The sequence below is a fragment of the Pseudoalteromonas atlantica genome (assembly GCA_007988745.1).
GTDB lineage: Bacteria > Pseudomonadota > Gammaproteobacteria > Enterobacterales > Alteromonadaceae > Pseudoalteromonas > Pseudoalteromonas atlantica.
Window position 1 is genome coordinate 1 of the sequence record BJUT01000035.1, and the last position, 42542, is coordinate 42542.

Sequence of the window (42542 nt, forward strand, 5' to 3'; positions counted from 1 at the left end):
TCTTTTGGTGATTCTTTATCAGCTTGTTGATCTAATAGTTCATCAATATCAAAGTCATCATCCTCTTCTTGGGCTAGCTCTTCGCTTAACGCGGCCAACTCATCATTGCTTTCTAAGCTGCTATCTGCGGTAGGTTGCTCAACCTCAGGCAAGTCAATTTCAGGCAGGCTATCGTCCTCATCAAATAAATCGTCTAGGTCGTCACTGCTTAAAATATCGTCCGAATCTTTTGTATCATCTAAATCAAGGTCAATTTCATCATCTTGTTTTTCATCTACAGGTTCATCAAAGCCCTGCTGCATGAAAACGTCTAACTCGTCCCCTTCACTGCCTTCGTCATCAAAAACAATATCATCACTTAATAGGCTTTCTAATTCGTCTTGATCGAGCAAGTTTTCTGAATCAGAAAATTCATCGTCTAACGCATCATCGAGAGAATCATCAAATGCAATATCCTCCTCTGTCAAAATATCGTTGCTATGATTGTCATCTAGTTGAATATCTAAATCATCAAGAGGGTCAGGAATGATTGGATCGTCTAACGCATCATTACTTTGCGGCTCGTCTTCGGTAAAGCTGGGCGTTTGTGGCAGAAAATCATCGCCATCTTGAGTTTCTTCGTCTTTGTTGGCGCGCTTTCGTAAAAACATCACCACAGCAAAAATAATTAATAACGCAGGAATGGTCATTAATAAAATAAGCACAAGTGGGTTAGACATTAAAGCGCCTAGGTCAAAAGGTTCTTCTTTTGGTACTTCTTGCACTTTTTGCTGAGCTATTATTTCGTTTTGTTTTTCTATTAGCTCTTTTAGCTGTTTTTGAATTTCGCTGTCTTGGCCTAGCTGTTCTTTTACATTGGCGAGCTCTTTTGAAATACCCGACAATTGTTTTTTGAGATTATTATTCTCAGCTAATATTTCTTCTACATTATTAACCGAGCTTTTAAATTGCTGCTGCAGCTCTACAAGCTTATTACCTTGCTGCGTTTTTATTTCATTTAATTCTTTTTGAATTTCTTTTTTAGCGTCGTCAACATCGGCTTTACGAGCTTGTGTTACTTTAGTTTGCGCGGCGTTAATTTCACTGGTGGTTAGTGTGCCATTTTTCTTTTTTTCCCACAGCGCGTCATCTTGCTCTGAGCGTTGTTTAGCAAGCTGTGGATTTACGCGTCTAATTTCCGCTAAGGTGGGTATTTTTAAATATGCACCACTTTGCATGTGGTTTAGGTTTTGTTCTAAAAAAGAATTAGGGTTTTTGTTATACAAGGCCTGCATAACTTGGTAGATACTAACTGAGTTATCTGGGCGTACTTTGGCAGCAATACGCCATAGTGTATCGGTTGGCTTTATAGGCCCTATTGATCGCCCTTGCGCACCATAGTCAGCGCCTTTTGGCCCCTTTAATTGGGTGCTGTCTTGAGAGTAAATTGGAGTTACTACCAATGCAGACGCTAATATAATAAGTGAAGCTAAACCGCGCATGCTGATCCTTTAATGTGTAAATGTTAAATGCTTTGCTATTTATTTAGCTGCTCAACATTAATTATTCTTGCCGTAACCAGCCAAATAGCTGATCTACATTTGTTATTACAATCTATTTTTATTGCAAGCTCTATTCCAGTTACAAACTATAAACCAGTTGCGGCCTAATATCCATTGCAACGCTTTGAAAATAAATACCTTAAAACTTTATTCTTAATACTATTTTATCGTGATAGATCAAGGCGTTTAGTTTAGTAGCAACGCTAAGCGGCAATAATTTGGCTCCCTTAAATACAAAAGCGGCAAACTATAAAAGTTTGCCGCTTAATTTACACACAATATTAGCGGGTATTTATAAGTAGTTAGCGATTAACTCTTCCGCTATTTGCACACTATTAGTGGCAGCCCCTTTGCGGGTGTTATCACTTACAACCCACATATTTAAACCATGAGGGTGCGAAATATCGGCGCGTAAGCGGCCAACGTAAACTGTATCATTACCACTAGCGTCTGAAACCGCGGTTGGGTAATCGCCCTCATCTTCAATAAGCTCGACTCCTGGGGCATCATTTAAAAGCTGTTTAACGTGTTCAAAGTCATACGGCATGCGTGTTTCAATGTTGATTGACTCAGAGTGGCCAAAAAATACAGGTACACGTACACAGGTTGGGTTAACAGCAATAGTGGTATCGCCCAAAATTTTATGCGTCTCGTTTACCATTTTCATTTCTTCGCGCGTGTAGCCGTTATCTTCAAAGGTATCTATTTGAGGAATAACGTTAAATGCAATTTGCTTAGGAAAAATTTCGTTTTCCATTGGGCGAGCATTCATTAAATTAGCTGTTTGCTTTGCTAATTCATCTACGGCTTCTTTGCCTGCACCAGATACGGCTTGGTATGTAGATACATTAATGCGGTCAATACCGTAGGCGTCGTAAATTGGTTTAAGCGCTAGCATCATTTGAATAGTAGAGCAGTTAGGGTTTGCAATAATATTGCGGTTTCTAAAGTCTTCAAGGCTTGCTGCATTAACTTCTGGTACCACTAGCGGTACTTCAAAATCATTTCTAAAATGTGACGTGTTATCAATTACAACACAGCCCGCATCGGCTGCAATTGGCGCGTATTTTTCTGATACACTGCCACCAGCTGAAAACAAACCTATGTGTGCTTGGCTAAAGTCAAAGCCTTCTACGTCTTGTACTTCAATGGTTTCACCACGAAACTTTATGTCTTCACCTGCGCTGCGGCTACTGGCTAGTAAAAAAAGTTGGTCTACCGGAAATTTACGATCTTCCAGGGTTTCAATAATTTGACGACCTACTAAGCCTGTAGCGCCAAGTACAGCAACGTTATATTTTTGCGACATATTTTATCCTCTTTAAGCAGTGTTAAAACAACACTACTAGTTAAATTAGTTTGCGGTGTTAAAGCCAAGCTGAGCGAGTGCATCTGTATGCTGTGCACTCCCTTTTACCGTTAAAGTGCTAAACTCACGCCTTACAGGGTAGTTTTTACGTAAACTATCAAACCCGTCTTTTGCTAAGTTGCGCAGCAAAATGCCATCATCACGGCGTACGTCGTAAATTAAATGCACTAAACGCGCAATATCAGCCTCAGTAAAGCTGCTTTGTAAACTTAGGCTTGTAACAGCAGGTTGTGGTAAAAAATCAGCGAGAGATTTTTCTGCGGTTACGCCTTCTAATTTACACAATGCTTGGTACAGCATTTGTGTGCCGCGGGCTTTTCCTTCAAGGGTATGGCCGGCAATGTGCACGCTGGCATAGCGCACATGATCAAGCAATGGAATTAAAATGTTAGGCTCGTTTTCCCAAACATCCAAAACCAAATCTAAGTCTGCCCCTTGCTCCATAACCGATAACAAAGCTTGATTATCAATTACTTCTCCGCGGCTCGCATTTATAACTGCTAACCCAGGCTTTAACGCTTTAAGGCGTTTTTCATCAATTAAATGATGCGTTTTGTGCTCACCGGTTTTAATCAGCGGTACATGAAAGGTAACCGCATCTACGCGCTCAAGTAGTTCGTCAAGCTCAACATGCTCGGCTAATAAGCCCTGCTCATGTTTAATTGGGTCACATAATAAAACATCAACATTAAGTGCTTTTAGTTTTTGTGCTAAACAGCTGCCAATGTTACCCACCCCAACAATACCTATTGTTTGACCACTTAAAGGGGCTGCGTTTTCTTGGCTTAAGGCAAACAAGCTACTTATTACATACTCAGCCACCGCCACTGCATTGCAACCTGGGGCACTACTAAAGGCAATGCCTTTATCGTTTAGTAACTGTGTATCTATATGATCAACACCAATAGTGGCGGTACCTACAAAGCTTAATTTATTAGCGTGGGCAAGCAAGTCACTGTTTACTTTAGTAACCGAACGCGTAAGTAATACATCAACATCAATTAACGCATCGGGTGTTAAGTTTCGTCCATCAAAGCGCGTTACCTCACCAAAGTCTGCAAAATACTGCTCAACTAAAGGCATGTTTTGATCGGCAAGAATCTTCATTGGGGAGTCCGTATGGCAAAATGAGGCGCTATTGTAACGAACAACCGAGCCATTACACAAACTAAAAAGCCGAGCAATGCTCGGCTTTTAATCACTATAAAGAGAAAACGAATTAACCTTTATATTTGCTCATAACTAATGTGGCGTTTGTACCACCAAAACCAAAGCTATTAGACATAACAGTATTAAGCTGTGCATCACGGCGCTCAGTTACAATGTTAAGGCCTTGTGCTTGCTCATCTAGCTCATCAACGTTAATAGATGGCGCTACAAAGTCGTTTTCCATCATTAAAATTGAGAAAATAGCTTCGTGAACACCCGCAGCACCTAGTGCGTGACCCGTTAATGATTTAGTCGCACTAATAAGCGGTGAGTTACCACCAAACACTTCTTGAATAGCGCCTAGCTCTTTAACATCGCCTACTGGCGTAGAGGTACCGTGCGTGTTTAAGTAATCAATTGGAGTATCAACGCCTTGCATTGCTTGGCGCATACAGCGTACTGCGCCTTCACCTGAAGGTGCTACCATGTCGTAGCCATCAGATGTAGCACCGTAGCCTACAATTTCTGCGTAAATATGTGCGCCACGAGCAAGTGCATGCTCAAGCTCTTCTACTACAACAATACCGCCACCAGCAGAAATAACAAAACCATCGCGGTTTGCATCGTACGTACGAGATGCTTTTTCTGGTGTTTCGTTATATTTGGTAGATAACGCGCCCATTGCGTCAAATTCCATTGCAAGAGTCCAGTGGAGCTCTTCACCACCACCGGCAAAAATAACATCCTGCTTGCCTAATTGAATTTGCTCAACAGCGTGGCCAATACAATGTGCAGATGTTGCACACGCAGAGCTTATAGAATAGTTAACGCCTTTAATTTTAAATGGCGTGGCTAAACAAGCCGATGTCGTGCTTGCCATCGTACGCGGAACCATATAAGGACCTACACGCTTTACGCCTTTTTCGCGCAAAATATCGGCCGCTTCTACTTGCCACTTTGAAGAGCCACCACCTGAGCCTACTAATAAACCCGTGCGCTCATTAGATACTTGCTCATCTGATAAGCCAGCATCTTCAATTGCTTGCTTCATAGAAATATAAGAGTAAGCAGCAGCATCACCCATAAAGCGCATTGCTTTACGGTCTACGTGTTCTTTAACATCAATATCAATTTTGCCCGATACATTACTGCGTAACTTATAATCGGCAAATTCTTGGTTAAAAGCGATGCCGCTTCTGCCAGATTTTAACGACTCTAATACTTCTTGTTTGTTATTACCGATGCTTGATACAACACCGATACCCGTAATTACGGCTCTTCTCATGGGTAATTCCCTTAGCTTGATACTAAATTACTGTGTATTTTACGCTGTTTTTAGGTGTTAAGTGGTCAGCTTTCTAGCGTACACCTGTACTCTGAATTTAATAGCTTATAAATAACGCCAGACTATTTCAAAGAAAACCCGTAAAATAATTAAAAAATACTGTCTAAAAATTTAATAAGTCATGATAAAAAACGCCCAAATACACTTTAATGAAGTAGGCACACCGGTAGCCGATAACTTTGACGATGTTTATTTTTCTAATGACGACGGCCTTGCTGAATCGCATTACGTGTTTTATCAACAAAACAATATAGAGGCGCGGTTACAAAATCATGACCAAACGCATTTTGTTATTGCCGAAACCGGTTTTGGTACTGGTTTAAACTTTTTAAATGCATGGCAACACTTTAATGACCACCTTGCCAATCAACAAGTTCAAAATCAAGTAGACAAACGGGTTAAGCGATTGCATTTTATTTCGTTTGAAAAATACCCGCTTAATGCTGATGATCTAAAAAAAGCACTGCAAGCGTGGCCAACATTAAACAAGCTCAGTGATGAATTAATAACACATTACCCTATAAATTTAGGCGGCTGTCATCGCATAGAATTTAATAACGGCCAAGTTATTCTTGATTTGTATTTTGGCGACGTGCTTGATTCAATAAATGCAATGAGCTACCCGCAATCAGGGGTGGTCGATGCGTGGTTTTTAGATGGCTTTGCACCAAGTAAAAACCCTGACATGTGGCAACAAAGTGTGTTTAATGCCATGGTTGATATATCGCGCAAGCATGCAACACTTGCCACATTTACCGCTGCAGGTTTTGTACGCCGAGGCTTAACAGCTGCAGGCTTTAGCATGCAAAAAGCGAAAGGCTTTGGCCGTAAACGCGAAATGCTGATAGGCCAATTAGCACACGCTAATAGTGCACAGTCATCACCCCCGTACTTTGAACAACCCCCTGCCAAGCTAGAGCATGTTGCTGTAATTGGCGGCGGGATTGCGAGTAGCTGTATTTTGCACAGTTTGGCTAAGCGTGGCATTAAAAGTAGCCTATTTTGCCAAGATGAAAAACCAGCTATGGGTGCTTCACATAACGTACAAGGCGCGGTTTACCCCCATCTGCAAGCTAAAAACTCACCTCATAGTGAATTATTTGCGAACAGTTTTTTATACGCTAAACGCAGTTACCAGCAACTACTAAAAAACGGCTTTAATTTTGATTATAGCTGGTGCGGTGTGCTGCAACATGCGGTAAAAAAGCCTCTTGCCGATAAACATCAAAACTTAGAACAAAAACAGTTATGGCCTCAAGCCTTAATGCGCAATGTAACTGTAGAGCAAGGAGATAAACTGGCAGGCGTAAAAACCGGCTACTCCGGCGTTTATTTTGAGCAAGGCGGTTGGGTAAACCCACCCCAGCTAGTTGAGGCAATGCTAAAAGCAGCCAATAGCCTTAACCCTATTAATAGCTATTTTAATTGCCATATACAGCAACTTACTAAAACCGATGCAGGCTGGTATTTAACCCACAAGCATACCCAATATGGCCCTTTTAGTGATGTAATAATATGTGCAGGTGAGCATAGCGATGCGTTTGAACAAACAAACGCATTACCTATTGTAGGGGTGCGTGGTCAAGTATCGCATATTCAAGCGAGTGAACAATCTAAGCAGCTTAAAACCGTGTTGTGCCATAAAGGATATTTTACACCCGCCTATTTAGGTAAGCACTGTATGGGCGCTACATTTGAAAAAAACACAAAAAGTCGCGCCGTTACAGAAAAAGACAACCAGCTAAACCACGAGCAATTACTTAGCTTTTACCATCAAAGCGACTTTGCCACCACATTAGGTGACATTACCTGTGCTAAAGCAGCTGTGCGCTGCACATTTATAGATCACTTGCCAATGGCAGGACAATGGTGTGAGCAAAGCGATTACAGCACCGCCTTTGCTAATTTACGCCTAGGTAAACGCTATCAATACTCACCTCTATGCAAGCCACAACAAGGCTTACATATTTTTACCGGATTTGGAGCGCGCGCATTATGCAGCGCACCGATATTAAGCGAGCACTTTATTAGCACGTTAAATAATGAACCACGCCCACTCAGCGAGCGTGTAAGCCAGGCCATTCACCCTGCGCGGTTTATAGTGCGTGATTTAATACGAAATAAAATTTAAATGACATCATTCATTTTTTGCGTAAAATAATAACTATAAAAGGAATTTATACCAATCCGCTTAATTAAGTGATCAATTTTGAGGCTGGAAAAACCTGTTGATGGCTAAGAAAAAAGTTCGCTATTTAGTTGTTCTAAATAAAAATTTTTTAAAACAGGTAACGACACGGTTAGCACCGCAAAATGATTAAGTATTATTGCGCAATGGTATTATATAACCAATGCGCACCATATGTATGAATGCGGATGGGTATCAATAAAAGGATAACAATGAAAGCTTTAACTTGTGCTGTAATATTACTCGCCGCTATATCGTTTAACACATTTAGCCAAGACGTAACCGCCATCCCCTTACCTGAAGAATTCATCACCACCATGGATGTAACTGGCGAATACCCGCTGGTTAGAACAGGGTATTTAGCTGCTTCTATTGATGCTATTTCTAAATTTTATCAGCAGGCCCTTGGTGATCCCATTAACAGCAAAGGCGATAATAACTACCGCACCCTTTACTATAACTACCAAAACCATGCTGTTCGCATCAGTTTATACCATCATAATTATGTTACCGAAGTCAGCATAATGATTGAATAAACACAGTAAAAAGCGGCTAATTTTCATGCTCAGTTCAGACTCAATTTTTATTTACTTTTAAATAACCACTTTGTAGAGAAAAACAGCGTTTTACCCTTTAAAAACGAATGCCTACCCCAAGGTCTATTTGTACTAAATACCTTTACACTAAATTGAGAAGGAATTAATTATGAGTAAGACCCTAATTATTGGCGCTAGCGGACAAATTGGTAAAATGGCAACCAAGTTGCTTTTAAACAATGAGCAAAATGTATCTGCATTAGTGCGTGATAAAAGTAAGTTAGATGATTTAGATAGTCCATTTTTAACCATTGTGGAGCAAGATCTCGAAGAAGATTTTTCTGGTGCGTTAAAAGATTGCGATCAAGTTATTTTTGCTGCTGGCTCTGGCGGAAGTACAGGCACAGACAAAACCGTGCTTATTGATTTATGGGCAGCCACCAAAGCAGCAACGTATGCTAAAGAGCATGGCGTAAAGCATTTTATTATGATTAGCTCTATTGGCGCTGACGATCCAGACTCAATAGAAAGTGACTTAAAACCTTACTTAGTTGCCAAACATATGGCCGATGAGCACCTTATCAACAGTGGCTTAAACTACACCATAGTGCGCCCTGGTGGGCTGACCGATGAAAGCGCCTCAATGAAAGTAACCACCGAGCGTCCAAACGATCGTTCTAAAGCTAAAATTAGCCGCGAAAACGTTGCCAATGCCCTATTACATATTGCTACTAACGCATTTAATGGCAACCGTGTTTTTGAACTATTTGACGGCGAAACGCCCATTAAAGCAGCTGTAAAATAAACACTCTGGTTGCCCTTTGTAAATCCCCTTGCAAAGGGCAACGTATTTAAATGCTAAATCGCACGCGCCCTCCCTTGCTTCACTATATTTATTAAATGTAAACAACACGTTTAAATCGCTTTATAAAAGCCTACACACCGCGTTCCTAATAAAACAACATGAAAAACAAGCACTTCCACTAAAATCACCGAAAAACAATGCGTTAAAAACTCAACAGAGTAAATTTTGTTCAGGCTTTTTTACTAGTTTAATAAGGTTAAATACTAGAAACCCCTTATTTTATCTGGTAAATTAACAGCGTGTTAAAACAATAATAAAAATTCCTCAATGGAAGTTGCACGAATAAGGACATAGCGTGAGCGCCTCATTTAAAATTATTTTTAATGGTCAGTTACACCAAAATGCTGACATTAGTACCGTACAAGAGCAGCTCTGTCAGTTTTTAAAAATTCCCCATAATGTCGCTGTAAAATTATTTGATGGCCGAGCCTACGCACTCGTCAAAGACCTATCGAGTATTGATGCAGTTAAAACAGAATCTAAACTAAAAAGTTTTGGTTTAATTACCAAAGTAGAACCGCACGCAAGTGTAAGGGCACCCCAAAGTGCCGCGGGTACTAAACTGGTTGTTGCTCGCAATGAGCCAGCAGTAAAAAAAATAGCTAATACAATAACCAGCATTAAAAAGTCCAGCGTAAATAGCCCAACCGCCTTGCCCAAATTAGCGCTGCAAAGCGCATTATTTTTTTGTTATAGCTTATTATTCATCTGCCTTATTTGCTCAGCAGTAATAAGCTTTAACACACTTAAAATGAGTATGATAGACAGCTCATCAGCTTCGCCCTCAACAACATTAAATTACGTTCATTATAAGCAGTACTTAGCAAATCAAAAAAAGCACCCAGAAGTCACCTTGCCTAACACCCACAACACAGATGAGCTTAACCAAGGGGCGCAGCAAAAAATTGATAGCTATTTTGCTCGTTTTTCAACGCATATAAACAGTTACGCAAAAATTCTAAAGCAACCAAATATAAACAGTATGGGCGCAGAAAGGTTAAAGCAGCACCTACAAGAAATAGATGCGCTAGGCACTGAACATGTATTTTGGGAGCAGTTAATTAACCTTGCTAAATCGCTTAATAACGACGCCCATGTAATGAGCAAGCTTGATAATGATAACCCTGATAAAATTCAATGGATAAACGCCGTTGATTGGATAAGCCAAAGCTACATTAGGCAACAACAAAATAAGCCTGACGCTTTGCCCGTCACGCCTACAAACACACAACTAGCCAAGTCACCGATATTAGATTTAACTCTACTAATTAGCTTAATGTCGTTTTTAACGCTTATTATTATTAGTATTAAAATGAAAGTAAGGTCGATAAAAATGAAGCTAGCCGCTACAAGCACAGAATAAATTAAAGCCATAAAAAAAACCGCCAACTTGATTGCTCAAATTGGCGGTTTTTTATGGTTTTTAAGTAACGAACTTAAATACCTGTATTGGTGGAGCTGGGGGGATTTGAACCCCCGTCCGAAAAGCCTCGACCGTCGGTACTACATGTTTAGTATTGTCATTTAATTAACCTTTAAATCCCGGACAAACACGGTAGATAAAGGCGAGGCCGCTTAGTTTTAACGCTTCAACCCCGGCCAGGGTTTCCGTCGCGATCAGGTGTTAGGGTGACACTCCAAAATCCAGTCCACAAGAATACATGGAAGGAGCGCTAGCCAGCCTAAGCTGCTAGAGAGTAGTTATCGTCGTTTGCGATTACTTTAAATTGCGGCTTTTTTACGAGGCAAACCGCACCTCGACATGCACCTCAGGCTTCTTGAATTCCGTCGAATCCTAATCAGCCCCTGAAATATGAATTTCTTTCAGTGAAGGCAGTATAACTGAGTAAACGACTGATACTCAAGGGGTGTGACACTTTTATTTTAGCTAACTGAATCAACTGAACAGTAAACAAGCACAAGTTTGTAAAAAAGCAAACAAATACTGAACATTTACTTAACATACCGGTCAAGTTGTGCTCAAATAAGGAGTTAAATTTTACACTAGCTATAAGGCTTTAGTAGTAAAAGTAATAATCATAATAACAGGCATATTACGTAGGGAATTTATAAATGTCGGTTTTTTTATTTAATGAACAAACGGGTGAGCTGGCGTTATCTGCACACCCTATTGATAATGGATTTCCGGTGACGAGTGCTCAACTTATTGAGCTACTTGAACAGTCGGATTATTGCGAGTTTGAAGTACTCTCTGGCAATATTGGTAAGTTATTTTCACCGAGTAAAAATTATCAGCAAGAATCATTAGTAATTGCCAAAGCCACGGACGCGAGCATTGTTATTAACGTTGATGAAAAAAACATGGTTGCAGAGGCAACGCTTACCACGGCCAAAGGTGGCGCATTACTCTCTATGGAGGCAGCTCAAGCAGCTTTAGTTAAAGCCGGTGTAAAAAAAGGCATTAGTCCTCGTGCACTTGATACGTTTTTAGGTCAGCAGTTTTCTCACCCTGCAGGTACATCATACAGTGCTATTGTGGCTCATGGCCGAAACCCTAAAGAAGGCAGTGATGCGAGGTTTGTTCGCCTTTGCTCTACTGCGCAAGACCGCGTACTTAGCCCCCAAGCAAAAGAAGGTGGGAAGGTCGATATGAAAGACCTTGGCGCGATTATTACGGTAAAACCCGGCACCCCTTTAATGCAGCGAGTGGCTGCTACACCGGGTGAAGATGGCTATACGGTTTTTGGCGATATGATCAAGGCAACACCTGGTAAAGAACATCAATTACAGCCCTTTGAAGGCACAAAAATAGATCCTAATAACCCAAACATGCTCATTGCCGATTGTAAAGGTGTGCCTGTGGCCTTACCTAGAGGCATGCGGGTTGACGATGTTTTGTGTTTTCATAACGTAGATGTAAGTACAGGCCACGTTGATTTTGATGGCAGTGTAATTATCTCTGGTGATGTAAAAGACGGTATGCGGGTTAAAGCCAATGGCGATATTACTGTATTAGGGTTTGTTGAATCAGGCACGATTGAAAGCCAAAGCGCGGTAACTATTATGCTCGGCGCTATTGGCCGTAAGCGTGAAAATGAAGAAGCATTTACGTGCGAAATTTCTGCCCAGCGTACTATTTCTATTGGCTATGCCCAGTACTGTAATATTAAAAGTGCGCAAGATTTATTTATAGAACGCCAAGCATTGCATTGTAATTTAAGTGCAAGGCGCTTAATACGTGTAGGTAAAGCAGGTAACCCTCGCGGCAAAATAATTGGGGGAAATATTCTTGATGCTATGCGTATTGAAACAGGTGAGCTAGGTGCGCCGGCAGGGACTAAAACCCGTGTGTTTTTAGCTCAAAACTGGCATGAACTGCGCTCAAAGCAGTCTCAAATAATTGATTTTGAAAAAGTGTTGGCAAGTAAAACATCTGCACTTAAACAAGCTAAAGAAAAAGCGATAAAAATTCCAGTTGCTGCTCAACGCCAACAGCTACTAGATAAAATTGCCGCTAATGAGCAACATATAAAAACTCGCGCTATGCACGTACAACGTCAAAAAAGATTGGTGAAGCAAAAAATTTCTCAGCTATTGGCAACTAGCCGACTTAAAATTAACGAAATAATGCACCCAGGTGTGGAGCTTAAAATAGCAAAAGACACAAAACAGTTTTCGCGTATTTACCCACCCCACTTAGTAAAACTTTCTGAGGGAAAAATCACTCAGTCGTTTTAGTATCCTCTTCGGTGTTTTCAGTTTCTTGGGCGTCACTTTCGGGTAGTGGCGCTAATGGCCAGCCCCCTAGCTCTTGCCAACGATTTACTATTAAACAATATAGTTCTGCTGTGCGTTCTGTATCGTAAAGTGCAGAGTGTGCTTGGCTGTTATCAAACTCAATCCCCGCGGCTCTACATGCTTTAGCCAGTACCGTTTGACCTAAAGCTAACCCTGCAAGCGAGGTTGTGTCGAAACTCACAAATGGATGAAATGGCGTACGCTTAATATTGTTACGCTCAATGGCTGCGTTTAAAAAGCCATGATCAAAGGCGGCATTGTGTGCCACTACAACTGAGCGTTGACACCCAGCAGCTTTTTGCGCTTTACGTACTGCTTTACAAATTTCTTTAATTGCTTCGTCTTCTGGTACAGCGCCGCGCAACGGGCTAAACGGGTCTATGCCGTTAAATTCAATTGCGGCTTGTTCAATATTAGCGCCTTCAAAAGGCTCTACATGAAAATGAACGGTATGATCTATGCTGAGTAACCCTTCGTCATCCATTTTTAAAATTGATACGGCAATTTCAAGTAAGGCGTCGGTTTCTTTATTAAAGCCGGCGGTTTCTACATCAATAACAACAGGAAAAAAGCCGCGAAAGCGTTGTGCGAAAAGTGTTTGCTCAGTATTTGCCATAGTCTTCTTGGTTTATGAGGATAAGCTCACTATTATGTCAAAATTGGGGGCTACTCGGCTAGGGCTTTATAAATTATTTAATTAATATATTGTAGGCATGCTATTTGCTTTTAAATAACTGCTAATTGTATTGGCTGTTATTAATCCCATCGCATTAAATTACGGATACCAGTATGGCGCTTAGAAAATAGCGCAATAACAAGGCGAAAATTATTTATAGCTTTGTTTTACATCAGTAAGTTTAACGCAGTGAGTGGGCTATTTAATACGATACAAAGATTATGTTTTTAATTAAGTTGGTATAGAGCCCTACTTTAGCCGTACGCCAAAATATTGGCTTAGTAGATTAACCGGAGCGTTTTATGAAGTGTAAGTTGTTTTTTATTAGCGTAAGCCTTGGCACCGCCTTGATGAGTTATTCATCGCAAGCGGCTATGCGCCAATACAGCGCAAATCAAGATAACTCCAATTGGGAAGTTATAAAAACAACGCGCTTACAGTGTCAATTAAACCACGAAGTGCCCTACTACGGTGAGGCCATATTTAAGGCATCGGCCAGTAAAAACAAAAACCTAACTTTTAATCTAGATATGGTTGTGCGCCCCGACAATTACGATATAGCCGGTTTAAAGGCGGTGCCACCAGCATGGCGTTCAGGCCTGCCCGCGCGTGATATAACCACGATGAAGTTACTTAAAAAGTTTGATGGTGAGCTTGGTAATAAAACCGCATGGGAAATGCTAACTGAACTTGAAAAAGGGTTTCATCCTACCTTTTACTACCAGGACTGGCAAAATAGTGCCGACAAAATTGCCGTTGGTATTTCAAGCGTTAATTTTAAACAAGCCTATTGGGCGTTTTTGCAGTGCCGCGATGAACTTTTACCATACAGCTTTGAAGATATTTCATTTACTGTAATGAACTACCAATCAAATAGCAGTAAGCTCACTAAAGAGTCGCAAAAGCGCTTAGATAAAATTGCTGAGTATTTAAAAAATGATACCAGTATTGAGTCTATAAGTATTGATTCGTATACCGATAGCTACGGTGGCCGTTGGAATAACTTAGATTTATCGCGTAAGCGTGCTAAAGCTATAAAAGATTATATGGTCAGCTTAGGTGTTGATGAGGACAAAGTAGAAACCACAGGCCTAGGTGAAAAACGTTTTGTTGATACTAACGAAAATATTTTAGGGCGAAATAAAAACCGTCGTTTAATTATTCAAATAGCAAAAATGTAACCGCCCTAAACTGCTAGCTACCGCTGCGCCGCTTTATGAGCTTATCGCCAAACTGAAAAAACGTTAGGCTCAAAAATATAATTATGGCTCCTATAATAAGCTCCTGACTCAAAGGCTCGTTATTAAGTAATGCGCCTAGCGCTAATGCAAAACTTGGTGTAATTAAACTACTTAAGGCTACAGTACTGGCGTTTAACTTTTGTAATACATGAAAATACGCTAAAGCCCCTACAATCGAGCCAAAAATACCTAAATACGCAATACTCCATAACGAGCGAGCACTCCAATAATCCATACTTATTTGCCCATCTACCAGCCACCACAACAGTCCAAATAAAGGAGTAACAAAAACCAGCGCTCCAAAAGTGGTTGCCATCGGATGAATAGCAATTTTTACACGTTTGATCATCACCCCACTGAGACTAAATAAAGTAACGGCCAATAACACATACATCAGCCCTATGCCCTGAGTTTGTGAGGTTTGTAGCTGGTTATAACTTACAAAATAAAGGCCTATTAATGCACAGCTCAGCGCTATTAATTTAATAGGGCTAAATTTAGGCTCATTAAGTAACCTTTGTGCTAAAAAGCCAGAGAGAATAGGCGCAAGGCCAAACACTAATGAAATAATACCTGAAGGTACTGTGGTAGCAGCCATGTAACTTAATGACATACCGCCAAAAATACCCAAACTGGAGTATGCATATAACGTGCACGCGTTTTTGCTCCAAGGGACACGAATATTGGCTATAGCAACAATTAACCCAGCAACAAATAAGCCTATAATCATGCGCATTAAAACGGCGAGGGTTGGTGCTACAGTTTCACTGCTCCATACAATACCTAAAGGCGTAGTACACCAAATAATGACAAGTAGTAAATAAGATAATTTAACTGGCACACGCCATTCCTTTGCACTGAGGAGGTAGAAACCCTATTAAAGTAAATTATACGCGCGAAAGTAATACGCAGTACATATATAAACGTCTAAATACAGCTGTAAATTCATAGTTACATTATTATTTACCGGCATTTATTACAAAACTATTTATGTTTTAAGTAACTAGTTATATCTTGAGTGCCTCTCACACATTTTAGGATAGTTAAGTGCTTAAAAATAAAACAATAGGCAGCATGTTAATTGTTGCAGGCACCACCATAGGCGCAGGTATGCTGGCATTGCCAATTGCCTCTGCAGGACTTGGGTTTAATACCGCGCTTGCACTGATAATAGCCAGTTGGTTACTGATGACCTACACCGCTTTATTAATGCTAGAGCTCCACCAATACGCCCCTAGAGATGCAACGTTAAACACCTTAGCAAAGCGCTGGTTAGGAAAACGCGGCCAGTACGTTGCTAACTTTTCGATGATATTTTTGTTTTACGCCCTGTGCGCAGCCTATATAGCCGGGGGTGGCGCGCAGTTGCAGTCGCGTATTAGTAGTGATTTGAGCATAAACATAGCGCCCCAAATTGCCTCTATTGTTTTGGCCATTGTAATAGGTAGCGTGGTTACTTTAGGCACCAGTAAAGTAGATAAACTTAACCGCGTGTTATTTACGATTAAAATTTTAGTACTAGGCAGCTTGTTTTATATGCTTACACCCTATGTACAAGGTAAGCACTTACTTGAAATGCCCGTTGAGCAAGGGCTGATTTTATCTGCCTTACCCGTTATTTTTACCTCGTTTGGTTTTCATGGCTCTATTCCGTCAATTGTTAAGTATGTGGGGCTAGAAACAAAAGTATTGCGTAAGGTAATGATTGCAGGGGCTGCTTTACCTTTAGTGATTTATATTTTTTGGCAACTGCTTAGCCAAGGGATTATGCAGCAAAGTGATTTACTCAATAGTAATGGCTTAACAGGCTTTGTAGAGAGTGTGGCAAATATTGCGCATAATCCGCAGGTAACAAGCGCTGTTACACTGTTTGCCGACTTAGCATTGGCCACCTCTTTTTTAGGTGTTAGCTTAGGGTTATTTGATTTTTTTGCTGATGCATTTAATAAAGGCGACACCAAATCAGAAAGAATAAAAACCGCACTAATTACTTTTATTCCCCCTTTAGGGTTTGCGTTATTTTACCCTCAGGGATTTATAATGGCGCTAGGCTATGCAGCCATCGCCCTTGTGGTATTAGCAATATTTTTACCGGTTTCTATGGTGTATAGGCAGCGTAAATCGGGCCCTCAAACGGGATATCAAGTGCGAAGTGGTAATATGGGATTAGCGGTGGCAGGGCTGTGCGGCATTGTAATTATTGTCGCCCAATTTATGCAAATGTTGGGATTAGTACCCACTATTGGTTAATAACAAAACTAACCCCTTTAGCTTAAAGGGGTTAGTTAAAAATGTTAAAATACACGAGACTCACCACGGCCTGTAGCCTGAGAAGCTGCTTGTAACTCACCGTCTTTATTTACAATAACCTGCAAATCGCCAAAACGGCGCTCATCCAGTGTGTAGCCCATTTTTATAAGTTCAGCTTGTGTGTTTTCACTGAGCCCTGCGTGTGTTCTGATCACGTTTTTAGGCCATAACTGATGATGAAACCGCGTGCTATTAACAATATCGTTGGCGCCCATGTTAAATTCAACCGCATTTAAAATAGATTGATACACCGAGCTAATAATTGTTGTGCCCCCAGGCGAGCCTGTGACCATTTTAACGCTGTTGTTTTTGAGCAGTATGGTTGGCGACATTGAGCTAAGCATACGCTTTTGTGGCTGAATTTCATTGGCTTTACCGCCGAGCGCACCAAAGGCGTTCATTACCCCAGGTTTAGCGCTAAAGTCGTCCATTTCGTCATTTAATATAAAACCTGCCCCTTCAACCACAACGCCACTACCAAAGCTTAAATTAATTGTTGTGGTATTGGCCACCGCATTACCCATTTTATCAATAATAGAAAAATGCGTGGTTTGCTCACTTTCTTTGAGGCCTGGTTTTATGTTTTCGGTCTTTGAAATAGCTGTTAAAGAAATATCTTTACTGCGCGCTTTTAGGTAATCAATATGAGTAAGCTCAGTCACTGGTACATCAAAAAAGTCCGGATCGCCCAAGTACTCTGCTCTATCGGCAAACACACGTTTACCTATTTCAGCAAGTAAATGTACGTATTGAGAAGAGTTATGTACCAGCCCCATTTCGCTTTTTTTAAGCTCAAACATTTTTAGCCACTGCAAAATAGCTATTCCGCCAGAGCTTGGCGGTGGAGAGGTTAATACTTCATAACCGTTCCAGTTAGCTTTAATCGGCGTGCGCGACACAGCCGTGTAATTAGCCAAATCAGTTTCGTTAATAATGCCGCCGTGCTGGTGCATAAAGTTGGCAATAATACGGGCCGTTTCGCCTTTATAAAACCCGTCTTGGCCGTTATCTCTTATGCGTTTTAAAGTAGCGGCTAGCTCAGGCTGTTTAAAAACCTGATTTGCTTTTATATCTGCAAAATAGTGTTTAAAATTTACATTTATATTTTGTTTGTCTAAATGAGCAATGTATTGTGCGACCCCTTGAGCCAATTTGGGCGGCACTTTAAAGCCTTGCTCTGCTAAGGTAACCGCAGGCTGTACTAATGTTTGCCATTTTAAGGTGCCGTGTCTTTGATGGGCCAGCCACATACCGGCTACGCTCCCTGGTACACCACTTGCGTGAATACCATAAATTGACTTGTTTTTAATTACATCGCCCTTGGCATCTAAATACATATCTCTGTGCGCTGCTTGAGGAGCCGTTTCCCGATAGTCTATAAAGTCGCCTTTTCCCTCTTTTTGTATAAGCATAAAGCCTCCCCCGCCAATATTTCCGGCTTCGGGAAGCGTTACCGCTAATACAAATTGCGCAGCAATAGCCGCATCAACGGCATTTCCACCTTGCTCTAAAATAGCTTGTGCTGTATCTGCACTAAACGAGTCAGGCATTGCGACAGCGCTTTTAGTAACTTGCTCCGCCTGCACGCTAAATATACAAAATTGTGCAATCAACACACTCTTAACAATGAGCCGGCTTGGTCGAAAAAATAACCCCATAAAACATCCTTACTTTATTATTTGAATCTCGCTTGGCTCATTTATGCATACCATAGAACGTTAGGTCAATGTTTATACAAGTGATTTTTTTGTATGCTATAACGCCTTTGCGTATAAAACGGCATGCAAATCGCCTTGTTCATCAGTGTGTATATAGTTTTTAACCCAGGTAAATCCCAGCTTTTGCATGACACTAATTGAGGCTTTATTATCGGCCAGTGCCATTGCAGATAGTGTTTTTATCTCTGGCTGCATTTTTAAGGCGTTACATAATGCACTAGCGGCTTCCGTTGCATAACCCTGTCCCCAACTAGATTGCTTAAAGCGCCACCCTATTTCAATATTTGTAAAATCGGGAGTTTGAGTAAAAAAGTGCATAGGCCTAACAAGCACCCACCCTATAAAAGAGTCCTCTTTTTTAAGGGTGATTTTCCACAGCCCCCAGCCTTTGTTTGCATTTTTATAGGCAAGCATTCTGGGGATCCCTATTTCTTTAATTTGTTTTAATGTCGAAGGCGTTCCTCGGTTTATGTATTTCATTACCGCGGGGTCTTGATCTAGTTCATGCAGAAGCGGCCAATCGTGTTCATTCATTAATTTGAAATTTAAGCGTGTTGTTACAGGTGTGTTCATCTTCGCTGTTCTATTATTAAATGGAATTAATTATTTGTCTCTAAGGAGAGATAGCACATGAACAAATTAGCAGGTTTAGCTTTATTAGGCACTTTAATTACACTAACGGGCTGTGAAGATGCTCAGGAAGTACAAGAAGATGCAAAAGATAAAAGCGCGCAAATGCAAGAGCAGCTTGGTGATACATGGAACGATGTAAAAGATAAAGCCACAGAGCTTAAAAATGATGAGTCATTAAATGAGCTGCTTGAACAAAGTAAAGCAATGGGCTTAGACATGTACGACGATGGCAAAGAGATTGCCGTTGATGCATGGATAAAAAGCAAAGAAGCAGCCGGTGAATTAACCGAAAAAACAAAGCAAAAAGCGCAAGAAATCGCTGAAGAAATTGAAGAAGCGCGTGAAGAACATGCTGAAAAACAGTAATATTATTGATACTAATTCATTTAATTAAGTAATTTGCTTTGAGGTAAAAACATCGTTTAGTAAGTAAAAAATTGCTATTTAGGTGTGCTTAACAAGCATTTTTAACGCGCTTAGCGTGGGGCTTAGCCCCTTAAAATACTTAATTATTATTGCTGATTGGTATTAAATAGTATTTACAAAAAAAGGCTGCAAATAACATTATTTGCAGCCTTTTTATTTATGCGCTTATTACTATAATTAAATCGCTTCTTCGTCTTCTTCTGCAGTGCGTATACGTACTACACGCTCAACATCTGTGACAAATATTTTACCATCACCAATTTTGCCTGTTTGCGCTGTTTTTACTATTACTTCTATAGCGCGTTCAACATCTTCATCGGTTAGCACAATATCAAGTTTTACCTTAGGTAAAAAATCCACCATGTACTCAGCGCCACGGTAAAGTTCTGTGTGACCCTTTTGACGACCAAAACCTTTTACTTCACTTACAGTCATACCCGTAATACCTACATCTGATAGGGCTTCGCGTACGTCGTCTAACTTAAACGGTTTGATGATTGCTTCTATTTTTTTCATGCTCACTACTTATTAAAGCTTTAGTTGCCTCGATTTTAGACAATCATGGAGTTCATAGCAAACAAAGCAATTGAATTCGATGATAAAACAACCAAGCGTGGTATAATTATTTATAAGTCTGAATTATAAATCTTTCTCAACTAGCTATAATAATAACAAATGTAGTAGGTATAAATAATATGAAAAAATTCCAAACCGGTTTAACCTTATTAGAGCTCATGGTGGCAGTAGCCATAGTCGGTATTATCGCCTCTATAGCTCTTTGGGACAGTAGCGATATGCTTGAAGAAAACCGCGCTGAGAATTTCTTGCTTGAACTAAAACGCAATATTAGCTTTGCTCGCTCACAAGCTGCCAGTACAGATGAAATTGTTGTTTTGTGCCCTACTGGCCAAGGTAAAATTAAAAACAGCAGAGACACTTTCAACTGCAACAAAAAGTGGGACGAGAATAAAATTATAGTTGTATTTATCGATGTAGATAACGATGGGCACTATAACGGCGCTTCCGATACACTGCTTAGAGTCATGGAAGAAATATCAGATAACGACAAGTTAACCTTTACAGGAAATGAGCGTCGCTTGCGTTTTAATACCAGTGGACGAATTACCACAAACCCAGGTGACTTTGTTTTTTGCCCCAATGGTGGCACTGAAAATAATAAAGCGCTTACTTTATCGCAATCAGGTACTGCTTTTTATGCCGGTGACAGCGCACTTAAATGCGGTTAAAAAAAATACAATTTAAGTTGTCATATTTTTATCATTTACTACACTGAGCTAATACATTTTTTGACTCAGGGCTTCAGGGATGAGGTTATCTACCCAAACTCAGGCTGGCTATACGCTTTTAGAATTAATGGCATCTATTGCTATTGTGAGTATTGTTAGCCAAATTTCTCTATCGGTTTTTCCTGACTTTTTAGCGAAAAACCGAGCCGACAATCATGTTAATTTGCTGCACAGAAACATTAATTATGGCCGCCTTTACGCCATTGAAAATGGTACTTATGTTACTTTGTGTGCTTTAAAAGATAATCAATGCACTAAAGATGAGTGGGATGGGCAAATGTCGCTGTTTATTGATAACGACAAGTCTACGTCATTAGACACCGACGACTTATTAATAAGCACATTTGAAAAAATCCATGATGCAGATTCTATGCAATACCCCCGAAGTGCAATTACCTTTCGGCCCGATGGCTCTTTAAATGGTTTTCAAAATGGAACATTTATATATTGCCCAAATAAAGATAAAGCCAACCTTGAGGGGCTGGCTTTATCTGTCAGTCAAACAGGCCGTATACGAATTAAATCAACCGACAAATGTCAGAGCGACTAGTTAACCCGATTAAGTTAACGTCCCCAGCAATACTCAACATCTGAATTACCTTTACTGCCTTTTGCGCCTTTATAGCCTGTGTCAGTAATTGTAATTTGCGTGCAGTCACCGTCGCCTTTTACAGCACCCGCAATAGGTTTTGCAGTAATTGTAAATGTATTATCGTCATCATCCACATCAATCGACAGCTCAAAATGGCCATTTTCTGTGGTCTCTTGTATACCTAAGTCTGAGAATGTCTCTGTGTACTCACGATTATCTACAAAGTACTGCTCTTGTTTGTTTGCAGCGTCTAAAAGCGCCGCAGCGGCCTCGGCTCGAGAAGAGCGTTTTACATACTCAGTATAATTAGGCAGTGCTATTGAGGCTAAAATACCTACAATAGCTACGGCTATCATTAACTCTATCAACGTGAACCCGCGTGCTTGTTTATTCATTAATATTCCTTAATCATCAATTTCATCATTTTCTTCACGTTTATAAATATAGGTTTGTTGGGTTTTAAAGCCAAACCCTACACTATCATCGTCATTCACTAATTGTACGGTACCATCTACAACCGTTAAGCCTGGGCCCATTATTTCTACTGGCTTCATTGGGTTTTGTGCATCTTCGCCTTTTATTCCCGGCCCAATTAGGTAAAACTGGCTTTCTTCGGTCACTTCAATGGTTGGGTTATCATCACAAAAGCCGTCGCCATTTCCATCGGCACAAGAGGGGCCTTCACCAAAGTACAATTGTGGTGTATCAGGTACATCATAGCTAGTGGTAAACTTTAAGTCGTCATATACCTTGGTGCCATAATGTAAATGGAACGCATACAACGAGCCGCCACCGCCACTTAACGAACATTGGTTCTCTGTAGAGGTTTCTGATGATGGAGTAAAGCTTGTATAGTAAGCGACACCGCCCACCACTGTGGCTGCTGCTAAAGATTTTTCGCCTGTGCCTAATTCATAGCGCCAGCCTTTAAATTTAGCTAAATCGACTTCTAAATCAACAAACTCATCTACATCATCAAGTGCATTACCAAACGGGTCGCTGTTCATTAGCATTAAATCTGCTGGTTTAATCGCTGAAGGGGCGCTAGTGAATGACTGAGTTACTGTATTTTCATCTCTTATCATAAACAGCTGATCGTCTTCATTTGTACCTGTTGGTTTTGAGCGATTTCCGCTGCCTATTACAATAGCGTCATACGGCGTATCTAAACGTGTAATCACTGTTTCACCATTAATCGTTGTTTCACTTACTTTGCTATAAAGTGTACGTGCCACCAACGGCTGGTAAAAAAAGCGACGGTCTTGGCTTGCTAAACTGCTACCAAGCTCTGCAAGTTTAAAGTGCGTAAAATTACTGGTGCTTGTGCCTGGCATGTCTATACGCCAAATATCGCCCCCGGTATCGGCAGCATAAATTCTGTCAATGTAACCATCGTAATCTGAATCAAGCGTAGAAACATTTGCTGCAATCGAGTGCTTACCTTTAAATCCATTTTCGTTTGGCGTTAAAGCCCACACTTTTTTACCTGTTTCAGCTTCTACTATATAAATACCGCGGCCAACAGAGTCTTCACTTCTTACCACGGCATCTTTATTTGTATCGTACCCTGCACCAAAAACGAGTAATGGCTTATCACCAAATGCTTTTATGTACGCTATTTGGGGTTTTGACCACGTTTGAGCTAGCTCTTTAAAATCGCCAGTACCGCCTTCTATAGGATTATCCCATAGTTTTTTAGGCTGATCGGGGTTAGTAATATCAAAGGCGTAATAGTTTTTTCCACCACGGCGCATACCTGCAAATGCCCACACGTCGTCACCATCGCTTGCATCAACAATACCATCGTTAATGCCTTCGTCATTTAAGCTTTTATCACTAAAGTAAACACTGATTGGGCCGTCCATCCCGTAGAGTTTACCGGTGTCTTCATTGCGTAAAGGCTGAATAATATCGTAAAGATCAGAGGGAATGAACGCCCAACTTTCGGTCACTTGGTTATTGGTATCATCGTCTTTAAACATATGTAAAAAGCCGGCATTAGTACCAATCAATATACGTATGTCGTCATTACCATAGTCGATTGCCACTGGCTTAGAATGTAAAGGGTCGCCAAAAATATCACTGCGTTGATCGGTGTTTGAGCCATCGTTGTCTTCATCGTCAACATCTATCCCCATTGCCCATTTTATATCTGAACTAGCTAGGCTAATCGGGTTATTGGTGACTAAATCTAAAATATCGCTCACAATATTAGTAGTAAACTCAACTATATCGCCTTGCTTATCTGTATAGAGGTTGCGTCTATCTTCAGCTGGAGTCCCCGTGAGTGTAGCTAAATGATAGTTTACACCCCCTTGTGCAACTAAGTTACCATCGGCAGACTGGCCATCTGGCAACCAAAATGTTTTAGCATCGGTGTCGATTAAACCATCAGAATCAAGCGCTGTATTATCTGCAGAGTCAACTATTTCGCTGCCTGATACTTTTAATTTTTTTAAATTCCCACCCCATCGAGTGTTTGTTTCTGGGTAAAACATGGCAAAGTAAATAGCATCACGGCTACGTGTTTGGTCTACGTTGTTACTCGCAACTGAAGGCGAAGAAAAACTATCGTTAACTTCACGAATGCGAGAAATAGCGCTATTTAGCGAGTTAGAAAGCTCATCGGGTGTACTCGCTGGTAAGTTTTCACCGCCACCTAATAAAGCTGTTTGCCGCAACAACTCTTGCCCTTCGTCACTCATGCCTGACCCAAAACCTATGGTGTATATGCGGCCTGTTTCATGAATATCAGGTGTTGATGGATACAAATCAACTGTCGTATTACTGGTGCCATGAATTATTTTAGCTAATTGATGCAAATAATTATTATAAACGTAGTCCCCCTCGACCAAAGGTTGCCCAAAATAATTATTGTGTATTGCGCTTATTGAAGCATCACTGCCATTATCGCTATTTTCGTTAATGTAACGTCTTCCCCAACGATCATATACATATCGGGGTGAAGGGTCTCCATCCGTCATGTAAATTATATTTACTGAATTATCACAACGTTTTGCCTCTGCATTTGAGTCAGCGAAAGGGGAAATATAGTTATAACTATATGTATTTTCCCACTCGTTCCAACATCTCCATCTATTACATTTACGAACACGCTCTCTTCCAGTTAATACTTCGTTTTCGATTGAGGTGTCTCTATCTGATTGATCTATTGGCTCCGCATACTCTAAACCGCCACCTGTAATATACAGATATGCTTCCCACAGAGTCTCGGCTAATGGCGTACCCCCATTAGCAGGAAGCCTGTCGATTGATGAAGTAATATCCGAGTGCGGGCTTCCTATGCCTTCAACCACATAGCCACCAGCTGTTCCTACAAAACGCATTAAGCCGAAATCGATCCCTTCATTGTCATTCACTACTTTTTTCATTGCAGTCTTTGCAGCAGCAAGACGGCTATCTGGGCAAGGAATATACAGGTTACTACTTTCATTGAAACCACAACTAAGACCTGTGTTAGATGAAAACGCCATACTGCCTGAGGTATCAAATATAAGTAAAACCCTTGGCTTTTCTTCCACATCTACATCGTGGTTTACATAAAGCTCTATGTCTTCAGCCAGTGCTGAGGCGCTCAGTGCTAGACCAAGTAAAGAGACCAATGGCTTATTAAGATTAAATTTCATTCTAAATCCCCTTACTTATACTGGCCATTTCTTGAGCTACACCTGTTACAATTGTAAGTTCGTGCTTTGCTTTAGAGCCATATTGAATAGTGGTAGAAACTTGCAGCATGTTACACGATATACCCGCAGTAAAATTAAATCGGCGCGGGCATTCTAAATCAAGCGCCCCCTGATTTAGGTTTATCATTTTGCTTTGCATATCGTCGTGCGTGGCTATTACCATCCCTTCATCATCTGCGCCTGCATGAGTTGATACTTCATCTGGCGTTAAAAAAAACTGATTAGCGGCACCTTTGCTTGCCTCATCAGAAATCATTCGCTGTACTTCTCCAATAAGCTCATTTTCAGCGACTTCTCGCTCTTGAGCTGCATTGGTAATTTTTATATCTACACTACTGCTGCTCATTAATGTAACGGCAATTCCCGTTACAGCAATGACCATAATAAGAGCTGTAATAAGCACTACACCTTGTTGTTTATTTGCGTGTTTACTTAGATACGCCATAAATTTGCTCCCACGTTATTTAAACGAATTGTGGTGGTAAATACTGTTCTTCTGTAAGTATCGGTAAAAGTGAGCTCTCGGGAGTCTTCATCTTCACCTAAAATATATGTTTGATTTTTTATTTTAAGGCCCGGATCTGGTTGCAATGCTCTAACTAATAAAAAAACCTGCACTGTTAGAATACTTTTGCGGTTTTCCCAGTCAGAGTGCTGCATGTCCTCAATGCTTCGGTACGAATCAACACGGCTATCACTGTCTGTATCTAAACCAAATACAAAGCGCATGTTTTCAACGCCCTCCATTATGGTTTCGGCCTTCATGCTGGCACCATTTAAGCGTTTACGCATTAATGCAGGTACTGTAAGGCTTTTATTATTTACTGTATAAGTTTGCTCTGCGAGGTAATAAACATGATGGCTATAAGGCCACACCGTGGCATTAACATTTAAACTCCCCGAATCTACAGCGCCTCGAGCAAACTCAGCGCTTTCTTGCTCAGCTATAAAATAGTTTTCATCCGCTTGTGTTTCATTAGTGGTGCCATTTACGGTGAGCTGCTCACCTTGTAAAAACTTGATTTGTAAAATGTCAGTCCCTGCAATTGGCTTACTTATACAATTAAGCTCGCTTGTTGAACTGGCTTCTTTTGCATAAATAGTTCTGAAATTGCTTGAAGATGCTAAATCCGGAAAGCTGCCGTTATTAAGCCCTTCAAAACAATCACCACTGGGGGTAGGTAACGTTTGTGTGTTTGCTGCAGTAAACGAATCATCATAATAAGTTCCCCAAAAGCCCACCTGCTCAATATCACGCTGCATAATATTAATGGCTAAGCGGCCTGACTCTTGTAACTCGCCTATTGTCATTGTGTCTTTTGTGGTTACTTTCATACCAATATAGGTAAACATCACCCCACCTAAAATAAGCCCACCAATAAATAATGAAATCATCATTTCTATTAGTGTAAAACCTTTTTCTCTCATGTTAGCTCCTTAGGTATATATAGCTATTTAATGCAACCAAACGGCGCTTTTTATCGTCAGTACCGCATTTTAGTGCTTTGGTTTCATCATTGGCATTAAACTCTTGGCGGCCTTGCCAAGACACTATTACTTCAATATTAAACCCACGCCCACCCGTACCTGCTGCAGCCGTAGGGTTTATACATACAGTGGCATCATCGAGAGAGCCGGTGTTTTCGCGTGCACGAATGGCGCGTTTCCATTGCTGTAAATCAAGGGCTGCAACTTGCGCTGCAGTGCATGACCCACTAAAACAAGCCGTAGAGGTAGACGTTGATGTTTTACTGGTGAAAGTTTGCGTATATAAAGTAACTAGCTGTGCGGTATCATTTGCTCTAATGCGCTGAATAATATCATTTCCTAACGCTACCGCGGCTGCGCGCTGCATAGAGTCAAAGCTTGCCTGCTTAGCTTTTGCTTGCAGTGCAACAGCGCCTAATAAGCCAAAGCTTAAAATAATAAACGCAATCAGCACTTCAATTAAGGTAAAGCCTTTTTGAGGTTTTTTGTGAGGTGAATGCATAGTAAAAACCAAATAAATTTTATCTGATTATAAGTTTATGCATTGAAAATGTAGATGCAATATATACTAGGACAAGCGGTTAAATTTGTTGATAAACGGTTAACAGCATCAAACCAATTGAGCTTTGAGGATTAAAGTTACTCTATCTAGAAGCGATTTAATTCCAGCGCAATGCTGCTAATTTAATGGGCTCAATAACGGCCTCTGCCTTACTTAAAAAGCCAAGCAACCTACTACAAATTCAACCTAAAATATAACAGGCTCTAACATAGCGCATTTTTTACTGTTTTTAGCTCTCGCCTACTTACGCTTAATTGCTCCTTACATCCGGCTAGTTCTACGCTATGTACACCAGGGCTTTGGGTATGCAAGGCAACAAGCTTTTGTTTGTTTATGAGCGTATTTCTGTGAATACGTAATAATTGCGTTGGGAAGCGTTGCTCAAGTTGTTTTAAGCTTTGTTCAATTAGGGCCTCGCCCTCTTTAAATACCATATTGGTGTATTTTTCTTGGGCATTAAAGTAATACACTTGATCAAGTTCAATACTTTTTATTGTGCCACCAAGCTGATAACTAATTTTTGTAGATTGCTGCTTTTGCATATGCGCTTTATTTAAACGCCCTACTTGCGCTAACACTTTATTTAATGCCTGTTCAGTAACGGGTTTTACTAAGTATCCTGCGGCACTGAGCTGTAGCGCATCAAGTGCATGCTCGGGGTAAGCCGTTACAAATACTATTGCCGGTGGCACGCTCAGCGTATTGAGTTGCTGCGCTACCTCTAGGCCATTAATACCCGGCATATCTATGTCTAAAAAAACCAAATCGGGATGAACCTGCTTGATAATGGCAAGTCCCTGCGCGCCGTTATCACCTTCGCCTTTAACTAAAATATGCTCGCTGTGCTGCAGTAGCCGCTTTATTCTAGCGCGAGCTAGTGGTTCATCATCAATAATTACAACATTCATTGGGGGTTCTCAAACTGCTTAGGGATCACCACTTTTACTCTAAATACATCCTCTTTTTGTGTGATCGTTAGTTGTGCTTTTTCTTTGTAATATATAAACAATCGCTGGCGAATATTTTCAAGTGCCATGCCGTTATTTGGTCTTTTTAACGCCTCATTATGAGTGGTCGGGTTAGAAACAATCAATGTTAAATACCCTGTTGTTACGTGTAGCTCTACACTAATAACGGCCCCTGTTTCACTGGGTTCTACCCCATGGCACACCGCATTTTCTATTAACGGCTGAAGGGTTAAGCACGGAATACTAATATCTGGTAAATCAGCAGGCACTTGCCAATTAAGCTTTAAACGACTGCCAAAGCGCCAGGTTTCCAGCGCAACATATTGTTTTGATAAGGTCAGCTCATCTTCGAGAGAAACGCGCTGCCCCGAGCGCATAGCCGCTTGCGACAACGCCGCAAGCGCAAGTATTGCTTGCTCTGCAGCATCGGCATCATGATGTGTTAGCTCGGCGGCGGTATTAAGGCTATTGTACAAAAAATGAGGGCGAATTCTGGCTTGCAAAGCATCAAGCTCCGCGCGTGAGAGCGCTTTTGTTTGCTGCTCTTTTTCAAAGTAAATCAGTAAAAACTGTACAAATAAAGCCGTGATCAAAAAAACAATTAAGCAGTTTCGTAATACAAAATAAATACTCGTTTCATTATTTGTAATATCTAAAAAGTAGCGGGCACACAGCACACTAAATAGAGCGGCACTGACTAAAAAGGAAATAAAAAAAGCAAAAAGTTGGGTGGTTTGCGGCTTTTTTTGTAAAACACGCCGAAAAGAGTATAAAGCAGAAATACTGACCAAAACGGTCATATGAGAAAATAAACTAATTACGCCAAGGCTCTGCCAGCTATCCCCTTCAACAAAAGGAGCAAACGCTAAGATGGTAGCAACAACTTGGGTAACAATAAGCGTGGCAAGTACCCCTCGCTCATTAAAAAGAGCCGAAAAAGCAATGTTTCACCTTGCGGCAACTTGCTCATAACGGCTCTCCTTGTAATCTAAATAATTAATTTATATAGATTAACGCAGCTCAACAGGAACGGCAAATACGATATTCTCTTCTTCACCTGGGTTTTCAACTACCTGCTTGCCGCCTAGCTCTTTTAAGCGTGCAATAACTTGCTGTACAAGCACTTCTGGCGCAGAAGCCCCCGCAGTTACTCCCACAGCGTTAGTTTCATCAAACCACTGTGCTTCAACATTTGTTGCATCATCGATTAAATAAGCGGTTGTGCCCATTTTATCTGCAAGTTCACGTAAACGGTTAGAGTTAGAGCTGTTTTTTGCCCCCACAACTAATAGCACATCTACCTTGTCTGCTAAATCACGCACAGCATCTTGACGGTTTTGTGTCGCATAGCAAATGTCATCTTTGCGCGGGCCATCAATTGCTGGGAATTTTTCGCGCAGCGCATCAATTACATCTGCAGTGTCATCTACTGAGAGCGTTGTTTGGCTACAATAAAATAGGTTATCAGCATTTTTAACGTTAAGTTCGGCAACATCTTCTGCGGTTTCCACAAGGTAAATACCACCGTCGTTATTGTCATATTGCCCCATAGTGCCCTCAACTTCTGGGTGTCCATGGTGACCAATTAAAATACACTCAATACCTTTACGGCTCGCACGCGTTACTTCCATATGCACTTTAGTAACTAATGGGCATGTTGCGTCAAATACTTTTAAATCGCGGCGTTTAGCTTCTGAGCGTACCGCTTGCGATACACCGTGGGCGCTAAAAATAACAATGCTGTCATCAGGTACTTGGTCTAGCTCTTCAACAAATACGGCACCACGGTTTTTTAAGCCATCTACTACGTAGCGGTTATGAACAACCTCGTGGCGTACGTAAATTGGCTTTTCAAAAATATCTAAAGCGCGCTCTACTATGCTAATTGCACGGTCTACACCTGCACAAAAGCCTCGCGGGTTCGCTAATAAAATATCCATTAGCCTTGCACCTCAATAATATCTACTTCAAACGTTAAACGTTGACCTGCTAACGGATGATTAAAATCTATAGTAACCGACTCACCTTGTACTTCGCGTACCAGTCCTGGCAGCTCAGTACCATCTGGCTGAGTAAAGGCAATAATTGCGCCGACTTTAGCTGGCGTTTCTGCACCAAATTTACTGCGTTCTACATAGTAAATATTATCTGGATTAGGTTGGCCAAAGGCGTCTTCTGGTTCTAACTCAAACGTTTTGCTTTCGCCTGCACTTAAACCTAGTAAGCACTTTTCAAAATTAGCCGTTAAGCTGCCATCACCCATCGTTAACTTAGCTGGTTTATTATGCACCTTGGTTGAGTCTGCGGCAGAGCCATCTTCTAGTTTAATAGAAAAGTGAAAAATAACCTCTGAGTTTTCACCAATTACAGCTTGGCTCATGCTTTATGCTCCTTCGGACTTTCGCCTGTAAAGGCATCAAATAATAATAATGCGGCACCAATACAAATTGCACAGTCGGCAATATTAAATACTGGAAAATGCGAGTTTTTATAAAACACATGTATAAAGTCAATTACATAACCATAAGCAACACGGTCATATAAATTACCAATAGCGCCAGCAAGCACTAACGCATAAGCACTACATAATATTTTATTTGTCGCTGGTAAACGCTTTAACCACCACACTAATAGCGCACTAATAGCAATGGCAATAAAACTTAAAAACCAACGTTGCCAGCCACCCGCTTCACTTAAAAAGCTGTAGGCCGCTCCATAGTTATGTACGTAGGTAATACTAAAAACAGGCAGTAAATTAATCGACTCTTGATAAGCCATGGTATTTACAACAAGTGTTTTAGTGGCAAAGTCTATTACAAGCAGTAATAGACTTAACCAAAGCCACACTAAACCACTTTTTTGGGCTAGTTTGCTCACTGAGTAAAGCTCCTAAGCGAATTGACGCTTTTCACCTTCGCCGTCAACATTGCTTACACAACGACCACAAATTTCAGGGTGTGCAGGCTCTGAGCCTACATCATCGCTGTAATGCCAACAACGCTCACATTTAGTTGCATCTGTGGCTGCTACGCTAATGTACAAACCTTCAATTTCGGTTGTTTGTGTATCACTTGGCTGGCTATCTACTGCAGATACAGTGACCGCAGACGTTAGTAATACAAAACGTAGTTCATCACCTAATGCTGCTAACTTATCAGCCAGTGCTTTTTCGGCGTATAAGTTAACGCTTGCTTGTAATGTTGCACCAATCACTTCTTCTTTTCGGGCTGCTTCTAGTACGCGGTTTACTTCGTCACGTACATTTAGAATCGCTTGCCAGTCATCGTTGCTAAATTGGCTGTTTGTCGGTGCATGTAAACCGTCGTACCATACCGATGTAAATACGTAATCGCTACGCTCGCCCGGTAGTGCTTCCCAAATTTCTTGAGCTGTAAAACTCATAATTGGCGCCATCCAACGAGTCATTGCTTCAGCAATATGATAAAGCGCAGTTTGACAAGAACGACGTGCATGACTGTCGCTTTTTGCTGTGTACTGGCGGTCTTTAATTACATCTAAGTAGAACGAACCAAGCTCACCTGTACAGAAGTTCATTAGCTTTTGCGTTACTAATAGCATTTGGTAGCTATCGTAAGCTGCTAAAATTTCTTCTTGTAATTGGGCTGCACGGCCAACAATCCACTTATCAAGCTCAACCATATCATCAACAGCAACTTGGTCTGTTTTTGGATCAAAACCACTTAAGTTAGCTAACAAGTAACGGCTAGTGTTACGAATACGGCGGTAACGATCTGCAGAGCGTTTAAATATTTCATCCGATACCGTCATTTCGGCGGTGTAATCGGTAGAAGCTACCCATAAACGTAAAATGTCAGCGCCAAGTTTATTCATCACGTTTTGTGGTGAAATAACGTTACCTAACGATTTTGACATTTTGCGGCCGTTTTCATCTACGGTAAAGCCGTGCGTTAGTACTTGCTTGTAAGGTGCGTGACCGTTAATAGCAACTGAGGTCATCATTGATGACATAAACCAACCACGGTGCTGATCAGAACCTTCTAGGTATAAATCGGCTGGGCCAACTAACTCTTCACGTGCATCAACAACACATGCATGTGTTACGCCCGAATCAAACCATACATCTAACGTATCTTGTACTTTCATGTATTGCTTGGCATCTTCTTCGCCTAACAAGGTGGCAGGCTCTAGGTCATACCATGCTTGAATGCCTGACTTTTCTACCAGCTCTGCAGCTTGCTCAATAAGTGCTTGCGTATTTGGGTGTAAAGCACCGGTGTCTTTATCAACAAATAAAGCAATTGGCACACCCCAAGTACGTTGGCGTGAAATACACCAATCTGGGCGACCTTCAACCATGTTCGCAATGCGGCTTTCGCCCCACTCTGGCAACCATTGGGTGTTTTTAATTTCGCTTAACGAGTCTTGACGTAAGTTAGCCTGATCCATGCTTACAAACCACTGCGGTGTAGCACGGAAAATAATAGGCGTTTTGTGGCGCCAACAATGCGGGTAGCTATGCGTAAGCGCATGATGATGCATTAAAGCACCGCGCTCTGTTAGTACGTCAATTACACTGGCATTTGCTTTAAATACATGCTGACCAGCAAATAATTCTGTATCAGGTAGGTAAACGCCATTCGCGCCTACAGGGTTTGCTACTTCAAGATTGTAATTTAAGCCTGCCGCGAAATCTTCTTGACCATGGCCTGGCGCGGTATGTACCACACCCGTACCTGAGTCAGTAGTAACGTGGTCTGCTACAATTACCGGTACATCAAAATCATAAAATGGGTGAGCAACGTGTAAGTTTTCAAGTGCTGCACCTTTAACATAACCTAGTACGTGGAAATGATTAAAGCCATAACGGTCCATTGCATCTTTAACAAGCTCTGAGCCTAAAATTAAACGCTGCTGTGAGCCTTCATCATCTACTTGTACTAAGGCGTACTCTAAATCTGCATGCACTGCTACCGCACGGTTAGCGGGTAAAGTCCACGGCGTTGTAGTCCAAATAACAGTACCTACACTGCCTTGGCCTTTATGGCCATCGGCTAAATCAAAGGCATTAACAACCGCGTCTTGATCTGCAAATGTAAAACGTACGTCAATCGCTGGAGATTGCTTATCTTGGTACTCTACTTCGGCCTCTGCTAATGCAGAGCCACAGTCTGTACACCAATGCACAGGCTTTGCACCTTTATGAAGGTGGCCATTTTTAATAATACGACCAAGCACGCGAATAGCGTTTGCTTCAAAGTCATAGTTCATTGTTAAGTAAGGTTTGTCCCAATCGCCAAACACACCTAAACGTTTAAAGTCTACTTTTTGACCTTCAACTTGCTTTTTAGCGTAAGCACGGCATTTTTCACGAAACTCGCTCGCGGTTACTTTAACTCCTGGCTTGCCTACTTTTTTCTCAACCATTAACTCAATTGGCAAACCATGACAGTCCCAACCAGGCACATAAGGTGCATCAAAGTCAGATAAAGTTTTAGACTTAACAATTATGTCTTTTAAAATCTTATTTACTGAGTGGCCTAAATGGATATCGCCGTTTGCATACGGAGGGCCGTCATGCAAAATAAAGGTCTTTTTACCTTTTTTAGCGCTGCGAATTTGACCGTACAGGTCGTCTTCATACCATGCTTTAAGCATTTTTGGTTCACGTTGTGCCAAATTGCCACGCATTGGAAACTGTGTTTCCGGTAAATTCAAAGTATGTTTGTAGTCGCTCATTAATCCTACTTTCCGTATCTATCGGCTACCTAATTTAAACCAAAACACTGTTTTGCGGCGGCAACATCGGTTGCAATTTGTGCCGTTAACTGTGTTAATGTCTCGAATTTTTTCTCATCGCGAAGTTTTTTTATTAACTCCACGTGCATAAACTGTCCATATATATCTTGTGCAAAGTCAAAAAGATGAACTTCTAACAAAGCACGAGTTCCATTAAAAGTGGGCTTGTTACCAATATTGGCTACCCCATAAACGTGTTTTCCGGCAATGTTTGCTTTTACGGCAAACACCCCATTTACAGGGCAAACTTGGCGTTTAAGCGCTATATTTGCAGTTCGAAAACCAAGCTCTCGCCCTCTTTTCCAACCATGTATTACACGCCCTGAAATAGCATAATTATGCCCTAGCATTAACTTAGCATTTTCTAAGTCGCCTGCGGCTAATGCTTCACGTATTAGTGTGCTGCTTACTCTAGCATTTAATTGGCGAAAACTCGCGGTGCTTTTTACATCCATGCCCGCTTGTTTGCCCATACTGAGCAGTAAATTAAAATTCCCTTGGCGCTGTTTACCAAATTTAAAATCATCACCTACTGTGAGTGCTTTAACGCCTAGCTTTTTAATTAAAATATCACTAACAAATTGCTCAGCGTGCATATTGGCAAATTGTTGGTTAAAGCTAATACAAATAACCCGCTCAATACCTAAGTTACTTAGTAATCTGAGTTTGTCGCGTAACCGAGTAAGTCGAGCTGGCGCATTGTTTTTAGCAAAAAACTCTTGCGGCTGCGGCTCAAATAACATCACAGTACTGGGTAAGTTATGTGCTTTGGCATCCGCTAACAGCCCTTTTAACACTTCGCCATGGCCTAAATGCACACCGTCAAAATTACCAATAGTCAACACACAACCATAATGTTGCGCTCGAATATTGTGTATACCTCTAATTAACTCCATGCCACCTAATGCCTTTTTCAGCGAGTATTATTAACGACTTTAAAATCGTTCAAAACCACAGGGCTGCCGATTATAATCTTTTTTTTAGTTTGATTCAGTAGTTGCTACACTTTTTATCGTATTTAGTCTTACACCAAGTAAAAACAGCACCGCAAAGTAACTTATTGCAGCAATTACTAGCAATGCAATTAACAACATTACTTGCTCAGAAAAATGCCATGTAGCCCAATAATAACGGCTGCTGACGTACCACGTTAGAGCGCCCATTACCAAGCTTGCCACTATGCACTTTACGCTAAAGCGCAGGCTCATTGCAGAGAACTGATACACGTTTTCTTTTTTAAGTTGCCTGTAAAGTAAAAAAGCATTGCAGCTGGCCGACATAGACGTTGCTAAAGCAAGCCCTAAATATCCTATAAACGGGGCTAACATAATATTAAATACCATATTAAGCACCAGCGTAATAATACCAATACGCACAGGTGTTTTGGTATCTTGACGCGAGTAAAAACCCGGCGCTAATACTTTAATAAGCATAAAGCTAACTAACCCTACCGAGTAGGCAACCACCCCTAAGCTTACCGCTTTGACATGATCAACATCAGCGTCTTTAAATGCGCCGTGATCAAATAACACAGTAATGATAAGCGGGCTTATAATCATTAAACCAACCATGGCGGGTATGCCTAAAAAAATCACAAAACGCACACCCCAATCTAACGTATGCTGAAAATCACTGAGCTTTTTACTGCTATGCAATTTAGAAAGTGCGGGTAAAATAACAGTGGCAATACCAATACCAAATAAACCAAGTGGAAACTCAATTAACCTATCTGAGTAATAAAGCCATGCGATAGAGCCCGTCATTAATAGCGAGGCAATCATGGTGTCGAGCAGGAGGTTAATTTGGCTTATTGAAACACCAAATAATGCCGGCAGCATAAGCTTACGCACTTTTTTAACGTTCTCGTCTTGCCACGCCCAGCGAGGACGTGCCAGCATTTTTGCTCGGTATAAAAATGGTAACTGAAACAACAATTGCACCACTCCGCCCACAAATACACCAATGGCTAACGCATACGCCCCCACGCTAAATTTGTCGTGCAATAAAATGGCGCAGGTAATAATTGAAATATTAAGTAATACGGGCGTAAAAGCAGCCACTGCAAAGCGGTTATACACATTCATTACCGCACCGCTAAGGGCCACCAAACTAACAAATAACAAATATGGAAAGGTTAACTTTAATAAGGAGCTTGCCAGCACAAACTTTTCTGCATTGGGGCCACCTTGCCACCAATCTATAAACCAGCCAGTACCAAATAACGCGGCAATAACAGGCGAGGCAATAACGCCAAAAATAGTCACGCAAAGCAAAATAGTGCCCAGCGTACCGGCAGCCTGTGCTACAAATAACTTAACTTTATCATCGCCATGGTGTTCTTTAATTTCACTAAGTACAGGCACAAATGCCTGGGCAAAGGCCCCCTCTGCAAATAGACGGCGTAAAAAATTGGGAATACGGTTAGCAAACAAAAAAACATCAGCAGCTGCACTAGCACCTAATAAGTTTGCAACGACAGCGTCTCGTACTAACCCTAAAATACGCGATATCATTGTCATACAACTTACAATCATACCGGAGCGAAATAATCCTTTTGACACCTTAAACCTACTTAAAAACCTTTAGTTAGCGCAATTATGCCACAGTCTTTTTTATAAATCGCTTTAAAGCACTAGGCTGGGCGTCTGTGCTTTGTTACAATAGCGATATTAACTGCTAAAGCGGCAAATTGATGTTCGTTATAAGGAGCAGTTTTTCTTGAGTTGTTAAATTTAAATTGACATTCATGATAAAAACAGGCATATTCCACGGCCTTTAATTTAAGCTTTATTTAAGATTGTTAGGAGCAAACCTTGGCTAACATCAAGTCTGCAAAAAAACGCGCTATCACTAGCGAAAAAAACCGTCAGCACAACGCAAGCCGTCGTTCAATGATGCGTACTTACTTCAAAAAAGTAACCGCTGCTATTGAAGCTGGCGATAAAGAAGCTGCACAGCAAGCTTTCTCTGTTGCTACACCTATCCTAGACCGTTACGCAACTAAGGGTCTAATTCATAAAAACAAAGCAGCTCGTCATAAGAGCCGTTTAGCAGCTAAAATTAAAGCGCTATAATTTGTTTTATGATTAAAAAACCGGCCTAGGCCGGTTTTTTTATATCTAAAATTTGGTATTTAGCAATCCACTAAACTTTAAGCTGATTTAACGCATTACTATTAAAGCTGGTTAAACATTTTCCAAATCGGGATAAAACTTTTTCAACATGGCCGCAATTTTTTTAGGCGTAAATGGCTTAACTACAAACCCCTTAGCACCTTTATCAATGGCTTCTTTAACATTTTCTACTGCTGAATGCGCCGACACCATAACCACATTAGTTTCAGGGTTAATATCATTAATTTGCGCGATTAACTCTTTTCCATCGCCGTCAGGCAGTTCAATATCTAAAAAAATCATATTGTAATTAGCTGCTTGGCATTCGCTAATGCATTGTTTAGCCGTTGAAGCCTCTTTAACGTTTTCTATTCCTAAGTGCATGAGCGTTTGGCTCAAAAAACTACGCACTGTGCTAACATCATCTACTATTAAAATTGATAGCTGCGTATCCATGTATCTTCCTCGTAGGCTAAAAGCATTGTATAAGTTATTATATAACTAGATATTTAATCATTTTATTATAGAGACCTACGCTCAAAAGGCCAGATTTGCTTTATGTCAAACAACACAAAAAAACAATCATTGCTTGGTAAAACACCACAAAAAAGAAAAAACCCTGTAAAAAAGCCCCGCAATAGGCCGCAAACAGCACCGCAATCTTCAGCTAACCCAACATCAACCCCAGCAGAGCAGCCTGTAAAGTCTAAAAAAGGGTTACTTATTACGCTGGCTATCATTTTTGCCGTAGCCATTATTTTTCCAAAACCTACTTTGCTCACCTATAAAAAATTAGGGTTAGTGAGCGAAAGTATTTATTGGCCTGGGGTCTTTGGATATGGCCGTACATTACTTGATTCAAACTTACACCCGCAGCTAGACGAGAAGCGCAATGCCCTTTATTTATGCGCAGATATGAAGGCGCCGCAAAGCTGTCAAAAGTACCAACTAATAAAAAATAATGGCTTTTTTGCAGCACTAGCTAGCTATATTTAGCATTAAAAAAACTAATCTGAAAATTTAAAATTACTTGGTTGAAAGGTGTGCAAAAGATCAACATAATGGCGCTCCTTTTTTCAACAACTGAACTATTGAAACGACCATGCTAAACGAGCTAGATTGGCTTTTAAACACTGTATTACTTGCACTAGGTTTAGGTGCATTCTTTATTAACCACATAACAATACTGCGTGTTGCAGCGATTAGTGCATGTGGTCTGTTATTTTTGTCTTTTAGCTTGGATTTAATGTCGTCGAGTGTTATTTCGAATATGAGTTTAGTGTTGATCAATACATTTTACTTGTTCAAAGTGTATACGTTTGGACAATTTAATGTAACGCAGAGTTAACATTTCCCCTTAGAATATTTTATAGCCCAGCCTTGCTGGGCTTTTTTATTTGAAAAAATTAAAAGGCTTGGGGAACAGATTGAACTAAGATAAAATTTATCTCGTATTAATCCTCATTTAGGTCTTACTATGTCTTTATCTGATTTCGATTTATTTTTATCTTCTATGGAAGATGTAAAACCTATAAACCACGATACTGTAACTCCCCTTGCAAGTAATCCCAATGCCACCCTTGCCCAACAAGAAAAGCGTAAAGCTGCCGAGCTTAGCCTTGCGAATGACGAAAATTACTTACAATCTGAGCATGTAGAGCTTTTAGACCCGCATGCATTACTCAGTTTTAAAAAAGATGGCGTACAAAGCGCAGTATTTAAAAACTTACGCTTAGCTAAATACCAAGTTGATGCCACATTAGATTTGCATGGCCAATTACTTAAAAACGCACGCACAACATTATTTAACTTTATTACTGATTGCCACCAGCGAAACATTCGCGTTGTATTAGTACGCCATGGCATTGGTATAAAAAATAAAGCTAAGCCCGGTATACTAAAGAGCTATGTTAATAAGTGGCTACAGGCTCTACCCGCGGTATTAGCGTATCATACCGCTTTAAAGCACCATGGTGGCAGTGGCGCAACATATGTGTTGCTTAAAAAAAGTGATGAGAAAAAGCATGAAAACCGAGAGATCCATGCTAAACGGTACTAATTAACTTATTTTACTAAATACCAGTAACGAAGCGCACTTTAGTAATTAAATGGCCTAATGAAAAGTGGGTACTCTTTAATGATCTGGCTTTATTAAGCCAAAAACAAATTAATAGAGTCCACTTTTTATAATTTGCCTGCAAATGCACTTATTCACTTTGTGAACTTTTGCTTTGTGGCACTTGATCGGCACTCGCTTGGTTAAACCAAGCAGACACGCCTAGCACTATAATAGAAACCACTACTAAACTTAGTTTTACTCCGCCTTGACTTGATTTCATACGTTACTCTTATTATTTTTATTTTAGTGACTAAACTTCACAATAATTAAAATTACAAATGTTAACAAGCTGTTTGTTAAACTGTTTTGCTATCTATTAATAACCTTTTGTTCTATTAACCCGATTATTTAATGTAAGGCCGCTTTTTAGGCGATTAATATTTTCTGCAATTTGCGCTGTTACGCTATTTAAATCAGATAACGCGGCGCAGTGTGGTGTAATCGTTATTTTAGCGTTATGCCAAAATGAGTGGTCGTGCGGTAGCGGCTCTTGGGTAAATACATCGAGCGTGGCAGCCCTTAACATTTCACTGTTAAGTGCGTTTATTAAATCTTGCTCTACTAGGTGCTCTCCTCTGGCAACGTTAATTACACACGCATGGGCCGGTAACTTAGCTAATAAATCGGCATTAATAATACCCTTAGTATCTTTTGTTAGCGGCAGTAGGCATACCAAGTAGTCAATTGTGGGCAGCATTTCATTAAGGCCTTGCTGCTGAGAATATAGATGCACCTGCTCATCACTTTTTTCAGTTTTTGACCAAGCGCTTACCGTAAAGCCATTCAGGGTTAGTTTTTTGGCGCACGCTTTACCTAGCTCACCAAAGCCTAAAATACCCACGTGATTATATTTATATGCGCGCTTAGGTTTATAATTGCATTGTGATTGCTTAACAAAATACTCTTTTAAACGCAGCTTGTGCGCAAGTACATGGCCTAGTACGTACTCTGCCATATCTTGAGCAAGCTCAGTATCAACAATGCGAACCACGTCTACCTCTTTAGGCAATAAAGACATATTAATACTATCTACACCCGCCCCAAACGATGACACCGCTTTTAAGTTAGGTAATTGCTGCCACAAATCATCTGGTGCATTCCAGGCTAATACAAACTCTACATTGTTGAGCTTTTTACACTCTGGCCATTGCATTATCTCTTCATTGGGTAATAGCTCTTTTAGCTTTGCAATTAGCTTTGTATTATCTCGCCCGGTAATGGCTACTAATACCGACATAGAAGCTCCTAATTTTATTGAATAAATTTTATCTACACTAATAAACAACTGAGCAGCTCGTTATTTGCTCTTTAAAAAGTCACACAACTGCAAAGTAAATGTCACACCCTTTTTTTACTCTAAACAGGATGGCGAATAGGCCAAATTGTAAATGAGGTTAATATGATAAGCGTTGATAAAGTAATAGCTGCAAACTTACCACAATTAGAGAACTCCCCTAAAGTAAAAGGTTTAGTTAAAAAGGGGCTTGGCTACTTATTACATGAACAAGAATTTGTCGCCTTTGGCGATGCTTACCCCCATTTACAAGGACTAGAGTTTGTTGAACAAGTGCTTGATGAGCTTGACTTTGATACCCGCTACAAACCAAAGCAAATTGAAAACATACCCAGCGAAGGTAAGTTAGTTATTGTGGCTAACCACCCCATTGGCTCGCTCGACGCACTTGCGCTGATAAAAGTACTTTCCAGCGTTAGGCAAGATTTAAAAGTGGTTGCCAATCGCATGCTAATGTCGGTCACCCCTATGCATTCATTGCTGTTGCCAGTAGATAATTTATCGGGAACCAGTAAAAAACAAGAATTAAGTAATATACAAAAACACTTAAAAGATGAAGGTGCGTTACTTATTTTCCCTGCGGGAGAGGTCTCGCGTTTAAGCCCTACCGGTATAAAAGATTGCAAGTGGAACAGTGGCTTTTTACGCATGGCTAAAAAAGCAAACAGCCCTATTTTACCTATTTATATAAAAGCTAAAAACAGCCCGCTTTTTTATGGCACCTCAATGATTTACAAACCACTTGCGAGCTTATTATTAGTAAAAGAAATGTTTAAGCAGCGACAAAAGTCATTAGAGTTTGAAATTGGTGCTTCCATTCCGCCTGAGTCATATTTAATCGAAAACTTAAAAGATAAAGAAATCGTTAATCTCATTCGCAAGCAACTTTATCGCCTTACCACTAAAAAGCCCCTTCCCCTTAAAACCCAAACTCCTATTGCAATACCTGAGTGCCGCAAAGAGCTTAAAAAAGCCATAGAGAGTTGTCAGTTATTAGGCAAAACACAGGATGGCATGCATATTCATTTATACCAGTACACTGGCAGCTCTCCAGTGTTTAGAGAGCTTGGACGACTGAGAGAAATTGCCTTTAGAGCGGTAGGTGAAGGCAGCGGAAAACGCCGCGACATCGACAAATATGATATGGATTATCAGCACTTAGTGCTATGGGATCCTACGCAGCTAGAATTAGTGGGTGCATATCGCCTTGCTTGTGCAAAGGAAATAATAGAGAAACATGGCCGAGAAGGCTTATACACCGATAGTTTGTTTAGTTACACACAAGCAATGAAACCGTATTTAGAGCAAGGTATAGAACTTGGCCGCAGCTTTGTGCAACCTAAATATTGGGGGCGTAAAAGCTTAGACTACTTATGGTACGGTATTGGCGCATTTATTAAAAACTACCCGCAATATCGTTACTTATTTGGCGCGGTGAGCGTTTCTAACGCCTTGCCTGAACAAGCAAAAGCCATGCTCGTGCATTACTATCAACATTATTATAAATCAGAGCAACACCTCGCTACCCCCAATAACGAGTTTAAATTAAGCGAGCAACAACTCACTCAGTGTAAAACTGTTTTTAGTGGTAACGATGTAAAAGAAGACTTTGTAGAATTAAAACATGTACTGGCCAATATGGGGGCACAAGTTCCTACGCTATTTAAGCAATATACTGAGCTGTGCAAGCCTGGCGGCGTAAAGTTTTTAAGCTTTAGTATCGACCCCGACTTTAACAACTGTATTGATGGGTTAGTGCTGGTAGATTTACAAAACGTAAAAGAAAATAAAGCCAAACGCTATTTAGGTTAGGGCGTGTTGAACTTTACGGATTGAAATTTGTTCAATCTAGGGGCGA

General features: G+C 40.6%; 40 protein-coding genes and 1 other RNA gene. 15 read left to right on the forward strand and 26 right to left on the reverse strand.

Annotated elements, in window-relative coordinates; genetic code table 11:
• From PAT01_RS13745 to fabB, 4 genes are all read right to left on the reverse strand, one after another.
• A partial coding sequence (locus tag PAT01_RS13745) for a FimV/HubP family polar landmark protein (protein ID WP_318299752.1) occupies positions 1-1481 on the reverse strand: 1481 nt, incomplete at its 3' end.
• 352 nt (positions 1482-1833) lie between these two features.
• Complete coding sequence (locus PAT01_RS13755; protein WP_004588395.1) at positions 1834-2850, reverse strand: aspartate-semialdehyde dehydrogenase; 1017 nt, start codon at positions 2848-2850, stop codon at positions 1834-1836.
• Positions 2851-2895: 45 nt separating this feature from the next.
• On the reverse strand, positions 2896-4017 hold the full coding sequence (locus tag PAT01_RS13760; RefSeq protein WP_138580001.1) for a 4-phosphoerythronate dehydrogenase: 1122 nt from the start codon (positions 4015-4017) through the stop codon (positions 2896-2898).
• A gap of 112 nt (positions 4018-4129) precedes the next feature.
• On the reverse strand, positions 4130-5344 hold the full coding sequence (gene fabB / locus PAT01_RS13765; protein WP_154945642.1) for a beta-ketoacyl-ACP synthase I: 1215 nt from the start codon (positions 5342-5344) through the stop codon (positions 4130-4132).
• A gap of 181 nt (positions 5345-5525) precedes the next feature.
• Between fabB and mnmC the strand changes: the two genes are divergently transcribed.
• From mnmC to PAT01_RS13785, 4 genes are all read left to right on the forward strand, one after another.
• Entirely contained in the window at positions 5526-7535 is a 2010-nt protein-coding gene (gene mnmC / locus PAT01_RS13770; RefSeq protein ID WP_154945643.1) for a bifunctional tRNA (5-methylaminomethyl-2-thiouridine)(34)-methyltransferase MnmC2/FAD-dependent 5-carboxymethylaminomethyl-2-thiouridine(34) oxidoreductase MnmC1, read from the forward strand.
• Between the two features lie 269 nt (positions 7536-7804).
• Positions 7805-8128 (forward strand): hypothetical protein, encoded by a 324-nt coding sequence (locus PAT01_RS13775; protein ID WP_138579999.1) that lies wholly within the window; start codon positions 7805-7807, stop codon positions 8126-8128.
• Between the two features lie 169 nt (positions 8129-8297).
• On the forward strand, positions 8298-8933 hold the full coding sequence (locus PAT01_RS13780; RefSeq protein ID WP_154945644.1) for an SDR family oxidoreductase: 636 nt from the start codon (positions 8298-8300) through the stop codon (positions 8931-8933).
• A 355-nt stretch (positions 8934-9288) separates the two neighbouring features.
• Complete coding sequence (locus tag PAT01_RS13785; protein WP_154945645.1) at positions 9289-10356, forward strand: hypothetical protein; 1068 nt, start codon at positions 9289-9291, stop codon at positions 10354-10356.
• Positions 10357-10443: 87 nt separating this feature from the next.
• Here the strand turns inward: PAT01_RS13785 and ssrA are convergent.
• Positions 10444-10800, reverse strand: a transfer-messenger RNA (tmRNA) gene (ssrA, locus tag PAT01_RS13790).
• A 266-nt stretch (positions 10801-11066) separates the two neighbouring features.
• Between ssrA and PAT01_RS13795 the strand changes: the two genes are divergently transcribed.
• The gene (locus tag PAT01_RS13795) at positions 11067-12692 is read left to right on the forward strand and encodes a DUF342 domain-containing protein (protein WP_054983045.1); all 1626 of its coding nucleotides are present in this window, start codon (positions 11067-11069) and stop codon (positions 12690-12692) included.
• Here PAT01_RS13795 and rnt read toward each other — a convergent pair.
• The gene (rnt, locus tag PAT01_RS13800) at positions 12676-13368 is read right to left on the reverse strand and encodes a ribonuclease T (RefSeq protein ID WP_029774102.1); all 693 of its coding nucleotides are present in this window, start codon (positions 13366-13368) and stop codon (positions 12676-12678) included. The genes PAT01_RS13795 and rnt overlap by 17 nt on opposite strands.
• Positions 13369-13730: 362 nt before the next feature.
• Here rnt and PAT01_RS13805 point away from each other — a divergent pair, with 362 nt between their 5' ends.
• On the forward strand, positions 13731-14609 hold the full coding sequence (locus PAT01_RS13805) for a flagellar protein MotY (RefSeq protein WP_154945646.1): 879 nt from the start codon (positions 13731-13733) through the stop codon (positions 14607-14609).
• A 13-nt stretch (positions 14610-14622) separates the two neighbouring features.
• On the opposite strand, the gene PAT01_RS13810 is transcribed toward PAT01_RS13805, so the two are convergent.
• On the reverse strand, positions 14623-15510 hold the full coding sequence (locus PAT01_RS13810) for a DMT family transporter (protein ID WP_154945647.1): 888 nt from the start codon (positions 15508-15510) through the stop codon (positions 14623-14625).
• 206 nt (positions 15511-15716) lie between these two features.
• On the opposite strand from PAT01_RS13810, the gene PAT01_RS13815 reads away from it, so the two are divergent.
• Positions 15717-16919 carry an aromatic amino acid transport family protein gene (locus PAT01_RS13815; protein WP_154945648.1) on the forward strand — a complete coding sequence of 401 codons (1203 nt, stop codon included), beginning with the start codon at positions 15717-15719 and terminating at the stop codon, positions 16917-16919.
• Between the two features lie 44 nt (positions 16920-16963).
• Here the strand turns inward: PAT01_RS13815 and ggt are convergent, their stop codons facing one another.
• A complete protein-coding gene (gene ggt / locus PAT01_RS13820) occupies positions 16964-18637 on the reverse strand; it encodes a gamma-glutamyltransferase (protein WP_154945649.1) in 1674 nt (557 codons plus the stop codon).
• 96 nt (positions 18638-18733) lie between these two features.
• Positions 18734-19270 (reverse strand): GNAT family N-acetyltransferase, encoded by a 537-nt coding sequence (locus tag PAT01_RS13825; RefSeq protein ID WP_154945650.1) that lies wholly within the window; start codon positions 19268-19270, stop codon positions 18734-18736.
• A 57-nt stretch (positions 19271-19327) separates the two neighbouring features.
• Between PAT01_RS13825 and PAT01_RS13830 the strand changes: the two genes are divergently transcribed.
• The gene (locus PAT01_RS13830; protein ID WP_024032265.1) at positions 19328-19696 is read left to right on the forward strand and encodes a hypothetical protein; all 369 of its coding nucleotides are present in this window, start codon (positions 19328-19330) and stop codon (positions 19694-19696) included.
• A gap of 237 nt (positions 19697-19933) precedes the next feature.
• On the opposite strand, the gene PAT01_RS13835 is transcribed toward PAT01_RS13830, so the two are convergent.
• The gene (locus PAT01_RS13835) at positions 19934-20272 is read right to left on the reverse strand and encodes a P-II family nitrogen regulator (RefSeq protein ID WP_004588371.1); all 339 of its coding nucleotides are present in this window, start codon (positions 20270-20272) and stop codon (positions 19934-19936) included.
• 179 nt (positions 20273-20451) lie between these two features.
• Between PAT01_RS13835 and PAT01_RS13840 the strand changes: the two genes are divergently transcribed.
• Both PAT01_RS13840 and PAT01_RS13845 read left to right on the forward strand, forming a co-directional pair.
• Entirely contained in the window at positions 20452-21003 is a 552-nt protein-coding gene (locus PAT01_RS13840) for a GspH/FimT family pseudopilin (protein WP_029774106.1), read from the forward strand.
• Positions 21004-21082: 79 nt separating this feature from the next.
• The gene (locus PAT01_RS13845) at positions 21083-21613 is read left to right on the forward strand and encodes a GspH/FimT family pseudopilin (protein WP_064386020.1); all 531 of its coding nucleotides are present in this window, start codon (positions 21083-21085) and stop codon (positions 21611-21613) included.
• 14 nt (positions 21614-21627) lie between these two features.
• Here PAT01_RS13845 and PAT01_RS13850 read toward each other — a convergent pair whose 3' ends face one another.
• From PAT01_RS13850 to murJ, 13 genes are all read right to left on the reverse strand, one after another.
• Complete coding sequence (locus PAT01_RS13850; RefSeq protein WP_024032268.1) at positions 21628-22050, reverse strand: type IV pilin protein; 423 nt, start codon at positions 22048-22050, stop codon at positions 21628-21630.
• Positions 22051-22059: 9 nt separating this feature from the next.
• Positions 22060-25302: a PilC/PilY family type IV pilus protein gene (locus PAT01_RS13855; RefSeq protein ID WP_154945651.1), complete on the reverse strand. Its 3243-nt coding sequence runs from the start codon at positions 25300-25302 to the stop codon at positions 22060-22062.
• 1 nt (position 25303) lies between these two features.
• On the reverse strand, positions 25304-25807 hold the full coding sequence (locus tag PAT01_RS13860) for a hypothetical protein (RefSeq protein WP_004588366.1): 504 nt from the start codon (positions 25805-25807) through the stop codon (positions 25304-25306).
• Positions 25795-26790 carry a PilW family protein gene (locus tag PAT01_RS13865; protein WP_054983033.1) on the reverse strand — a complete coding sequence of 332 codons (996 nt, stop codon included), beginning with the start codon at positions 26788-26790 and terminating at the stop codon, positions 25795-25797. Before PAT01_RS13865 ends, PAT01_RS13860 begins: the two co-directional genes overlap by 13 nt.
• 1 nt (position 26791) lies before the next feature.
• Entirely contained in the window at positions 26792-27352 is a 561-nt protein-coding gene (gene pilV, locus PAT01_RS13870; RefSeq protein WP_064386015.1) for a type IV pilus modification protein PilV, read from the reverse strand.
• Positions 27353-27615: 263 nt separating this feature from the next.
• Positions 27616-28320: a LytR/AlgR family response regulator transcription factor gene (locus tag PAT01_RS13875; protein WP_154945652.1), complete on the reverse strand. Its 705-nt coding sequence runs from the start codon at positions 28318-28320 to the stop codon at positions 27616-27618.
• On the reverse strand, positions 28317-28973 hold the full coding sequence (locus tag PAT01_RS13880) for a sensor histidine kinase (protein ID WP_318299753.1): 657 nt from the start codon (positions 28971-28973) through the stop codon (positions 28317-28319). The genes PAT01_RS13875 and PAT01_RS13880 overlap by 4 nt, the downstream gene beginning before the upstream one ends.
• Before the next feature lie 417 nt (positions 28974-29390).
• Positions 29391-30320 carry a 4-hydroxy-3-methylbut-2-enyl diphosphate reductase gene (gene ispH / locus PAT01_RS13885; protein ID WP_154945654.1) on the reverse strand — a complete coding sequence of 310 codons (930 nt, stop codon included), beginning with the start codon at positions 30318-30320 and terminating at the stop codon, positions 29391-29393.
• On the reverse strand, positions 30320-30760 hold the full coding sequence (gene fkpB / locus PAT01_RS13890) for an FKBP-type peptidyl-prolyl cis-trans isomerase (protein ID WP_004588360.1): 441 nt from the start codon (positions 30758-30760) through the stop codon (positions 30320-30322). The genes ispH and fkpB overlap by 1 nt, the downstream gene beginning before the upstream one ends.
• Complete coding sequence (gene lspA / locus PAT01_RS13895) at positions 30757-31257, reverse strand: signal peptidase II (RefSeq protein WP_004588359.1); 501 nt, start codon at positions 31255-31257, stop codon at positions 30757-30759. Before lspA ends, fkpB begins: the two co-directional genes overlap by 4 nt.
• 12 nt (positions 31258-31269) lie before the next feature.
• Positions 31270-34098: an isoleucine--tRNA ligase gene (ileS, locus tag PAT01_RS13900; protein WP_054983029.1), complete on the reverse strand. Its 2829-nt coding sequence runs from the start codon at positions 34096-34098 to the stop codon at positions 31270-31272.
• A 29-nt stretch (positions 34099-34127) separates the two neighbouring features.
• A complete protein-coding gene (gene ribF / locus PAT01_RS13905; protein WP_004588357.1) occupies positions 34128-35054 on the reverse strand; it encodes a bifunctional riboflavin kinase/FAD synthetase in 927 nt (308 codons plus the stop codon).
• Between the two features lie 84 nt (positions 35055-35138).
• Positions 35139-36677 carry a murein biosynthesis integral membrane protein MurJ gene (murJ, locus tag PAT01_RS13910; RefSeq protein ID WP_404821056.1) on the reverse strand — a complete coding sequence of 513 codons (1539 nt, stop codon included), beginning with the start codon at positions 36675-36677 and terminating at the stop codon, positions 35139-35141.
• A gap of 294 nt (positions 36678-36971) precedes the next feature.
• Between murJ and rpsT the strand changes: the two genes are divergently transcribed.
• Positions 36972-37232, forward strand: coding sequence for a 30S ribosomal protein S20 (gene rpsT / locus PAT01_RS13915; RefSeq protein ID WP_004588355.1), 261 nt, complete (start codon positions 36972-36974; stop codon positions 37230-37232).
• A 111-nt stretch (positions 37233-37343) separates the two neighbouring features.
• Here the strand turns inward: rpsT and PAT01_RS13920 are convergent, their stop codons facing one another.
• On the reverse strand, positions 37344-37727 hold the full coding sequence (locus PAT01_RS13920; protein ID WP_004588354.1) for a response regulator: 384 nt from the start codon (positions 37725-37727) through the stop codon (positions 37344-37346).
• A gap of 102 nt (positions 37728-37829) precedes the next feature.
• Between PAT01_RS13920 and PAT01_RS13925 the strand changes: the two genes are divergently transcribed.
• The 3 genes from PAT01_RS13925 (at position 37830) to smrA (ending at position 39330) form a co-directional block, all read left to right on the forward strand.
• Entirely contained in the window at positions 37830-38267 is a 438-nt protein-coding gene (locus tag PAT01_RS13925) for a hypothetical protein (RefSeq protein WP_154945655.1), read from the forward strand.
• Between the two features lie 106 nt (positions 38268-38373).
• Positions 38374-38619, forward strand: a complete 246-nt coding sequence (locus PAT01_RS20255; RefSeq protein ID WP_083901815.1) for a hypothetical protein — start codon at positions 38374-38376, stop codon at positions 38617-38619.
• Positions 38620-38748: 129 nt separating this feature from the next.
• Entirely contained in the window at positions 38749-39330 is a 582-nt protein-coding gene (smrA, locus tag PAT01_RS13935; protein WP_096739283.1) for a DNA endonuclease SmrA, read from the forward strand.
• A 148-nt stretch (positions 39331-39478) separates the two neighbouring features.
• Here the strand turns inward: smrA and PAT01_RS20260 are convergent, their stop codons facing one another.
• Positions 39479-39610 (reverse strand): hypothetical protein, encoded by a 132-nt coding sequence (locus tag PAT01_RS20260; protein WP_318299755.1) that lies wholly within the window; start codon positions 39608-39610, stop codon positions 39479-39481.
• A 96-nt stretch (positions 39611-39706) separates the two neighbouring features.
• Complete coding sequence (locus PAT01_RS13940) at positions 39707-40627, reverse strand: 2-hydroxyacid dehydrogenase (protein ID WP_154945656.1); 921 nt, start codon at positions 40625-40627, stop codon at positions 39707-39709.
• A gap of 162 nt (positions 40628-40789) precedes the next feature.
• On the opposite strand from PAT01_RS13940, the gene PAT01_RS13945 reads away from it, so the two are divergent.
• Entirely contained in the window at positions 40790-42496 is a 1707-nt protein-coding gene (locus PAT01_RS13945; protein ID WP_029774118.1) for a bifunctional ornithine lipid synthase OlsF, read from the forward strand.
• The last annotated feature ends 46 nt before the right edge of the window (positions 42497-42542 follow it).

Bases quoted from the DNA above. Each gene is read 5' to 3' on its own strand.
- ribF (WP_004588357.1), bottom strand. From the start codon at position 35,054: ATGGAGTTAATTAGAGGTATACACAATATTCGAGCGCAACATTATGGT.
- PAT01_RS13760 (WP_138580001.1), bottom strand. From the start codon at position 4,017: ATGAAGATTCTTGCCGATCAAAACATGCCTTTAGTTGAGCAGTATTTT.
- pilV (WP_064386015.1), bottom strand. From the start codon at position 27,352: ATGCATTCACCTCACAAAAAACCTCAAAAAGGCTTTACCTTAATTGAA.
- PAT01_RS13945 (WP_029774118.1), top strand. From the start codon at position 40,790: ATGATAAGCGTTGATAAAGTAATAGCTGCAAACTTACCACAATTAGAG.
- PAT01_RS13830 (WP_024032265.1), top strand. From the start codon at position 19,328: ATGAACAAATTAGCAGGTTTAGCTTTATTAGGCACTTTAATTACACTA.
- PAT01_RS13805 (WP_154945646.1), top strand. From the start codon at position 13,731: ATGAAGTGTAAGTTGTTTTTTATTAGCGTAAGCCTTGGCACCGCCTTG.
- rnt (WP_029774102.1), bottom strand. From the start codon at position 13,368: ATGGCAAATACTGAGCAAACACTTTTCGCACAACGCTTTCGCGGCTTT.
- PAT01_RS13865 (WP_054983033.1), bottom strand. From the start codon at position 26,790: ATGAGAGAAAAAGGTTTTACACTAATAGAAATGATGATTTCATTATTT.
- PAT01_RS13755 (WP_004588395.1), bottom strand. From the start codon at position 2,850: ATGTCGCAAAAATATAACGTTGCTGTACTTGGCGCTACAGGCTTAGTA.
- PAT01_RS13835 (WP_004588371.1), bottom strand. From the start codon at position 20,272: ATGAAAAAAATAGAAGCAATCATCAAACCGTTTAAGTTAGACGACGTA.
- ispH (WP_154945654.1), bottom strand. From the start codon at position 30,320: ATGGATATTTTATTAGCGAACCCGCGAGGCTTTTGTGCAGGTGTAGAC.
- PAT01_RS13795 (WP_054983045.1), top strand. From the start codon at position 11,067: ATGTCGGTTTTTTTATTTAATGAACAAACGGGTGAGCTGGCGTTATCT.
- mnmC (WP_154945643.1), top strand. From the start codon at position 5,526: ATGATAAAAAACGCCCAAATACACTTTAATGAAGTAGGCACACCGGTA.
- PAT01_RS13775 (WP_138579999.1), top strand. From the start codon at position 7,805: ATGAAAGCTTTAACTTGTGCTGTAATATTACTCGCCGCTATATCGTTT.
- PAT01_RS20260 (WP_318299755.1), bottom strand. From the start codon at position 39,610: ATGAAATCAAGTCAAGGCGGAGTAAAACTAAGTTTAGTAGTGGTTTCT.
- ggt (WP_154945649.1), bottom strand. From the start codon at position 18,637: ATGGGGTTATTTTTTCGACCAAGCCGGCTCATTGTTAAGAGTGTGTTG.
- PAT01_RS13855 (WP_154945651.1), bottom strand. From the start codon at position 25,302: ATGAAATTTAATCTTAATAAGCCATTGGTCTCTTTACTTGGTCTAGCA.
- PAT01_RS13840 (WP_029774106.1), top strand. From the start codon at position 20,452: ATGAAAAAATTCCAAACCGGTTTAACCTTATTAGAGCTCATGGTGGCA.
- PAT01_RS13845 (WP_064386020.1), top strand. From the start codon at position 21,083: ATGAGGTTATCTACCCAAACTCAGGCTGGCTATACGCTTTTAGAATTA.
- PAT01_RS13850 (WP_024032268.1), bottom strand. From the start codon at position 22,050: ATGAATAAACAAGCACGCGGGTTCACGTTGATAGAGTTAATGATAGCC.
- PAT01_RS20255 (WP_083901815.1), top strand. From the start codon at position 38,374: ATGCTAAACGAGCTAGATTGGCTTTTAAACACTGTATTACTTGCACTA.
- fkpB (WP_004588360.1), bottom strand. From the start codon at position 30,760: ATGAGCCAAGCTGTAATTGGTGAAAACTCAGAGGTTATTTTTCACTTT.
- ileS (WP_054983029.1), bottom strand. From the start codon at position 34,098: ATGAGCGACTACAAACATACTTTGAATTTACCGGAAACACAGTTTCCA.
- PAT01_RS13920 (WP_004588354.1), bottom strand. From the start codon at position 37,727: ATGGATACGCAGCTATCAATTTTAATAGTAGATGATGTTAGCACAGTG.
- murJ (WP_404821056.1), bottom strand. From the start codon at position 36,677: ATGACAATGATATCGCGTATTTTAGGGTTAGTACGAGACGCTGTCGTT.
- PAT01_RS13825 (WP_154945650.1), bottom strand. From the start codon at position 19,270: ATGAACACACCTGTAACAACACGCTTAAATTTCAAATTAATGAATGAA.
- smrA (WP_096739283.1), top strand. From the start codon at position 38,749: ATGTCTTTATCTGATTTCGATTTATTTTTATCTTCTATGGAAGATGTA.
- PAT01_RS13780 (WP_154945644.1), top strand. From the start codon at position 8,298: ATGAGTAAGACCCTAATTATTGGCGCTAGCGGACAAATTGGTAAAATG.
- PAT01_RS13875 (WP_154945652.1), bottom strand. From the start codon at position 28,320: ATGAATGTTGTAATTATTGATGATGAACCACTAGCTCGCGCTAGAATA.
- PAT01_RS13925 (WP_154945655.1), top strand. From the start codon at position 37,830: ATGTCAAACAACACAAAAAAACAATCATTGCTTGGTAAAACACCACAA.
- fabB (WP_154945642.1), bottom strand. From the start codon at position 5,344: ATGAGAAGAGCCGTAATTACGGGTATCGGTGTTGTATCAAGCATCGGT.
- PAT01_RS13940 (WP_154945656.1), bottom strand. From the start codon at position 40,627: ATGTCGGTATTAGTAGCCATTACCGGGCGAGATAATACAAAGCTAATT.
- PAT01_RS13860 (WP_004588366.1), bottom strand. From the start codon at position 25,807: ATGGCGTATCTAAGTAAACACGCAAATAAACAACAAGGTGTAGTGCTT.